The following is a 54968-nucleotide window of genomic DNA, read 5'->3' as shown; positions in this document are numbered from 1 at the left end:
CGTCGTCGGTGAAGACCGGGCGGTCGGCGCCCCGGAGCAGGACGACCGTGCCCATGACGTGATGGCTGCCGCGCAGCGGCGCGATGATCAGGCGGTGGCCGGGCGGCAGCGCGCACGGCGGGCCGGTCCTCGTCGCGAGCAGTTCGGCGACGGCGGGCGCGTTGCCCGGCGCGTCACCGAACGCGGGACGGCCGTCCCGCAGGAGTTCCGCGAGGCGGCCGCCGCCGGACGGTTCCACGCGCGCGGCGGCCTCGGGGAGCGACGGTGACGGTGGAGCCTCACCGTCGCACGGGGCCTCGCCGGTGTGCGGCGGTGCCGGCCACGTCTGTTCGCAGCTGTGCAGGCGCAGGACGACGGGTGCCGTCGACCGCTCCGTGCCCACCGGCAGCGGATCGTCGAGGTGGATGAAGACCGCGTCCGCGAACGCCGGTACGGCGGCCTGCCGCAGTTCCCGGAGCGTCTCGTCGAGATCCATCCCGCGGGCGATCCGCCGCGTCGCCACGTCGAGGTACCGGAGACGGTCGGTCTGCGGCGGGCGGCCGTCCGTCACCGCGGAGGGCGGGAGGAGGCCCTGGGGCGGGGCGGCGCCCTCGTGGGGGGTGTGGTGCTCGGTCACGCGTTCTGTCCCGTCCGGTGGGTGGCGCGGTCCGCGGCTCGGACTTCGCCTCCTCAGTCGCACCGCCGGCAGCACAGGAACACCTGCTCCTCGGGCGGGACGTCGGTCACCGCGGGGGCGTAGGTGTACGAGGTCTGCTTGACGATCTCGAAGCCCGCCTCCTCGATGACCCTGTGCAGGTCCTCCCGGAGGTAGCCGGAGACCCTGATCGTGTTCCCGAGGAACGGGATCGCGAAGTCGTCCACGTCGGCCTCGACCATCGACAGGACGAACAGGCCGCCGGGCACCAGCAGATGACGGACCGTCTTCAGGGCGAGGGGAATCTCCGCGCGCGGCAGCATCAGCAGCGAGAAGAAGGCGGCGACGGCGTCGAAGCGGCCGAGGTCGCGGGGGCCGCCCGGACGCAGGTCGGCGATGTCCAGCTGGTGGAACGCCGCGTCGGGGACGTAGGCGCTCGCGAGCTTCACCATGCCGCCGGAGAGGTCGACGCCGACGACCTCGAACCCCGCGTCCGTCATCTGGCGTGCGGTCGGAACCCCCGTGCCGCAGCCGAGATCCAGGACCCGTGCCCCCTCGCCCAGCGATCCGATCAGCCACTCGCCCGCGGTGACCTGGCCTTCCTTGTGCGGGAAGGCCTCGTCGTAGCGGTCGCCGATGGCGTCGAACGCCTCGGCCTGGCCTGTGCGGTCGAGCAGGATGCTCTCGTAATCGGTCCCGTGACTGCTGTTGATCACGAAAGGAACCTTTCATGGGGGCTGTCGAAATGGTCCGCAATGCGGAGGAAAGCGGCACTGCCGGGATCTTTGAGCCTTGACGGTCGCTCAGGAGACGTCAATTCGAGACGATAGTCGTTCACCGCTCGATGGGATGCCCGACTGACCGAAACCGTTCGGCCGGCGGAACGGCTCCCGCGGAGGTTGCCCTGCCGCTGACGGCACCCGAACTCCTCGTGAACGGAAGCGGGTTGCCCTGCCCGGGGGAACCGACACGGCTGGAATTCGTCCGTGGGCGACGGAGGGCCGGAGGGCGGCCGTGGCGACAACTCCCGCCCGCCACGGGCTACATGGGGAAGTAGCCCTGCTGTGCGTGGAGTTGAGTCCGGAACTCCGCGTCGGTGTCCGGGACGGACCTGCTCGTGCGGCGGCCGGCCCCCGTCGGCCGTCCGGGCGCGGTCAGCCCTGTGCCGTCCGCCCGATCGACTCCACCAGCGGCAGCAGCCGGTGCGGGACCCGTTCGCGCAGGGCCACCTCGGTCCGGGTGCGGACCACTCCGGGCAGGCTGATCAGGGCCTGGATCACATCCTCCAGGTGGGCGTTGTCGCGTGCCGCGACCCGGGTGAGCAGATCGCCGCCGCCGGTGATCGAGAACGCCTCGATGATCTCCGGCACGGCGGCGAGCGCGTCGCCCACGTCGTCCAGATGGCCCTGCGTGACCTCGATGTGCACGAACGCGAGCACGGGATGGCCGAGGGCCGCGGGGGACAGGGACGGGCCCGTTCCCGTGATCACCCCGTCCCGCTCCAGCCGGTCGAGGCGGGCCTGGAGCGTGCCGCGGGCGACACCGAGGACCCGGGCGTACTCGCGGACGCTGGTGCGCGGCTGCTCCAGCAGGAGCCGCAGGATGCGGGTGTCGAGCTCGTCCACGGGCATGGTCCGTTGGCCTCCTCGCGGCCGACAATGTTCTCCCTCGACTGTACCAATGGCCCAGTCGAAATGATGCCGGTTGAGCCAGTTCAGGGCTCCCGCGTACCTTGTCCGTATCGATGGCGCTGCGCAGCGCCGGACGGCAAGGACGCCGTACCGGACCCGCGGCGCCTTTCGCATGTGCGCCGCGCATGCCGAATCCGAGTTGAAACTGCGAAGTGGGGGCGGGACGCCCAAGGTGAAGAAGATGTTCATGGCGCCGGATCCGGGACTGTTCCGGCTGAGGGTGTCGATCCGGGCGGTCCTCGGCATCGGCCTCGCGGTCACCCTGTGCCAACTGGCCGGACTCTCGCTGTCCGCCTCGATCGCCGGCGGGCTCGCGGCGCTCCTCGCGATGTTCACGGTCGGCGACCCGACCGTGCGCGGCCAGGCCGGCACCACCGCGCTGCTGCCCGTGGCCGGTTTCCCGGTCCTCGCGGTGGCGACCACCCTGCACGGGGCGCCGCTGGTGCGGGACGCGCTCTGGCTCGCCGTGGTCTTCGCCGGGGTCTGGGCCCGCCGCTTCGGCCCGCGCGGGCACGCGCTCGGCATCTTCGCCTTCATGATGTTCTTCACGACCCAGTTCCTGCACGCCGTGCCCGGCCAGCTCCCGCAGCTGTACGCGGCCGTCGTCCTGTCGCTGGCGGCGACCTCCGCCGTACGGTTCGGCGCCTGGTGCATCGAGCGGCGCACCCCGCCGCCCGCCGCGCCGTCGCCGCTGGAAGGGCGCGGGCTGGCGCGCCCCGCCACCCGCCAGGCGTTCCAGGCGACCGCGGCCTGCGCCTTCGCGCTCACCGCGGGCCAGGTGCTCTCGCACGACCGCTGGTACTGGGCCGTCGGCACCGCGTGGTGGATCTTCGTCAACACGGCCTCGCGCGGTGAGACGCTGGTCCGCGGCTTCCGGCGGGTGATCGGGACGCTCACCGGGATCATGGCCGGACTCCTCGTCGCCGTACCGCTGCACGGCGCGCCCGCGCCCACCGCCGTCCTCGTCGCGGTCAGCGTCTTCGGGATCTTCTACACGGCCGCGCCCTCGTACAGCTGGATGATGTTCTTCGTCACCGTCATGGCGGGTCTGCTCTACGGGCTGCTCGGCGTCCTGCACCCGGGACTGCTGGGCCTCAGGCTCGCCGAGACCGGCGTCGGCGCGCTCGGTGCCGCGCTCGCGGTGGCGTTCGTCCTGCCGATCACCACGCACACGGTCACCGACCGCTGGATCGAGCGTGCCCTGCACGCCGTGCACGGCTGCACGTCGGCGGCCGCCCGTCGGCTCGCCGGCGACGCCGAGGCCGACCCGGCGCCGCTCGCGGGGCAGCTCGAGGCGCTTCTGGGACGCGTGCGGATGGCTCTCGCGCCCTTGGTGCACCCGCTCAACCCGATGCGGCAGCGCAAGGAGCGGGCCCGCGCGATCCTCGCCCTGCTGGACGACTGCGCCCGGGAGGTGCGCGGCCTCGCCGCCGTCGCCGCGGACCCGGACGCCTCGCACGACGCCCGCCTCACGGCCGCCTGCCGACGGGTCGAGACCGCGATGGAGTCCCTGGTCGGCGCCGTGCCGGGAGGCGCTCCCGTGGCCCACCACGGCGTTCCCGGCCACCACCCCGGCGCGGAGCAGGCGCTCGTGCACCTGCACGGCCTGGAGCGGGCGCTCGTCGACATGGAGGTACCGCTGCGCGGTCCCGTTTCCCGCTCGCGGCTCGTCGTCAGCGCCTGACGTCGGCGGCACGGTCCTTTCTCCGGCCCCCGGAGCGCCGTCCGGCGCTCCGGGGGCCGTTCTCCTTCCCGCCGGCCCGGACGGCAGCCCTGGCCCGCCCGGGGGCGGGACGCGGGCGGTCCTCGCCGATTCGGAGGCGAGGGACCGGGCGGGGGGCTCGGCGGCGTGAGTCACGGCCGGTCGCTCCGGTCCTGTTCACTTCTCCTCGAAAACGATCTCTTCGGGCTGGTGGGTCATCCTCACCGTGTTGCCGTCGGTGATCTCGACCACGTTCTGCAGGCCGATGATCCGCTTCGTGTCCGGCGGGATGCGGAACTCGTCCGCGCCTCCGGCCAGGTAGGAGGGGAAACAGGCCAGCGACGGGTCCATGGGGTCGAGGTCCAGGTACTCCTTCAGTCGGCGGAACAGCTTCGGGAGGACGACCGCCCCGTCGTCGGCCGTGAGTGAGGTCATTCCGGTGATCTTCACACCGGACCGCGTCACGTCCTCGGCCCACACGCCCAGCGGGGGTGTGGACTCCCGCGCCTGTCTGGCGGCGGTGGCGAGGACGTCGCGCAGGCGGACGGGAAAACCCTTGTAGAACGTCGGGTAGGCCAGGCCCAGCGAGAGCAGGTGGTGGTTGGCGGTCTTCTTCACCAGGGCCTCGTCGACGTCGATCTCGTAACCCGTGCATCCGGGCGGGGCGCCGCGGCCGACGAGGGCCACGCAGCGGCCGAAGACGTCGGTGCCCCGGGTGAGAATGAAGCCGGGCACGGCGGCCGGGGTGAGGGTGACGGTCTCGTCCGCCCCGCGGACGATGCCGGTGAAGCCGAGCCACTTCAGCAGCTCGTCCGCGGCCCGGTGCGCGAGGCCGATCGGCTGGTGCTGGTCCGGCCCGTAACTGCCCCCGTAGTGGGTCTCCAGCGCGTCGACGCCTTCCAGCCGGATGTTGGCGTGGCCGTCGGCCGCGGGCAGGATCCGCTTGCACCCGGGTACGAGCTTCCAGTCGGCCGGGTCGTCCGGGACGAACGGGACGGTGTCGCCGTCCGGCTTGGCCCTCTCCGATACCTTGAACGAGCCTTTGATGAGCAGCATGGGCATGGCGACTCCCGCCGCGTTCGTCACTTTGAGTACTTGACGATTACGCACGGTACCCACCTCGGCGGTGTGCCGCACCCGGGCCCGTGGGCGCCCGGCATCCGCACGGTTCCCGCCGGCGCGCACTCGGCACCCGCGTGGTTCCCGTCCGGCGCGCACCCGGTCGCACCCGGTCTCCCGTCCGTCGGAGGTCCGGCCGGCCGCCGTTCCGGGCGCCGGCCCGCGGTCCCCCCTTTGGTCTAGACCGCAGCGGAACGACTGCTAGCGTCGCCCCGACGACGCGGGACCGGGAGGGGACTGAAGTGACGCACGGCGGGATGCGGCGACAGCGGGCGTTCATCGGCTCGTTCACGGCGGCGGGAGGCCTCGGGGTGCTCACGGCGGACGTGGACCCGGACACCGGCGCGCTGACCGTGCTGAGCGCGGTCGACGACGTGCCCGACCCCTCGTACCTCGCCCTCGCCCCCGCGCACGACGTCCTGTACGCGGTCAGCGAGACCGTCGAGGGCGCGGTGGCCGCCTACCGGGTGGACGGCGACAAGCCGGAACTGACCGGCCCGCCGACCCGGACCGGTGACAGCCCCACCCACCTCGGCGTCCTCGACGGACACGTCCTGACCGCGGACTACGGTTCGGGCGGCGTCAGCGTGGTGCCCGTCCGGCCCGACGGCGGACTGGCGCCCGCCGTGTCCGGCGTGCTCCGGCACACCGGTTCCGGCCCGTACGCGCAGCGGCAGCGGGCCCCGCACGCCCACCAGGTGCAGTCCGATCCCACCGGCCGCTGGGCCGTCAGCGTGGACCTCGGCACGGACTCGGTCCGGGTGTGCGCCCTCGACGGCGGAACGCTCACCCTGCACCGAGAGACCGTCCTGCGTCCCGGCTCCGGGCCGCGCCATCTCGCCTTCCACCCGCGGGGCGGGCACGCCTACGTCCTCAACGAACTCGCCCCGACCCTCACCGTCTGCCGCTGGGACGCCGCGGAGGGCTCGCTGCGGCCCGTCGGCGAGACGCCGGTCCTGTCCGCCGCCCCGGACGGCGACGCGTACCCCTCGGGCATCGTCGTGTCGCCCGACGGCCGTTTCGTGTGGAGCGCCGTCCGGGGCCGGGACACCGTCTCCGTGTTCGCCGTCGGCGAGGCGGGCGAGCGGCTCACGCTCGTCACCGAGGTCCCCTGCGGCGGCGTCTGGCCCCGCGCGCTGGCCCTCGACCCCTCGGGGCGCTTCCTGTACGCGGCCAACGAGCGCTCCGGCGACGTGACCTGGTTCACCGTCGACCCGGACACCGGTGTCCCGCTCCGTGGCGGCTCGGTCGAGGCGCCCGCCGCGTCCTGCGTGGTCCTCGGCTGATCCGGCGGACCCGGCCGCCCCTCGGGGCCGACGCCGGGCGAGCGGCGCGCCCGGTGCGCGCCGTGCCCGTGGGAACGGGAAAGGGCCCCTCCTGGATCAGGAGCGGGCCCTTTCGATGTGCGGGCGGTACGGGTGGTGCGGGTGTGGCGGCCGGCTAGAAGGCCGGCGCTCCCTGGGTCTGCGGCGGCGCGATACCCAGCGCCGTCGTGTACTGGGAGAGCGCGAGCTTGCCGATCGCCGGGTACGGGCCGAGGGCCTCGGCGGCGCTGCAGCCGGCCTCCTTGGCGGCGGCGTCGAGCAGACCCGCGTCGAGCTCCGGGCCGATCAGGTACGGGGCGAGCGCGAGCTGCTGCGAACCGGAGGCACGCAGCTCCTCGGCGATGGCCGCGATGGAACCCTCCTGGTCGAGGGCCGCCGCCATGACCGGCACGGCGAGCCGCGCGGCGAGCAGCATGCCGGTGATGCCGGCCGCCTGCACCGCGTCCTCACCGCCGACGGTGGCGAGCACGATGCCGTCCGCGGCGGTCGCCACGGTGAACAGCCGGGCGCGGTCGGCGCGGGCCAGACCGGCCTCGGAGAGGCGCACGTGCAGCGCCTCGGCGAGCAGCGGGTGCGGACCGAGGACGTCCGTCAGTTCGGCCGCGACACGGCTTTCCATGACCGCCTGGCGGATGCGGCGCAGCAGGGCGTTGTCCGGACCGGCGAGCAGCGGGACAACGATGCCGACGGGGCCGTCGGGCTCGGAGACGTCGGCGCCGGCGGCGCGGGCCTGCTCGAAGCGCGCGGTGCGCTCCTCGGCGGCGTGGGCCAGCACGGACTGCAGCGTGGGGAACTCGTCGTCCCCGTCCAGGTAACCGATGCGGGCATCGAGGCCGGGGAGCTCGGAGCGGGCGATGCTCACGACCTCCTCGGCGAGGCTGCGCGTGGCGGCGCTGGGGGTGCCCGGCACCGCGAGGACGAGCGCGGGCGCGCCCTCAGGAGCCGCCAGGGGTTCCGGACGGCGGTGCCGCCCGGCTTGGCGGGGTCGCGGCATTCGTACTGGCAGGCCGGACGCGGGCCCAGTGGGGGAGCTCATGGCGCCGCATGTTACTGGTTTATCGGGTTCCCCTGTTCGGGGAGGGTGCAGGTGAGCGGTATCCGTCCGCTTTTGTCTGATGAGTTACGTACGGATCGGAAGCGATCGGTAATTGTCGACTTGTCGGCCCTACGGTGAATTCGTGTCATGGGTTTCCCGGTACGGCTTTTCGGTCACCACGCACAACATCCGCTCGTCCGCGGGCAGCGCGAGCCGGCCGTCCGCCAGGTCGGCCGCGATCCGGAGCGCGCCGTCGAGCGGATCGCCCGCGGCCGGGACGTGCCGGGCGTGCGGCAGCCGCTCGGCCAACTCCCGTGTCAGGGGCCCGAGGAGCGCGGCGCCCATGGTGAACACGCCTCCGGTCAGGGCCAGACGGGGCTCGCCGTCGGCGGGGCACACCGCGGCGGCCGCCTCGGCCATGTGCCGGGCCGCGGTCCGCAGGATGCGCGAGGACACGGGGTCGTCGGCGCAGAGGCCGGCCACCTCGGGGGCGAAGGAGGCCAGCACGGCGGCCCGGTCGGTCCGCGGGTACAGCAGGCCGGGGAGTTCCGGCGGGGGCCCGAACACCGCCTCGGCCCGGGCCAGCAGCGGGGCCGAACCGCCCGCGCGCCCGTCGAACGCGCGCAGGGCCGCCTCCAGTCCCGCGCGGCCGATCCACGCTCCGCCGCCGCAGTCGCCGAGCAGATGGCCCCATCCGTCGGCCCTGCGCCACGACGTGAGGTCGGTACCGGTCGCGATCATGCCGGTGCCCGCCGCGATCACGACGCCCGGCCGGGCACCCAGGGCGCCCGTGTACGCGGTCACGGCGTCGGCCGCCAGGGCGAGCCGCCGTACGCCCAGTTCGCGTTCCAGGGCGGCCGGCAGTTCGTCCCGCAGTTCGTCGCCGAGCGTGGCCAGGCCGGCCGCGCCGACGGCGACGGCCCCGAGCCGTTCGGCGCCCGCCTCGGCCATCAAGCGCCGTGCCATCGGCAGGAGCTGGTCCAGCAGATGCCGGGACGAGATCCCGCGCGGACCGGTACGGACCGGCTCCTCGGAGGTCAGCGGCCCGCCGAGCCGGGCCGGGGGTGCCGCGTCCTCCCGGTGTACGGGAACGACGGCGTCGCCCGCCACCCCGTGCGCGCCGAGGGCCACGCGCAGTCCCGAGCCCCCGGAGTCCACGGCGAGCACCACGGAGGGGCCCGGTCCGTGCGCCGGGGCGCGGACCTGGTCGCCGTGGGTGCCGTCCGGTGTCACGGCAGGCGCCAGTCCACCGGTTCCGCTCCCTGCCGCGCCAGCAGGTCGTTGGCGCGGCTGAAGGGGCGCGAGCCGAAGAAACCGCCGTCGGCCGACCTGGGTGAAGGGTGTACGGACTCGACCGCCGGAAGATTGCCGAGCAGGGGGCGCAGATTGCGCGCGTCGCGGCCCCACAGGATGGACACCAGTGGTCGGCCGCGCGCGGCCAGTGCCCGTATGGCCTGTTCCGTGACCTCCTCCCAGCCCTTGCCCTGGTGCGCGTTGCTCCTGCGGGGGGCCGTGGTGAGCGTCTTGTTGAGCAGCAGCACGCCCTGCTTTGTCCAGGGGGTGAGGTCGCCGGTGGACGGCTGGGGAGCGCCGGTGTCGGTGTTCAGCTCGCGGAAGATGTTGATCAGGCTGGGCGGCAGCGGACGCACCTCCGGGGCCACCGAGAACGACAGGCCCACCGCGTGTCCCGGGGTCGGGTAGGGGTCCTGCCCGACGATGAGGACGCGTACCTCGTCGAAGGGCTGCTGGAAGGCCCGCAGGACATTCGCCCCGGACGGTAGGTAGGTGCGTCCCGCGGCGATCTCCGCGCGCAGGAAGTCGCCCATCTGGGCGATCCGTCCGGCCACGGGTTCGAGGGCTTTCGCCCAGCCCGGTTCGACGATCTCATGCAACGGTCGTGGTGCCACGGGCGTCACCCTACTGCCGTACACATGGCCGAGATCAAACCGGTGGCCGTCCCGCGACCGGGGATGACCGATTCGTTGCCGAATCGGATGTCTCCGGGTTCAAAGTGCTTGCCACGGTGGGGCGTTGGGCCCGCCCTGGGCGGCGATTTCCGCGAGCGGCCGCGCGGGCGGGGCCGCGGTGGTGCCGGGGCGGACCGGGCCGACCCACTCGTTTGAAACGTCGACGGAAATTCAGCCACCCGCCGGACGGAGCGGGCGGGATTGGCGCGCGTGGAATTGCGAGAAGTTTTCTTGCGGGCCGGGCATTCCTGGTATAGGAAATGACCGACGAGGTGCGGGGCCTCGTGGGGGTGAGGGATGCTGCGGATTCATTTCACGAACGAAGATCTCTTGAAAATCCGGGTGATCTCGTCGCCGGATCCCATGTGGGAACTGGTATTGAGCGTCTTCCGATTACGCAGACGGTTGGCCGTGGCCCGGTACGAACCGTGGTATCAGCAGGTCAGGGCGGAGGCGGCCCGCAGTGATCTGTTGCAGCGCATTCGGCTCATGCTGATGCCCATGATTCCGGCCTCGGGATATTTTCCGGACTTTCTGACCCCGCAGAACCGGCAGTACGGAGGGATCGAATCGATCATCGAGTCGGTGGCCGGAAGTCCCGAAAACGTCCTGCGCAGTCAACTCGACCTCCTCGACCGGGGCCGGGGATCCGCCTGGCTGGAGCGATTGTACGAAGCGGACCTTACGGCCCGGGAAGACTTACGCAAACTCCTGCGGGACTATCACCGTGTCGCCCTCGCCCCTTACTGGAACGCGATCCGTAACAGCGTCGAGGCGGATCGGGCCATTCGCACCCGCGCCCTGCTCGACGGCGGAGTCCACGGGTTGCTGCACAGCTACCTGCCGCTGATGCGGTGGACGCCCCCTGTCCTGCACGTCCGGTACTCCGTCGACCAGACACTCCGTCTGAACGGACGAGGACTGCTCCTGGCCCCGTCGCACTTCGGCCAGGGACCCGCGAACTCGCTCGCCGATCCCGCCCTGCCGCCCGTCCTCGTCTATCCCGCCGGGTACGACAGGACGGCGGCACCCGTGACGGTCCGGGCTCTGGGCCGGCTCATGGGCGGCACCCGCGCCTCCATCCTGATCGCCACCGAGACCGCGGCCACGTCCGGGGAACTCGCCCGCCGGGTGGGGGTGTCCGCCGCGACGGTGAGCCATCATCTGTCCGCACTGCGCGCGGCCGGTCTTCTGAGCACCCTGCGGCAGGGCGAGCTCATCCTGCACACCCGGACCTCCACCGGGTCCGCCCTGGTCAACGCGGCTCGCCCCCCGGGCACTTGAGATCGGAGACGTGACGAGGCAGCCGGTCACCTGCGCATTTCGACCGCGATGGAAAGGGGTGTCCCCCGGCCGAACGCGCTCGCGAGTATGGCTGGCAGCTCGCATCCGTACCGGAAGGGACACGAGACACCGTGAAGAACGTACGTCGCTCGGCAGCCGTCGCGGCCGTCCTGGCCGCCGGTGCCACCGCCCTCACCATCAGTCCCGCGTCAGCCGCCGACACGACCTGCTCCAGCGGCTACGCCTGCCTGTACTACCACCCCAACTACCAGGGGGCCTTCTTCAAGCAGTTCCCCAACATCCCCAACTACTCCGGCTACACCTTCACCGCCAGCGCCAACGGCAGTGCCGGCGCGGGCCAGGGAGTCCGGAACAACGCGGCCTCGGTGGACAACTGGGACTTCAACAACGCCTTCACCGTGTACTACCACGTCAACTACACCGGGGCGAGCCAGCGCTTCGCCGCCGGCGGGGGCGGGAACTTCAACACCACGCTGCGCAACGAGAACGCTTCCGGCAAGTTCGGCTGATCCGGCGGGACGTTCCGACCGGCCGAGGTCTGCTCACCGCAGCCTCGCGCAGGGGGCGCCCCGCCCCGAAGACACCGGGCGGGGCGCCCCCCCCGCGCCCCGGCCGCACGCTCGGCCGTCCTTGTGTACCCACCCACCGCATCGAGGACACACCGGCCCATGAACTCGTCCCCCGCCCCCGGCCGTCCGAAAGCCGCCGTCGTCCTGGCGACGGCGGCCGTGCTGATGGCCGGGGGCTGCTCCTCGTCCTCGCCGTCACCGTCGTCCTCCGGGCCTTCCCGGCCGCAGGACGCGGCCGTCGTCATGCCGGAGGTCTCCTCCGTGCCGAGGCTGATCACGGCCGCCGACCGGGAACTGCCGATCGCCCCCTACCTCCTGAGCGACAAGCAGTCGGACGAACTGACCGCGGCGCAGGCGGAGTTGACCGAACAATGCATGGCCCGGTTCGGGTTCCGCTACACCTCTCCCGCCCCGGCCGCGGTGTTCAGGCCGAGGACCCCCACCCAGTTCCGGTACGGCGTGACCGATCCCGAGGCGGCGGCGGTCGACGGATTCGCTCCGCCCGGCAGCAGGACCGCCCCGACGGCCGTCGAACCCGCGGCGCTGTCCGCGGAGACGACCCTCGTCCTGACGGGAACGAACGACCCGCACGTCAAGCCCGGTTCCACCGCGGCCGGCGGGCAGGTCCACAAGGGCCGGAAGATCCCTGTCGGCGGCTGTGTCGGTGAGGCCCGGACGCGACTGCTCTCCGAAGGGCCGGAGGCCGGCGGCGACGCGCAGCTCCCCAACGACATCAACATCGACAGCTTCGAGTCCTCGCGGAAGCACCCCCTGGTCAGAGCCGTGTTCGCCAAGTGGTCGCAGTGCATGGAGGCCCGTGGCCTCTCCTACCCGGACCCGCTCGCGGCCGGCGGCGACAGCGCCTGGCGCACGGGGACCGCGTCGGCGAAGGAGAAGGCGGCGGCCCGCGCCGACGCGGACTGCAAGACGCGGAACAACGTCGTCGGCGTCTGGTACGCCGTCGACTCCGCCCTGCAGCGGCAGGCGATCGCGAGGAACAGCGCGGCCCTGGCCGAGATCAAGAAGTCGATCCGTGCCCGGGTGAAGCTCGCGACCGCCGTGCTCGCGGGATGACGGGCCCCTGCCTCAGACCAGGACCGCCGCGCGGACGCACAGGACGTCCGGGAGGTGCGAGGCGAGCTGCTGCCAGCTGTCGCCGTCGTCCGCCGACGCGTACACCTCGCCGTTGCGGTTGCCGAAGTACACGCCCGCCGGGTCCGCGTCGTCCGTGCACAGCGCGTCGCGCAGCACCGTGCCGTAGTGGTCCTCGGAGGGCAGGCCCGCCGTCAACGGTTCCCAGGTCCTGCCGGCGTCGTCCGTACGGAAGACCCGGCAGCGCCGGTCGGCCGGGACCCGGTCCGCGTCGGCGTTGATCGGGAAAACGTAGGCCGTGTCCCCGCGGTGCGGATGCGCCGCCACCGTGAACCCGAACGTCGACGGCAGGTCCGCGCCGATGTCGGTCCACTGCCCGGCCCCGTCGTCACTGCGGTACACACCCCAGTGGTTCTGGAGGTAGAGCCGGTCCGGGTTCGCCGCGTCGCGCGCGACCTTGTGCACGCACTGCCCGAACTCGGGGTTCGGATCGGGCAGGAACACGGCGGAGACACCGGAGTTGGCGGGTTCCCAGCTCGCGCCGCCGTCGGCGGTGCGGAAGACCCCGGCCGTGGACACGGCCACTGTCACGGCCCGCGCGTCGCGTTCGTCGGTGAGGATGGTGTGCAGCCCCTCGCCGCCGCCTCCGGGGACCCACTTCGAGCGCGTGGGGTGTTCCCACAGGGGGCGGACGAGCTCGAAGGACTCGCCCCGGTCCTCCGAGCGGTACAACGCGGCCGGTTCCGTCCCCGCGTACACGACGTCCGGTTCGGCGGCCGCCGGGTGCAGCTGCCACACCCGCTCCAGCGAGGCACCCGTCTCCTTGGGGAACTTGACCGCGGGCCGCGAGGGTTCGGTCCACGTACGGCCCAGGTCGTCGGAGTGGAACACGGACGGGCCCCAGTGCGCGCTGTCCCCGCCTGCCAGCAGCCGCGGCTTCCCGCCCCGGGAGTCGATCGCGACCGAGTACACGGCCTGCGCGTTGAAATACGGACTCTCGTCGAACTCCCAGGCGCCACCGCGCCGTCGCCCGATGAAGAGACCCTTGCGGGTGCCTACCGTGAGCAGTACGTCGGCCATGACCGGCCACCTCCGCGACGTCGTTGTCTGCGCTACGGGCCAGTCTGCACCCCGGCACTGACAGTCACCTTTCGTCCTGGTGTTTGTGCAGGTCGGACTGGGTGTGGCGGCGGACTCCGAGGGCTCGCGGCGCTGCTCGCCGGGTCTCTCGGGGGGAGGGGTCGGCGGCCCCCGGCGCCCGTGCCGGACGAGCCGGCGGCCACGGGGCGTGAGCATCGTGCGGCGCGCACACGTATGGGAGGGGGATGTTCCGTGTCCGTGCGGTCGTGAGGAGGATGCCCCTGATGGCGGCGTTCCGTGGTCCGAGGGTCTGGCTGTGGAGGTGGCGGCGCAACCCGCTGCGGCGGCGAAGCGATGTCCTGGAGGCCTGGATCATGCTTGCGGCCGGGGTGTTCACGGTGCTGGGCGGTGTGGTCGCGGGCCTGGTGACCGTCGGCGTCGTGGAGAACGGCCTCGCGAGGGAGCGCGCGGAGTCGCGCACCGTCACCGCCCAGCTGTTCGAGGACGCGCCGGAGGCGACCGGGCCCGCCGGCCGTGTCGTGTGGACGAGGGTCCGCTGGACGGGGCCGGACGGCACCGCCCGCTCCGGCCAGGTACGGGTCGCGGCGGGCACTGCGGCGGACACGCCGGTCCTGGTGTGGACCGATCCCGACGGGCACCTCGTCGACCGGCCGACCACCGTCACCGTGGCCCGGCTGCGGGCCTGGCTGATCGGCATCTTCGCGGGCGGGGGAGCGGCGGCCGTCCCCTTCGTCGCCGGCCGTCGTCTCCGTGGCCGCCTGGAACGCCTGCGGGTGGACCGGTGGGACGAGGAGTGGGCCCGGATCGGACCGCTGTGGGGCCGCATGGCGAGCTGACCGTCCGCCGAAGCGGTGATCCCACCCGCCTCGCCTCGACGTCGTCCGCCACGTAGGCGCCCGGCTCTCCGGCACCGTCCGCCACCCCCGAGCACCTTCCGGCACCGCCCGCCGCGCAGGTGCCCCGCCTTCCGGCGCCGCCCGCCATGCACGCGCGGCCGTTCCCCGACGCCCCACGCGGCTCGAACGCGGTCGCCTTTTCCGGCGCCCTACGCCGTTCGAGCCCCATCCGTCCCTCCCGGCACACCCACGCACAGGCCCTCCCGCAGGTCTCCGCACCGCTCGAACACGGTCGTCTTCCCGGCGTCCCGCCCCGTGCCCGCCTTCCGGTGCCCCGGCCCCGCACGTACAAGCCCTCCCGCCGCGGGCCGTGCGAGCGCGCACGTGGTCGTCCCCGGCGCCCCATGCGGTTCCGCCGGCCCTGCCGCTCCGGACAGCCCCGGCCTCCGGTCTCGGTACCCTCGACGTCTTGCGGCGACCCGCCACCGCAGCCCCCGGGAGGCTCGTCACGCGGCCTCCAGTGCCGCCCGACAGTCCCGCAGGAGCAGTTCGTCCTCGAGCACGTCGTGGCTGCCGTGGCCGTCGGAGCGGGCACGGTGGCGCCGCGGCGAGGCCAGCTCCGTACGCACCAGGTCGTGGACGGGCGCGCCCGCGCCGCCCATCCGGACGAGGCACGCGGCGATGGTGCCCCGCGTGTACGGGTTGCGCCGCCAGGCTTCGCGGAACACCGGCAGGACAGGTCCCGGATCTCCGGCGATCTCCCACAGGGCACAGGCCCCGGCCGTCCGCTCCCACACGTCGGCGGAGTCCGTCAGACGACGGAGCCCGGGGAGCGCGGGCACGGCTGCTGCCCCGACACGGCCGAGGGCCTCGGCCGCCGCCCGGCGGTCTCCCGCCCTCCGCTCCGGGGCCAGCGCCCCGAGCAGTGCCGGAAGGACCGTTTCCGCGTTCCCCTCCACGGACCGGAGCGCGTCGGCCGCCGCCACGGCGTTCTCGCCCGTCAGCAGCCCCCGCAGCACCGGTACGGCCCCACGCGCCTCCGGTCCGAACGCTCCGAGCGTCCGGGCCAGCGCCTTCACCAGGGCGTCCCGGAGCCGCAGTTCGGGTGGCGTGCCGTGCAGCAGCCGCAGTACTTCCGGTACGGCAGCGGCGTACCGCAGCGCGCCGAGGCCGGACAGCAGCGGCGCGGCGCGGTCGTAGGTGTCCGGGGAGCCGAGCGGGACCTCGGCCAGGCGCTCGCGCAGCAGCGGCGCCAGCGGCGCCGCGGCCGGACCCAGATGCCCGATCGCGTACCCGGTCTCGTTCGGTACGACCGGGCGGCGCAGCACCTCGGCGAGGGCCGGCACCGCCCGCGCGTCCCCGCACCGGGCGAGGGCTTTCAGGGGACGGTCCAGCGTCGCCGCACCGGGCTCCCCGGAGTCCGTGCCCGACTCCACGAGAGCGGCGAGCCGGTCGGCCGCGGGAGCCGCCAGGGCGAACAGGAACTCCAGGACGGACACCGCGGCGCAGCGCAACCGCTCCTCGTCCGAGCCGAGTTGCTCCCCGATCAGCGCGACCGGCTCCTCGTACGCGGCACGCCATTCGCGGAACAGCCCCGCCGACATCCACACGGCGTTGCACCGGTCGGCCGTGTCCTGGCTGCTCAACTGTCCCTTGAGCAGGGCGATCCGGTCCGTGGTGCGGGCACCCAGCGCCTTGTGGAGCGTCCGGAGCAGCCGCGCGCCCTCCTCGTCCGCGGGGCGCATACGGCGCAGGCTGCCGATGAGGGTGTCGGAGGACGTCCGCACGGGGTCAGCGGACGGCCTCGTCCGCTGCGACCTGGTGTGGAGCAGTGCGACGACCGTGGGCACGAGGTCGGCGGGCAGCCGGCCGGGGGCGCACGAGGCGAGCTGTCCGAGCGCCGCGAGCCGCAGCCCCGGGTCGTACGGCGGGCCGCCCAGCGACACCAGACAGGCCACCGAGGGGGCCGCGGGGCCGCCGTACAGCCGGGCGAAGAGGCCGAGGCTCTCGACCAGTGCCAGCCGGACGCCGTCCTCCTGTTCGTCCCGCAGCCGTTCGCTCAACAGGGCGAGGACGCGCGGCGGTTCGCCGTGGAAGCGCACGAGTGCCGACAGCACGGCACGGCGCACCTCCGGGTCGTGGTCCGTGACGAGGTCCGGGAAGAGGGCGGCACCCGCCCGGACGGCCGCGCGCGCCATCGCGTGGTTGTCGTCCCCGGATTCCTCCGCTTCCCGGCCGCCGTCCTCGCCCGAGCCGTCCGCGCCTTCCCCGAAGGCGTCCCCGTCGTCCGGTCCGCCGATGCTGGCGAGCAGTTCCACGACCCCGCCCCGGTCGGGGAGTTCGGTGCGTCCGGCGAGCTCGAACAGGAAGGGGACGGACGCGAGCGTCGAGTCGTACACATCGCCCTGGTGGTGCACGGCTCCGTACATCCCGTCGAGGGCGGCCTCCCGCTCCTGGGGGAGCGGCGAGGCGAGTCCCCGCAGCAGCTCCGGCACGTCCGCGGCGCTTCCGTAGGCATGCTCCATCGAGGCCCAGTCGACCTCGTCGATCCCCCTGAACACGGTGTCCTCCCCGGGCGTACGGCCATTGATCGTGAGTGTGCACCACGGCACTGACAGTGACGCCCGGGAGCGGTTCCGTCGACGGCGCCGGTCCGGCCAACCACGGGGCGCACGGCCGCTTTCCGACGGTCGACCGGGAGCGGTCCCGCCGACGGGTCGTCCGGTCAGGGGGAGAAGGGGAGCCAGGGGGCGGCGGAGCCGGACGTCTCCGCGGCGGCGCCGCCCGTCGCGTATCTCTCAGCGGTGGGGTGAAGTGCCGCGGTCGCGGCCCGGGGTCCCGAAGGGGCCGCCCGGGCGCGGCTTCCCGCTGTCGCCGAGCGGGCGGTCGCGCGTGCTCGCCCGCCACAGGAGGTCACCGAGCGCCGCGCCCGCCGAAACCAGGGCCGCGATCACCCCGGCCATGGTCAGTCCGTCGCCGAGGTGCGGGCGTCCGTGCACGGCGTGCAGGTCGAACCCGCACAGGTGGTACACGCCCAGCGCGGCGATTCCGAGACTCGGCACGAGCAGCGCCAGCACGGACGCCGGTCCGCGTGCCGCGCGTCCGGTGTCACGTTCCTTCACGGGCTCCCCCTGCCGTACGAAGTTCACCGCCGGGACCCTGCAGTACGTAGGGTCGCCCTGTCCTGGCCGCGTTCCCACGGCACTGGGGCGGCTACCCCGGACGACGGCGGCCATGCGGGGCCGGGGCGTCCGGACTCCGTGATCCGGGTCACGGGCGCGCCGGCGGCCCCCGGACCGTGCCCGCGCCTCACTCCTGCTCGTTCGCGCGGTCACTTCCCGGGGGCGTCCGCCGCGGTCCTAGGCGGAGCGGTGGTACTGGTCGGGCACGTGGACGCCGGCCCCCAGTTCGCGTGCCGCGAGCCGGGCGAAGGCCGGGGCCCCCGGACGAAGTGGAGCCACCGTGACGCCCGCCGCCGCCAGTGGCCGTGGTCTGCCGCACCCCGCGCGTGAGGAGATCCGGCTGGAGTCGGTGCTGCACGCGCCGTCCGACCCGATGCGGCTCCGGATCGTCCGCGAACTCGCCGCCGAGAGCAGTGAGCCGGCCTGCTCTGACTTCGTCCTGCCGGTCACCAGGTCCACGACGACGCACCACTTCCGGGTGCTCCGCGAGAGCGGGGTCGTCCGCCAGGTCTACCGCGGGACGGCGAAGATGAACGGCCTGCGCGCGGACGATCTCGACGCCCTCTTCCCCGGGCTCCTCGACCGCGTCCTGGAGGCCGCCGCCCGGCAGGCCGCGCGTCCGGAGCGGTGACGCCTCGCGGCGGCCGCCGGTGACGCTTCCGGGCCCCTGACGCGAGAAAAGGCAAGGGGAAAGCCGTCCCTTGCCACTCTCAACGTATAGCGCACCGGGGGGCTTGCGGCAAGGCCCCGGTCGTACCGCAGAATCGCTGGCCGAAGCCGGAACCTGCGGAAAAGGGAGACTCGCGAAGTGCGTGTGCTTTTGTCGGTCGATGGTGTGCGCGGTGAAGGCGTACCGGGGACGAGGCCCGCGCCGGGGCCGCGGATGCCCGAGGGCGGGGCGCGGGTGGACGCCCGGCCGGTGCGACGGACCTCCGCGGGTGCGACCCCGAACCGGAGCCGGTGACATGAACCCCTCGACCACCAGCGCGTTCCGCCTTCCCGGCCGGCTCTCCGCCAAAGCGGACCCGGTGCTGATCGCCGGGGACGAGCGGCACTTCGCGGCCGTCGCGGAGAGCCTCGAACGCTCGATCGCCGAACTGTCCGACCGCCTCGACGCCGAACGCAGGGCGCCCGGCGGCCTCGGCCGCGAGGCGATGGAGCGGGACCTGGAGATCCACAGGCTGACCGGCAGGCTGCGCGCGCTGCGCCGCTTCGGACTCGACCTGTGCCTCGGGCACGTCGTCGCCGCGGACGGCTCCGGACCCGTGTACATCGGGCGCCTCGGCCTCACCGACAGCGAGGGCCGCCGGCTGCTGACCGACTGGCGCTCTCCCGCCGCCGAGCCGTTCTTCGCCGCGACCCACGCCCGGCCCATGGGCCTGGCGAGCCGCCGCAGGTACCGCTGGACCGACGGCCGGATCAGTGACTACTGGGACGAGGTGTTCACCGCCGACGGGCTGGAACGGCACGCCGCGCTCGACGACCAGTCCGCCTTCATCGCCGGCCTGGGCGGCAGCCGGTCGAAGCGGATGAGGGACGTGCTCGCCACCATCCAGGCCGACCAGGACGCCGTCATCCGGGCGGGATCCCGCGGCGCCCTCGTCGTCGACGGCGGTCCCGGCACGGGCAAGACGGTCGTCGCGCTGCACCGTTCCGCCTACCTCCTCTACTCCGACCCCCGCCTCGGCCACCGACGCGGCGGTGTGCTGTTCGTCGGCCCGCACCAGCCCTATCTGGCCTACGTCGCCGACGTCCTGCCCAGCCTCGGGGAGGAGGGCGTGCAGACCTGCACCCTGCGCGACCTCGTCGCCGAGGGGGCCGGAGCCACGGCCGAGCGCGATCCGGACGTGGCCCGACTGAAGTCATCCGCGGACATGGTGAAGGCGGTCGAGACGGCCGTCAGGTTCTACGAGGACCCGCCCGCCCGGGGGATGACGGTCACGACGCCCTGGGCCGACGTCGACCTGAGCGCCGACGACTGGGCCGAGGCCTTCGAGGCGGTGGAACCGGGAACCCCGCACAACGAGGCGCGCGACCAGATCCTGGAGGCGCTGATCGCCGTCCTGACGGACAGGCACGACGAGGACGTCCCGCCCGAACGACTGCGCAGGGCGCTGCTGCGCGATCAGGAGCTGGCCGGGACCCTGGACCGCGCGTGGCCGCTGCTCGACGCGGCCGACCTCGTGGGCGACCTGTGGTCCGTACCCGCCTACCTGCGGCTGTGCGCGCCCTGGCTCGGACCCGACGACGTCCGCAGACTGCAGCGCCCGGACGCCCGGGCCTGGACGGTGTCCGACCTGCCCGTCCTGGACGCGGCACGGCAGCGGCTCGGCGACCCGGAGACGTCCCTGCGAAGGCGCCGCCACGAGGCGTCCGTGGCGGCCGAACGCGAGCGCATGGCCAGCGTCATCGACAACGTGCTCGCGGCCGACGACGACGGCGAGGGCGCGGTGACGATGCTGCGCGGCCGGGACCTGCAGGACACCCTGATCGACGGGAGCGGGCCGCCCGCCGCGCGACCGGACCCGCTCGCCGGGCCGTTCGCGCACGTCGTCGTCGACGAGGCCCAGGAACTGACCGACGCGGAATGGCAGATGCTGCTGCGACGCTGCCCGTCCCGGAGCCTCACCGTCGTCGGGGACCGCGCACAGGCCAGGCGCGGGTTCGCCGAGTCCTGGGAGGAACGGCTCGGACGGGTCGGGCTCGACCGGATCGACGTGGCCTCGCTGACCATCAACTACCGGACGCCCGAAGAGGTCATGGCGGAGGCCGAGTCCGTCATCCGGGCCGTGCTGCCGGACGCCAACGTGCCGACCTCCGTGCGCAGTTCCGGTGTCCCCGTCCTCCACGGTTCCGTCGCGGACCTGGAGCCGGTGCTCGACGCCTGGCTCCGCGAACACGACGAGGGGACCGCCTGCGTCATCGGCGATCCCGCGTTCCGGGCGACCTCCCGGATCCGCTCGCTGACACCGGAGCTGTCGAAGGGGCTCGAATTCGACCTGGTCGTCCTCGTCGATCCGCGGAACTTCGGAGAGGGCGTGGAAGGCACGGTCGACCGCTATGTCGCGATGACCCGGGCGACCCAGCGACTCGTCGTCCTCACGAGCCCCTGACGCCGACGGACACCTCGGGCCTGAGGGCACCTCGGGCCGCCGGAGGCGAGCCGCCGCGTGCTCGCCGGCACCCGCGCTCCGCGGTGGCCGGGAACCAGGCGTCCGCGTGGGGTTGCCGGGCCGGGGCCCGATGGTCGTCGGAGCCGAGTCCGACAGTTGTCGGGGCCGGGTCCGGGCCCCGTGATCGTCGGGGCCGGGTTCCGGCGGTTGCCGTGGCCGGGTTCCGGCGGTCGTCAAGGCGGGGTCGGCGGTCGTCGGGACGGGCCCGGAGCGTCAGGCCCCGCCCTCCGGGAGGGGACGTGAGGGAACCCGCGTCCGCGCGGTCGTCAGGAACCCGCCGTCCGGGCCGCCGTCCAGAGCGCGTCCCAGTCGGGCAGCTTGACCACCTCGCGCCCCAGCCTGGCTCCCAGCTCCGCCTCGGCCCGCTCGATCGCCCGCCACCCCGCCCATTCGACCGGCCGTGTCCCCCCGGCCCGCAGCGCCGCGAGCGGATCGTCGGAGACCTCCCGCCGTACGAGTCCGGGGGCGTCCTCCAGCAGCGAGGCCACCGTCTCCTTCGCGCACGGCCGATTGGTCCCGATGACACCGGTCGGGCCCCGCTTGATCCAGCCCGCGACGTACTCGCCCGGCGAGACCGTGCCGTCCCGCAGGACCCGTCCCGCCCGCTGCGGCACCGTGCCGCGACCGGCGTCGAACGGCAGTCCCTCCAGCGGCACCCCGCGATAGCCCACCGAGCGCAGCACCAACTGGGCCTCCACGTCCTCGAACCGGCCCGTCCCCCGCACCCCGCCCGTTCCGTCCGGGACGGTCCGCTCGAAGCGCACCGCGCCCACCCGGCCGCCGTCGGCGAGGAGTTCGACGGGCCGCAGGAAGAAGCGCGGCCGGATGAGACGCGGCCGGCCCAGCGGCCCGGCCGCCGCCCAGCCCCTCAGCACCTCCACGTTGCGGCGCCGCGCGGCGGGCAGCCCCGACGGATCGAGGTAGGCCGGATCGAGCGCCAGCTCCGCCTCGTCCACGCTGATGCCGACCTCCGCCAGGGCGCCCAGTTCGCGCAGCTCCTTCGTGGTGAAGCGGGCCTGCGACGGTCCGCGCCGCCCGACCATGCTGATCTCCGTGACCTCGCTGGCGGCCAGCGCGCCGAGCGCCGCCTGCGGAATGTCGGTGGGGCTCAGCTCGGGCGCGGTGCGGGCCAGGATCCGGGTCACGTCGACGGCGACGTTCCCGACCCCGATGACGACGGCCGAGCGCGCGCCGGTCACGAATGCGTGGGCCACGGAGTCGGGGTGCGCGCTGTACCAGGAGACGAACTCGGTGGCCGACCAACTGCCGGGCAGGTCCTCGCCGGGAACGCCGAGACGCCGGTCGGCCGCGGCGCCGACGCAGTACACGACCGCGTGGTACAGCTCCCGCAGCCGCGCCACCGGCACCCCGCCGGGCCCCACCTCGACGCCGCCGAGGAAACGCACCCGCTCGTCCTCCAGGACGCCGCGCAGATTGTTCTGGAGCGACTTGATCTTCTCGTGGTCGGGCGCCACGCCGTAGCGCACCAGGCCGTACGGGCAGGGCAGCCGGTCCAGGACGTCGACGCGGACGTCGGGGGGTCCGCTCCGCTGGACGAGCCCCTGCGCGCTGTAGACCCCGCTGGGCCCCGAACCTACGACGGCGACACGCAGCACGGCGGAACTCCTTACCCGAGGGATCAGGGAGATCGCTGACAGGACATCGCTGGTGCTCCCAGCATCGCACCACCGGATGCTCCGCTGACAGGGTGTGGCGCGCGCCGATCACGCGCGTGTCCGTTCTGATCGAATGTGATCATGCGGTTACTTTCCGTGTGTGTCAGACGCATCGTTTCTCAATCTGTCCGACCGCTGCCGCACGGACGGCGACGTGTCCGTGTGGCCCGCCTGGGAAGTGCGGGAGTCCGCGTCGGGCGTCACGTCCTGGTTCAACGTCCGGCTGGCCTTCCCGGACGGCGCCCGGGTCGACCTGCTCGCCGTGCTGTCGGAGGCGGCCCTGTCGATCGAGGACGTACGGGCCGAGCCGCCCCTCTCGCTGGACGACCTCGCCGTGGTCGCCGAGTGGATCGAGGAACCGCTGTCCGAGGCGTGCGGCGGCCGTCTCGGCTCCGGACGCGACCAGGACCGGGAGGGCCGGGCACGGCGTGCGCGGCCCGCCTGGCCGCGCGGCGCCGAGGGGTGTCTGCTGGTGGCGGAGGAGTACCGGGCGGCGCAGAGGGAAGGCGTGGACCCGGTGCTCGCCGTCATGAACGCCACCGGCCACAGCCGGCGCAAGTCCCTGAGGCTGATCGCGGGAGCCCGCGACGCGGGGTTCCTGACGCCCCGTCACGCCCGCCGCTGACCGGGGCCGTGCCCACCCGCCGGGGCCGCTCCGTCCGGTCCCGGCCTCCGGACCGGCGGCCCGCTGCGTCCGACGCCCTTGCGGGGCGGGCTACTTGGACCGGGTTTCCTCGGGCTCCGGATCGGTCGCGAAGAAGCGGGACAGATCCGTCTCGCGGGGGCAGGCCGGCGTCCCGGCGTCCGGCGGCACCCCCATCTCCCAGTCCAGCCGGTAGCGTTTGAAGAGTTCGGCGCGCAGCACCGGGACCTTCATCGGCACGCCCGGCACCAGGGCCGAGTAGACCGCGCCCATGAGCAGGGCGCGCAGCATCGGGTAGTCGGCCGAGACCTGCTGCGATCCGTACCGTGCCACGGTGTCCCCGAGCAGCTCGGAGAGCCGCACCTGTTCGGGGCACTGGACGAATCCCTCGGCCTGGAGCAGTCCGGCCATGTGCTGCCGCATCAGCACCGGCTGATCCCGCGTCAGGCCGAGGATCGCGTCGATGGCCCGCGCCATCCGCTCCCGGCCGTCCTCGCTGCGCGGCTCGCGTTCGAGGGCCTCCTCCAGCGTGCGGTGCATCAGCCGGTGCACGGCGGACTGCAGGAGCTGGCGTTTGCCGGGGAAGTAGTACGAGACGAGTCCGCGCGCCGATCCCGCGCGATCCGCGATGTCCCCGAGCGTCGTGGCCTCGTATCCCCGCTCGCTCACCAGCTCGACCGCGGCTTGCAGCAGACGTTCCCGGGAACGCCGCCGCAACTCTTCATTGACCGAGGCGCTTCGCGGGGACATGCTGTAACTCCTGCGTTGACTGGCTGCCAGCCAACTATACTCAACGCGTCCGGATCCAGACCCTTCGCGGGGTGGTTCCGGGCTGCCGCCGACCTGGGGCGACGCGGGGGATCGCCTCAGGTCGGACGCGCGGCGGCGGGCGCCGGGGAAGTGCCGTCCGCCCGGCTGCCGTCCTCGGGACTCATGGGCCGTCGGCCCGCGTCCCGGACGTCTCGCCCCGATGCGGGCCCCGGTGGACGGAGAGGTAGGCGCGGCGCCAGTTGGTGACGGCGTACCAGCCGACCGACAGGCTCAGCAGCGCGTTGCCGACGAGGGTCTCCCTGTCGTCGCTGCGCGCGGTGCCGAGGAGTGCCGCCCCGGTGACGCAGGTGAGGAAGCCGGCGAGGAGGATCCAGAGCGCTGTCTTCATGACGGACCTCGGGACTGTGTGACGGAGGCGCAAAACATAACCGCGCATCCCGAATCGCGAAGCGTTTGGCCCGTGTTGGCCGAAACGCGACCGCGTCGGCCTGCCCGTGGCCGGAAAACGTCGCCTCTGCGTCCGAATCCCGGGAACGGGTGATCCAGGAGAGGCGGACGGCCGCCTCCGGCTCCGGGAGTGCGTGACCGGTCTCCGCGAGCGCGGCGCGCGGCCGCGTGTCCTCGACGCGGCGGAAGGACCCGGCGGTACCGGGCTACCCCAGCGCCCGCAGGCCCGGTACGAATGCGACGAGGACCGGCACCACCGGCACCAGCGCGGCCGCCGCCGTCAGTTGCAGCCGACGGGCCGTCGTGAGCCGGTCCCGGGGCGCGAGGAGGCGGTCCACGCGCTGGGGGACGTGGGCGCCCGGTGCGGCCGGACCGGGTCCGAACACCCCCCGGTCCTCGTTGAGTTCGACCAGGGCGAGGGCGATCGTGAGCCGGCCGAAGCGGCGCGACGCCACGTCGTCGGCGGCGAGTTCGACCAGCCGGTGCATCTCGTCGCGGAACGCGGCGAACACGGGCACCCGTGGGAACCCGTTGGCCAGCGCGGCCGAGCAGTGCAGCAGCCAGTCGTGCCGGGCCCGCGCGTGCCCCTGCTCATGGGCGAGCACGGCATCGAGCTGACGTCCTTTGAGGCGGCTCAACGCTGCTGTGGTGATGACCAGTTGGGGAGCGGCGCCGGGCAGCCACCAGACGTCGGGGCGTTCGCCCTCCAGGACGACGAGGGGGCCGGCGCCGCCCTCCTCGCCGGGCAGCAGCGGGGCCCGCACCAGGAGTTCGGACCGGTTCTGCCGACGGCGCAGCCGTGCCCGTACGATCTCGCGCGCCAGCATCGCCGCGGTCCAGGCGCCGCCGCACGCGAGTGCCACGGCGGTGGCGGCGGCCCAGGGACCTCCCGCACCCGGCGCGTAGGCGTCCACGACCGGGGCCGGCGCGCCGCCGAAGACATGGCCGCGCACGGCCACCCAGGCGGCGGACGCGCTCAGTGTCATCGACAGGGCGCAGCACAGCAGGACGGCCGCCACCACGCATTGCCACACCCACAGGGCGACCACGGGTTCCCGGTCGGGCCAGTCGGCCCGTGCGAGCAGTCGCGGGGCGGCCACGGAGACAAGGGCGCCGAGCAGCAACAGTGCCGCGGGGACCATCATGGCCGAAGCCTATGAGCGGGGCCCGCCGCTGGAAACGGCCGACGGCCCCAAGTGACGTACGCCACGGGCCCCTGCCGTGCCGCGACCCCCTTCGGTGGCCCTGGATCCCGGAACGTGACCGCGCGTCAGGGCGCGGTCTCCGGGAGCCGGGGCGCGGCCGACGTCAGAGCGTGATCAGCATCGCGAGCATCGCGATCCCCATCGACAGGCGGCAGGCCTGGGAGAGTTCGGGGCGGTCGCCCCAGCCGACGGCGCCCGCCGCCGGGACCGGAGCGGTGGCGAGGGGCAGGAGGCGGACGCCGGAGCGGAGCACGTAGCCGGTGAAGTACAGCAGGAGCGCTCCCGTGAGGACGGGGACGCCGGTGCCGCCGTGGGCGTGGTGGGACGGTGCGGCGGTCATCGCCGCGGCCATGTAGGCCATCGCCACGGTGCCCATCAGATGGTGCACGTGGTGTCCGCCGCCGCGGGCCGTCCGCAGCGCGCGCAGCGCGGCGACGCCGGAGACGGCCGTGCAGGTGATCCAGGCCCAGCGCGGCGGGGTCGCCACGGCCGCCGGTACGGCCATCGCGGCCATGCCGAACGCCATGAGCGCCTCGGCGCCCGCGGTGCGGCGCTGTTCCTCGACCGGGCTGCGCATCCGCAGCAGGCAGTAGGCCCCGGTCGCCGCGCACAGCGCCACGAGCAGCCAGCCGGATGAAGCCGGTCCGTGCACCGCGTACCTCCCGCGAGACGACGTCGGACACGCGACGCGGCACACGCGATGCCCGGCGGACGGTGCCGGGCGGCGGTGCCGGACAGCGGACGGTCGGTCAGGGCATGCCCCGGGCGGCCGGTGCGCATACGAGCGCAGGGTTGTACACGGGGGAGCGTGCGGGAGCGAACCGCAGGCGGGGGCCACTCCAGGAAACTATTTTACAGATAAAACACTTGCTGAGGTTGTCGCCCTGAGCGTCGTCGTCGCGGCCGCCCCGCCGAATCTGACGCTGCTGGCACTCGGCCGGCTCGACCTGGCGACGTACACCATGGCCGGGTCGCTCTGCGCGCTCTACGCCCACGACCGTCCCTACGCCGCACGGGCCCGGGCCCTCGCGTGGGTGGTGGCCGGGATGCTCGGCGGACTCGGCGTCGCGCTCGTCACCGCCTCGCTCACCACGAACACCGTCGTCCTGGTCACCGTCGGCGCGCTGCTGGCCGCCGCGCAGAAGACCCTGTGCGACGCCACGCGCATCGGCCCGCCGGGACATGTCGTCCTCGCCTTCGTCACCTCGGCGTCCCTGTTTGCCCCGCAGCCCCTCGGCCAGGTGCCCGGCCACCTCGCGCTGGGCGCGGCGGCGGGAACCTGGGCCTGGGCCGTCGGCATGGCCCCCGGGCTCGTACGCCCGCACGGCCCGGAGCGGCGCGCCACCGCGCACGCGCTGAACGCCGCCGCCGTGTCCGCGGGCGACCCGGACGACACCCGCGCCCGCGCCGCCGCGGCCGCCGCCGTGCACGCCGCCCGGCAGTCGCTGCTGTCCGCGGGAGCCCGTTCCGCGCCCCGGCGTGCTCTCGAACGGCTCGTCGTACGGGCCGAGGTCGCGCTCGCCGCCCCCGTCGGCACCGACCCCGGACGGCTGCGCGGCTGGGCCCGCGAACTGTCCGGCACCGGACCCGTCCCGCGCCCCGACGGCCTCGGTGACGCCGCGGACGGACTCCTCGGCGTCGAGTCCGCCCCCGCCTTCGGGGAACCGCCCCTGCCCGCCCGTCTCGGCCCGCTCGCCCCCGTCGCCCTGCGCACCGCGCTCGGCTGCGCCCTCGCCGGCTACGCCTCGCTCGCGCTCGGCGTCGGCCGCCCTGCCTGGGCCCTGGTCACCGCGGCCTCCCTCTACCAGGCCGACGTCACCCTCACCTGGAGCCGCGGTGTCCAGCGCGTGACCGGCAACCTCCTCGGCGTGGCGGCCTTCGCCCTCCTCGTCCCGCTCGCCCACGCCGGCCGGGCGGCCCTCGTCCTGTGCTGCCTCGCCCTGAACTTCGGCGCCGAGGCGCTGATCGGCCGCAACTACTGGCTCGGCAGCGTCTGCGTGACCCCGATGGCCCTGCTGATCACCGAGTTCGCGCACGCCCAGCGGCCCGGGGAGCTGATGGCCGACCGGCTCCTCGACACCTTCGTGGGAGCGTCCGTCGGCTTCCTCGTGGCCGTCGTCGTGACCGACCGGCGGGCCGGCGACCGTGTCGAGGCGGCGCTCTTTGCGGTGGGACGGGCCCAGGAACACGCCACCGGACTGCTCGCCGGGGAACGGCCGGAGCCGGGTGCCCTGGAGTCGGCCCGGCGCGGTCTGTCCGCCGCCGTGGTGCACCTGCGCCGCGCCGCGGACACCGAGGCGGGCGAACGGCGGCGGCGCGCCCTGCCCGAGGAGCGGGTGATGCGGGCCGAACAGGCCGGACACCGTACGCTCGCGGCGACGGTACGACGCCAGGGACTGCACTGCCGGGAGGGCGCACAGGCATGACGACAGCGGACGGGCGGAGAGCGGCGGAGGGCGACCCGGTGCCGGGCCGGGGGACACCGGCGGACGGGGCGCCCTCCGCCACCGGGCCCGCGGACACGCCGTCTTACGGTGCCGGGCCCGCGGACACGGCATCCGCGAGCCCGGGGGCCGTCGGTACGGGGTCCGCCGAAGGGGCGGCGCGCGCCGGGTCCTCCGGGTCCGCCGGGGGAGAGTCTTTTGGCGCCGGGTCCGGCGACGCGGTGTTTTCCGGGAGTCCACCCGCCGAAGAGGCGTCCGCGCGTGCCGGGTCCTTCGGCGAAGAGCCTGCCGGTGCCGGTGCCGGTGCCGGTGCCGCCGGGCGGGCCTCCGGCCGCACGGTGCCCGCCGACACCGTGGCGGCCGTCGTGCGGCAGTGGGAGAACGCGCGGCCCGATCTCGACACCCGGCCCATGGAGGTCATCGGCCGGGTCAACCGCTGTGCCGCGCTCCTCCAGCAGGCCGAGGACGCGCCGCTGCGCCGGGCCGGACTCACCCGCCCCGAGTTCGACGTGCTCGGGACGCTGCGCCGTACCGGGCACGAGCTGACCCCCAGCGACATCGCCCGCGAGACCTTCTCCTCCGGCGCCGCCGTCACCAAGCGGCTCAAGCAGCTCACCGAACGCGGCCTCGTCGAGCGGCGCGGCGACACCCGTGACCGCCGTGTCGCACACGTCCGGCTGACCGACGCGGGACAGGACCTGGTCGACTCCGTCCTGCCCGACCAGCTCGCCTACGAGACCGGGGTCCTGTCCGGCATCGACCGCGCGCGCCAGCGTGAACTGGCCGGGCTCCTGGGCGAGCTGCTAGGCCAGCTCGAAGGCAGGCTGCGACCGCCCCGCGCCTGACACCGGCCGGGACGCCGGAAGCCTGACACCGGCCGGGACGCCGCGAGACCGCCCGGAACCGACCGCTCGCGCGCTCCGCCCGGCCCGGTCAGTCCTTCCCGCTCTCCGCGTAGATGCCGAAGGCCGCGCCCTGCCGGTCCCGGGCGACGGCCAGGCGCCGGCCTCCCGGCTGCGAGACGGGTTCCATGAGCAGGTGGCCGTCCGCCATGAGGACCGCGTTCGCGGTGGCGTCCACGTCCTCGACGGAGAAGTAGGGCAGCCAGTGGGAGGGGACCTCGTGCGGGAAGTTCTCGTCCATCGTCACCATGCCGCCGAAGTCGGCGCCGTCGACGCCCCACTGCGGGTAGTCCGCCGAGGGCCGCACGGTCCAGCCGAACACCGTCGTGTAGAACTCGGTCACCCGGGCCGGGGCCCGGGTCAGGAGCTCCACCCAGCCGAGCGTGCCGGGCGCGTTGAACAGTCCCGCGCCGGGGAAGGACCGCGCCTGCCACATCTGGAACGCGGCGCCGCCAGGGTCGAGGGCGACCGCGAAACGGCCCACGTCCAGCACGTCCGTCGGAGCGAGGGCGACGACGCCGCCGGCGGCCTGCACGGCCGCCACGGTCGCGTCCACGTCGGTGACGGCGAAGGACACGTTCCACGCGATGGGCTGGGACTCCTGGTAGACGGGGGAGATCGCGGCGACCGCCGCGTCCCCGAGGTGCGCGACGGTGTACCCGCCCGCCTCCTGGCGCGGGTCCGTCTCCGGGCGCCAGCCGAACAGATCGGCGTAGAAGCCCTTGGCGCCCTCCAGGTCGTCGGTGCCGAGCTCCGTCCAGCAGGGTCCGCCGGTCACCGGACTGTCGAGCTTCATGGCGTTCCTTCCGCAGCGGGCCCCCTCAGCACGCTAAGCCCGCCGTGGAGCACCGGCCATCCGGCCGCCTCCAGGGAGTCAGGGCCGGTGGCGCAGCGGATGGTCGGCCGGGACCTCGACGATCACGATCTCGGTCCCGTCCGGGTCCGCGATCCACATCTCGATCAGCCCCCACGGCTCCCGCACCGGCCCGCGCACCACCTCGACACCGGCGGCCGCCAGCTCCGCGTGCGCCGCCGTCATGTCCGCCACCTGGAGCCAGAGCTTCAGGGCGGGGGAGGCCGCTGTCCCGGAGCGTCCGGAGACCTCCAGGAAACCACCGCCGAGGAAGTACACGGTCCCGCGCTCGGGTCCCGTACCGAACTCGCGGTAGACGGCGAGGCCGAGCTGCTCCCCGTAGAAGACGCGTGAACGCTCCGGGTCGGTCGGACGCAGGAGGGTCCGGCTGCTCAGTACATGCACCATGCGCCCGGAGCCTAGTGCGCAGCACTGGTCCGGCGGCGCCTCTCCGGCGGCGGGTCCCGGGCAGGACCCTGCTCACGGTGAGCCGGCGTCCCCACCGCGGACGGCCGGACGGCCGGTTCCGGGGGAACGCTACGCTCGGGCGTGTCCAGCCGGGCCACCGATCGGAGAACCGCTGCCATGGAAACCGCCGCCGCCACCGGACTGACCTTCCGCGACGCCGTCGACAGCGATGTGGAGGCGCTGGTCGCGCTGGTCGAGTCGGCGTACCGAGGGGACTCCAGCCGATCCGGCTGGACCACCGAGGCGGACATCCTCGAAGGACAGCGGACCGACGCCGAGGGGGTCCGCGCGGTCGTCGAGGCGCCCGGCAGCCGGCTCCTGACCGTGGAGCGGGACGGCGTGCTCGTCGCCTGCTGCCAGCTCGAGCGCCGCGGTGACCACGCCTACTTCGGCATGTTCGCGGTCAGCCCCGTGCTCCAGGGCGGCGGGCTCGGCAAGGTGATCATCGCCGAGGCGGAGCGGACCGTCCGCGAGGTGTGGGGTGCCACGGAGATGCACATGACCGTGATCTCCGTGCGTGAGGAGCTCATCGCCTGGTACGAGCGGCGCGGTTACCGCCGTACGGGACGGATGACGCCCTTCCCGTACGGCGACGAGCGCTTCGGTGTGCCCCAGCGCGACGACCTGCGCTTCGAACTGCTGGTCAAGCCGCTCGTCGAGCCGCTCGTCTGAACCGTCCGGCCCGGCACCGGGCCGCGGCTCCGGCCGCGGCGGTTGCCGGGCCGCCCGGCGCGTCCTCGCCGGGCGGCCCGTGCGCGCCGCCCCGGACGGCGCGGCCCGCTCCGTCCGGCTACGCCGTGAAGCGGCCCGTGCGCTTGATCTCGGGGTAGTCGGTCGTGGCGCCGTCCAGCTCCAGGGCGCGTACCAGACGCAGGTGCTCCTGCGTGTTCACCACCCAGCCGACGATCTTCAGGTCGGCCTTGCGGGCGTGTTCGACGACCTCCAGGCTCAGCCTGCGGATGTTGAGGCAGACGGTCGCGGCACCGGCCTCGACGGCGCGGTCCACCACGTCGGTCCCGTAGCGGCTGGCGATCAGCGCGGTGCGGACCCCCGGCACCAGCCGGGCGATCTCGGCGATCGCCTCGTCGTGGAACGACGACACCTCGACCCGCCCGACCAGGTCCTTGCGGTGCATCACCTCGGCCAGCGCCCTGGCCGCCGCGACATCCTTGATCTCGGCCTGCAGCGGCGTCCTGACCGTTTCCAGGACCTCCTCGAACACGGGCACGCGCTCGCCCTGTCCCGCGTCCAGCGTGCGCAGTTCCGCGAGTGTCTTGTCGGCGATCGGGCCCGTGCCGTCGGTCGTACGGTCCACGTCGGCGTCGTGCATGACGACGAGGGCGCCGTCCTTGCTCAGGTGCAGATCGAGTTCGATGAGGTCGAGGCCCGCGTTCTGGGCGGCGACGAAGGAACGGAGGGTGTTCTCCGGCTCGACACCCATCACTCCGCGGTGACCGATGGTGAGGAAGTTCAAGATTCGACTCGCTTCCGTCGACGGCGGCTCGGCTCGCGCGTGGTTCCGGCGCTGCGGTCACGCGGCAGGCCGCAGCCTAATGGCCTGGCTGTGCTGTGTACCCGTTCCGACGCCGGGCAATGGGAGTGTCGGATTCACACGGCGCGGCGGGAGTGCCGGGGCGGGCGGCGCACCGCGTGCGCGGACGGGAGGAGAGGCCCCGTCGGCCCGATCGTGATCTCCACCCTGACGGACCACACGGTCTCCACCTCGGCGAGGGCCACGCGTACGCCGTCGGGCCGAGGTGCGCCGCCGAGGCGGGCGGCCGAGGCGGGCCGGAGCCGGCGCGCGGGCCGACGCAGCCTCAACTCGGCGTGTCCCACGGGCACTTCAGCTTCCCGGAGCTTCCGGCGGACGTCCGCGCCGTTTCGGGAAGCTGTGGCGTATGTCATCGCATGGACGGCGTCAGACAGGAAAAAGAGCGGTGAATGCGGGGGGTGCGCAGGATAATTTCCCGGACCTCCTCTTGCGTAACGGAACCTCGCGTACATACGGTGTCCATACGTAAGTTTTTCCTGTGGAGGATGGGACATGGCGGAAGTTCTTGTGCAGGTGGGTTCGGAGGAGCGGGTTCCTCCCGTGGCCAGGGTGGTGGATCACCCGGCATGGCCCGTCCTCAAGGCTGCCGTGGAGCAGATCCGCCCCTGGCAGTCGAAGGACGGCTCCATCGACTTCGAGGCGGACGGCGCCCCCGCCGCCGCCGACGCCGAAGCCGTCGTGCGCCGCGCGGCCGAGGCGATAGACGAGCTCTCCCCGCTGCTGCCCCACGACGTCGCGTACCACGAGGCGCTCGTGAAGGACCTGCGCCGCTGGGCCGAGGGCGGGTTCGAGGTCCCCGACTTCCTCGACTCGCTGCTGGCCTTCCACCCCGCCGCGAAGCGCGAGGACGGCCTCCAGCACCTGGTCGTCTTCCCGATGTACACGCAGAACGGCAACCCGGACCGCAACCTCGAGGCGGTCGTGCTGCGCATGGTGTGGCCCGAGTGGCTGGCCGAGCTGGAGGCGACCCGCTACGACAACCCGCTGTTCTGCGGCATCACCTTCGAGGACTTCACCGCCGGGTACGACACCAACTCGGCCGTCCTCTTCCCCGAGACGATCGCCGTGCGCGAGGCCCCCGAGCGCTTCACCTGGGGCGGCATCTTCTGCGACCGCGAGGCCGCCCGCTTCCGCGCCGTCACCGACGCCGCCGTCGACATCCTCGGCGTCGAACTGCCCGAGGACATCGCCGCCATGGTCCACGACCAGGAGCGCTGCGAGAAGGCCTTCGTGCTCTGGGACATGATCCACGACCGTGCCCACAGCCACGGCGACCTGCCGTTCGACCCCTTCATGATCAAGCAGCGCCAGCCGTTCTGGATGTACGGCCTGGAGGAGCTGCGCTGCGACCTCACCGCCTTCAAGGAGGCCGTGAAGCTGGAGTCCGAGGGCAACGAGCACGGCCGCGACGTGCAGTACGCCGTCCTCTTCGACCGGATGTTCCGCTTCCCCGTCTCCGGCGACCGCAACCGCAACTACGACGGTCTCGGCGGCCAGCTGCTCTTCGCCTACCTGCACAAGCACGACGTCGTCCGCTGGACCGACAACAAGCTGCACATCGACTGGCAGCGCGCCCCGCAGGTCACCAACCAGCTGTGCTCCGAGATCGAGGAGCTCTACCGCGCGGGCATCGACCGCCCCAAGCTCGTCCACTGGTTCAAGGCCTACGAGCTGGTCTCCACCTACCTCGCGCCGCACCCGGGCTCCCGCTGGGCCAAGGGCCCGGACGCGCTCGACCTGTCGCAGCCGCCCCGCAAGCTCGTGGACGACGTGCTTCCGGACGAGTTTCCCCTGAGCATGTTCTATGAGGCGCTCTCCAAGAAACTGAAGAACGTGATCGCCTCCACCAAGGGCATCACCGCGGCCGGCTCCGAGCGGGTCGCCGCGTGACCGACCGCGGTAGCGAGAACATTGCTCAGGAGGCGAAGACCATGGGGAACGGGGCTCTCAGCGGTGCGGTGATCGCGGTGGCGGGCGCGGGCGGACCCGCCGGCCGCGCGGCGCTGCTCAGGCTCGCCGAGGCGGGCGCGACCGTCATCGGAGCGGACAACGACGCGGAACGGCTGGCGGAGGCCGTCGACGCGGCGCGCTACGCGCACGGCGGCGCCACCGTCGTCGGCGACACCGTCGACCTGCTGGACCTCCAGTCGACCCGCGACTGGGCCGCGCGCATCCAGAAGGACTTCGGCCGGGTGGACGGGCTCGTCCACCTCGTCGGCGGCTGGCGCGGCAGCGAGACCTTCACCAAGACGGTCCTCGACGACTGGGACCTGCTCGAACTCCTGCTGATCCGCACGGTGCAGCACACCACGCTCGCCTTCCACGAGGCGCTGCAGGCCAGCGACCGCGGCCGGTACGTGCTGATCAGCGCCGCGGGCGCGAGCAACCCCACCGCGGGCAACGCCGCCTACTCCGCGGCCAAGGCCGCCGCCGAGGCCTGGACCCTGGCCATGGCGGACTACTTCCGCAAGGCCGGCATCGCCGAGGGGGCGGACGGGGCGACCTCCGCCGCTGCCATCCTGGTGGTGAAGGCGTTGGTGCACGACGCGATGCGCGCCGAGCGGCCGAACGCGAAGTTCGCGGGCTTCACGGACGTCACGGAACTGGCCGACTCCATCGTCGGCGTCTGGGACCGGCCCGCCGGAGAAGTGAACGGAAACCGTCTGTGGCTGACCGAGAAGCCGTGAACCTTCCGAAGACCGACGCCCGGCGTCATCACGACCCGGCCGTCCGCGGTTTCGCCAGTGACAACTACGCGGGGACCCACCCCGAGGTGCTCGCCGCCCTGGCCCTGGCCAACGGCGGGCACCAGGTCGCGTACGGCGAGGACGAGTACACCGAGAACCTCCAGACGATCATCCGCAGTCACTTCGGTGGCGGCGCGGAGGCCTTCCCGGTCTTCAACGGCACCGGCGCGAACGTGGTCGCGCTCCAGGCGGTCACCGACCGCTGGGGCGCGGTCATCTGCGCGGAGAGCGCGCACATCAACGTCGACGAGGGCGGCGCGCCCGAGCGCATGGGCGGCCTGAAGCTGCTCACGGTGCCCACGCCGGACGGCAAGCTCACGCCCGAACTGATCGACCGGCAGGCGTACGGCTGGGACGACGAGCACCGCGCGATGCCGCAGGTCGTCTCGATCACCCAGAGCACCGAGCTGGGGACGCTGTACACGCCCGGTGAGATCCGCGCGATCTGCGACCACGCCCACGCGCACGGCATGAAGGTGCACCTGGACGGGTCCCGGATATCCAACGCGGCCGCCTCCCTGAACGTTCCGATGCGGACGTTCACCAACGCGGTCGGCGTCGACATCCTGTCCCTGGGAGGCACGAAGAACGGTGCGCTGTTCGGCGAGGCGGTCGTCGTCCTCAACCGGGACGCCGTCAGCCACATGAAGCACCTGCGCAAGCTGTCCATGCAGCTCGCCTCCAAGATGCGCTTCGTCTCGGTGCAGCTGGAGGCGCTGCTCGCCAAGGACCTGTGGCTGCGCAACGCCCGGCACGCCAACGGGATGGCCCAGCGGCTGGCCGAGGGCGTCCGCGCCGTGCACGGAGTGGAGATCCTCCACCCGGTCCAGGCCAACGCGGTCTTCGCCCGGCTCCCGCACGAGGTCACCCTGCGGCTGCAGAAGCGCTACCGCTTCTACTTCTGGGACGAGGCCGCGGGCGACGTCCGCTGGATGTGCGCCTTCGACACCACCGAGGACGACGTCGACGGTTTCGTGGCCGCGCTCAAGGAGGAGATGGCCCAGCAGTAACAGGGCCGGCACCGACACCGCATGTGATGCATAAATATGCGACCGCTCGAAAAGTTATTGACTCTCGGGCGGTCGCATTCCTATGCTCTACGGGCATGGAGCTGATCCAGAGAACAAGTGACCTGTCCGCTTATCTGGCCGCCGACGAGGTTGTCGACCACCACCACCCGCTCGTCCGCGAGACGGCCGCACGGATCGCCAGGGAATCCGCCGACTCGTATGCCTATGCGCGGTCGGCGTTCGAGTTCGTGCGAGACACCATCCCGCACTCGGCCGATTCCCGCGATCCGAGGGTCACCTGGCGCGCCTCCGACGTACTGGAACAGCGCACGGGCATCTGCCACGCCAAGGCCCACGCGCTCGCCGCGCTCCTGCGGGCCGAGGACATCCCCACCGCGTTCTGCTACCAGAAGTTCGAGGTGCTGCACGGTCTGGTCGCCGTACGCCTCGACGGCGCCTGGCACCGGCAGGACCCCCGGGGCAACAAGCCCGGTGTGGACGCCCGGTTCTCCCTCGAGGGCGAACGGCTCGCCTTCACGCCCGATCCGGACCTCGACGAGCTGGACTATCCGGGACTGTACGCCGAACCGCACCCGGCCGTGATCGGTGCCATGAGGGCCGCCCCGGGCAGGGTGTCGCTGCTGCGGACGCTTCCCCTCGCGCTGTGAGGCCGCGCCGAAGGCGCCTGCCGCGCCCACGGGTGCGGAGCCCGGGTCCGGCGGCAGGGTCCCGGGGCGCGGATCACCGTCCACCCCCCGGCGGGCGGGGTGTCGTACGGGAGGGGTCAGCGGGCCTCGGCCGCGCGGACCTCCTCGGGCGTCGGCGCGGTACCGCCGAGGTGGGCGGGCATCCACCAGGTGTCGTCCGGACCCTTGGGGCGTACGGGATAGGCGCGCTGGGCCGATTCGAGCAGTTCCTGGACCCGCCCGCGCAGCCGCCGCGTGATGGCGCCCGCGTACTGGTCCTTCGGGGCCTCCACCGGCTCGCCGACGCGGATGGTGATCGGGGTGTGGCTGCGCTTGAAGTTGCGCGGGTGGCCCTTGGTCCACAGCCGCTGCGTGCCCCACACGGCCATGGGGATCAGCGGCACGCCGGCCTCCTGGGCCATGCGCGCGGCGCCGGACTTGAAGCTCTTCAGCGTGAAGGACTGCGAGATGGTCGCCTCGGGGAAGACGCCGACGATCTCACCGGAACGCAGCGAATCCAGCGCGTGCTGGTAGGCCGTCTCGCCCTGCGCGCGGTCCACCGGGATGTGCCGCATGCCCCGCATCAGCGGTCCGGAGATCTTGTGCCGGAAGACCGAATCCTTCGCCATGAAACGCACCAGGCGCTTCTGCGGCAGGGCGGCCAGGCCGTCGAAGATGAAGTCCAGGTAGCTGATGTGGTTGCTGACCAGCACGGCGCCGCCCGAGCGCGGAATGTTCTCCGACCCCTTGCAGTCGATCTTGAGGTCCCACACCTTGAAGAGCGTTTGGGCGAGGCCGACGGCGGGGCGGTAGACAAGCTCTGCCATGGACGGGGTGGACCCTTCTCTCTGCCTGGGAAGGGGTCTCCCGGCGGGAAAGTTACGCTGCCGTAGGTTTACGGCAATGCGCAGATCGTGCCCGAAGAACGGACGGGTGGCCAGTCCTGGTGCCGGGTAACGGCGAGATCCTCGTCACGTCGCCCCTTGATCCACCTCGGGGTTTTAAGCCGCCTTTACTGTGCACGTACTGTCACGCGCCGTACAACCAGGTACATCTCGCATCCGAGGCAGTACCCGAACGCGGCATTGAGAAACGCCGCCGCGAGGGCGCACGCGGTCGCCGCCGGTCCCAGCCAGGCGGGTCCCGCGGTCCAGCCGATCAGACCGGTCGCCGCGAAGACGAGTCCCACCGCCTGCGCGAACCGCGGGGGCTCCGGCGCCTCGAACTCCGCCGGCGGGCCCAGCCGCGGCCGTACGGCCCTCCTGAAGACCCAGCCGTACGGCGAGCGCGCCGCGCCGCCCGCGGCCCCCAGGGCGAACGCCAGCGTCTGCCACGCCAGCAGCCAGACGCTCCCGGTGATCAGCGTGGCCGCCAGCACGACGGCCGTCACCGCCGCGCCGAACCGCGGCCCTCTCGCATCGATGTCCATGAATCAAGCATTCCGCACGAAGGGCGCCACCCGGCCCCGGGAATCTTTGCGGTCTCGTGAATGCTTGTGCGGGTGATGAGCGGACTTCTGGTGTGCGTGGCGGTGCTCGCGGCGGCGAGCGTCCACGGAGTGCTGCACCGGCGGCGGAGCGGGAGGGTGCGGGTGAGCGGGCGCGACGGCGGAAGGCGGCTCGGCGCGGCGGAGCTGGGCGGGGCCCTCGGGGAGCGGGCCACGCTCGTGCAGTTCTCCAGCGCCTTCTGCGCCCCCTGCCGGGCGACCCGGCGGATCCTGGGCGAGGTGGCCGGCATGGTCCCCGGCGTGTCCCACGTGGAGATCGACGCCGAGGACCGCCTGGACCTCGTACGCGATCTCGGCATCCTCAAGACGCCCACCGTGCTCGTGCTCGACGCCGGCGGGCGGATCGTGCGGCGGGCGACGGGACAGCCGCGCAAGGCGGACGTCATCGCGGCGCTCGGAGAGGCCGTCTGACCGGCGGCGATCATGGTGAGCCATCTCCCACATGCCGGTACGCCCTTGACTGCGCCCGCCGCCTCTCGTCAGCCTGACCGTATGTCACCGCACCACCTTCTCCCCGAGTTCGCCGACACGGACCAGCCCCGTCCCGCGGGTGCGCCGGGTCCCGGCTGTTGACCGGCCGAGGACCCTCTCCCGCCCCCGGTTCCGCCCGAGCGGCGGGAACCCCGCCCCGGCTCTCGCAGAAGGACAGCTCCATGACGGCCACGTCCGGCCTCGGCACCCCACGGCCCGCCTCGCCCGACCTGCTGCGCTCGGTGTTCCGGCGGCACGCGGCCGGTGTGGCGGTGATCACCGCCCCGGGTGTCCGCGGTCCCGTCGGTTTCACCGCCACCTCGCTCACCTCGGTCTCGGCCGAGCCCCCGGTCGTCTCGTTCGGCATCGGCACCGGCGCCTCCAGCTGGCCCGCGATATCCGAGGCCGGCCACGTCGGCGTCCACGTGCTCGGCGAACACCAGCGGGAGCTGGCCGCCACCTTCGCCCGCAGCGGCGCCGACCGGTTCGGCGCGCCCACCCGATGGCGTAAGGGGCCCGAGGGAGTTCCCGTGCTCGACGACGTCCTGGCCTGGCTGGTGTGCCGTGTCGTGGCGCGGGTCCCCGCGGGCGACCACCGCATCGTCCTGGCCGAGGTCGTGCTGGGCGACCACTCGGGCGCGGGCGGTCCCCTCCTGTACCACCAGGGCCGGTTCAACGGCCTGCGCGACTGAACCCGCAGGTCGGGGGCGGCGGCTTCGCTACTCACCGGTTCTACTCGCCGGTTACACAGCGTTGCGAAGGTCACAGTCCAAAGCGCTTGCTTAGTGGGCGTCCACTGGGTGTACTGGTGAGTAATATTTCGTTCGGAGCGCGGGCCGCCCCGACGGGGACCGGCCGCTTCAGGCGCCTATGCTGCCTGAGAGAAGGCAGCCCGGAAATGACGATGCAGTAGGAGAGCCGGCGTGAGCTTGAGGATCGTTGTCACTGTGAAGTACGTGCCCGACGCCACTGGCGACCGGCACTTCGCCGATGACCTGACCGTCGACCGTGACGACGTGGACGGCCTGCTGTCCGAACTCGACGAGTACGCCGTCGAGCAGGCGCTGCAGATCGCCGATGACGCGGACGACGCCGAGATCACCGTGCTGACCGTCGGCCCCGAGGACGCCAAGGACGCGCTGCGCAAGGCGCTGTCCATGGGTGCCGACAAGGCCATCCACGTCGAGGACGACGACCTGCACGGCACCGACGCCGTCGGTACCTCGCTGGTGCTGGCCAAGGCGATCGAGAAGGCCGGCTTCGACCTGGTGATCTCCGGCATGGCCTCCACCGACGGCACGGCGGGCATCGTCCCGGCGCTGCTGGCCGAGCGCCTCGGTGTCCCGCAGGTCACCCTGCTCTCCGAGGTCTCCGTCGAGGACGGCGTGGTCAAGGGCCGTCGCGACGGCGACACCGCCTCCGAGCAGCTCGAGGCGTCCCTCCCCGCGGTCGTGTCGGTGACCGACCAGTCGGGCGAGGCGCGTTACCCGTCCTTCAAGGGCATCATGGCGGCCAAGAAGAAGCCGGTGCAGTCCTGGGACCTGTCCGACCTCGACATCGAGGCGGAGGAGGTCGGTCTCGAGGGTGCCTGGACCAAGGTCGACTCCGCCGCCGAGCGTCCGGCGCGCACCGCCGGAACGATCGTCAAGGACGAGGGCGAGGGCGGCAAGCAGCTCGCCGAGTTCCTCGCGGGCCAGAAGTTCATCTAGCCGCCGAGGGTCCGGGGGAAAGCCCCGGACCGTCGCAGCGGCCAAGGTCCACCCCGCTCACCGCCCCTCAGACTTCGCAATCCGCAGGAGATCGTTCTCATGGCTGAAGTTCTCGTCTACGTCGACCACGTGGACGGCGCCGTCCGCAAGCCCACCCTCGAACTGCTGACGCTGGCCCGCCGCATCGGCGAGCCCGTCGCCGTCGCCCTCGGCGCCGGTGCCGAGAACACCGCCGCCGCGCTCGCCGAGCACGGCGCGGTGAAGGTCCTCACGCACGACGCCGCCGAGTACGCCGACTACCTCGTCGTGCCGAAGGTGGACGCCCTCCAGGCCGCGTACGACGCCGTCTCCCCGGCCGCCGTGCTCGTCCCGTCCTCCGCCGAGGGCAAGGAGATCGCGGCCCGCCTCGCGGTCCGCATCGGCTCGGGCATCATCACCGACGCCGTCGACCTGGAGGCCGGTGACGAGGGTCCGGTGGCCACGCAGTCCGCGTTCGCCGCCTCCTTCACCACCAAGTCCCGCGTCTCCAAGGGCACCCCGGTCATCACGGTCAAGCCGAACTCGGCCGCCGTGGAGGCCGCCCCGGCCGCCGGCGCCGTCGAGGCCCTCGCGGTCACCTTCTCCGAGAAGGCCACCGGCACCAAGGTCACCGCCCGCACGCCGCGCGAGTCGACCGGCCGCCCCGAGCTGACCGAGGCCGCGATCGTCGTCTCCGGCGGCCGTGGCGTCAACGGCGCCGAGAACTTCTCGATCATCGAGGGTCTCGCCGACTCGCTCGGTGCCGCCGTGGGCGCCTCGCGTGCCGCGGTCGACGCCGGCTGGTACCCGCACACCAACCAGGTGGGCCAGACCGGCAAGTCCGTCTCGCCGCAGCTCTACATCGCCTCCGGCATCTCCGGCGCCATCCAGCACCGCGCCGGCATGCAGACCTCGAAGACGATCGTGGCGATCAACAAGGACGCCGAGGCGCCGATCTTCGACCTGGTCGACTACGGAGTGGTCGGCGACCTCTTCGACGTCGTCCCGCAGCTCACCGAGGAGATCAACACCCGCAAGGGCTGATCCCGCGGCACCGACGAGGGCCCCCGCGACCGCACCGGTCGCGGGGGCCCTCGTTCATCCCAGGCTCAGCGAGACCCGTACGGGCAGGTGGTCGCTCGGGAACTGGCCGTGCAGCGAGAAGGTGTCGACCGAGGCCCGGTGCACCTCGACGCCGGGGCCGGCGAGGATCCAGTCGATGCGGTCGCCGTCCGGTACCAGCGGGGCGTAGTCGTGGAAGGTCGCGTAGAGCCTGCTCCGCGAGGCGGCCGTGTCCCAGGTGTCGGTGAGTCCGGCGCCCAGCAGGATGTCGTAGACCTCGTTCCGGTGCGCCGGCGCGTTGAAGTCGCCGGTCACCAGGCAGGGCAGGGAGGGATCGAACTCCGCGATCCGCTCGGCGAGGAGCGAGGCCGCCCGCACCCGCGCGTACTGGCTCGCGTGGTCCAGATGGGTGTTCAGGACGTGGAACTGCCGCCCGCCGTCCGCCAGGTCGCGGAAACGCACCCAGGTGGCTATGCGGGGGAGCCAGGCGCCCCAGGTGTTCGAGCCGATCACCCGGGGGGTGTCCGAGAGCCAGAACGTGTCGTGCTCCAGCGGGGCCAGCCGCCGGGTGTCGTAGAACAGCGCCACGGCCTCGTCGCGGTTGCCGCCCTCCCTGCCGGGGCCTATCCAGTCGTAGTGCGGCCCGAGGTCGGCCTCGATGTCCAGGAGCTGCTGGTAGAGGCCTTCCTGCGTGCCGATGACGTGGGGCGTCCCACGGTGCAGGAGCTCGCGCATCACCGGCCGGCGCAACGCCCAGCTGTTGGGTTCCACGCCGCTCGCGAAGCGCAGGTTGTAGGTCATGACGTCCAGACGGGAGCGGAGACGGGGACGGCGGGTGGCGGAGGCCCGTGCCGTGGTGAGCAGGGGCAGGGCGGCCGCGGCGGCGACCGCGTGCCTGAATCCCGTGCGGCGGGTCACTCCCCTGGAGTCGGGCACGTGTGCTCCTTCGTTCGCGAGTCGGGACAGGGTACGCGCCACCGGAGGGGGAAAGGACCGGGAGAGTCCGCCCCGGGCGGCCGGGACGGGGGTGAACGCGACGGAACCGTGGTGTGTCCCGTGGTCCAGGAGGGTGTTGACCCGCGGGGAGCGCCCCGGATAACTTCGTTCAACAGATTGTTGATTCCGTACTTCGGAAACCAGGAGGTCGCCGGATGGGGCAGGGTCAGCAGGAGACGGTGGCGACGAGCCTCCCGAGCGCCGTGACCGAAGCGGTCGGCGCCTCCCTCGCCCCCGTCGACGCCGAACTGGAGCGCCGCTATCCAGGAGACCCCGGCACCCGCCAGCCCGTCCACACCGTGTACGTCCCCGCCGACGCGTTCGCCGCCGACACCGTCCGCACCTGGGGTGAGCGCGCCCTCGCCGCCCTCGACGAACACGCCCCCGACGCCGCTTCCCTCGCCGCCGTCCTCGGCCTCGCCGACGAACTCGCCGGACCCGTGCACGACCGCGTCCGGGCCAAGCTGGAGCGCGAACCCGTCGAAGACCTGCGCGTCGACTTCGAGGACGGCTACGGCCCGCGCCCGGACGCCGAGGAGGACGCGGCGGCCGCCCGCGCGGCCCGGATCGTCGCCGAGGCGTACGGGAACGGCACCGCGGCCCCGTACATGGGCATCCGCATGAAATGCATGGAGGCGGCGGTCCGCGACCGGGGCATCCGCACCCTCGACGTCTTCCTGACGGGCCTGATGGAAGCGGGCGGCCTGCCCGACGGGCTCGTGCTCACCCTGCCCAAGGTGACGTACCCGGAACAGGTCACCGCGATGGTCAGGCTCCTGGCGGAGTTCGAGAAGGCCCGCGGCCTGGAACCGGGCCGGATCGGCTTCGAGATCCAGATCGAGACCAGTCAGGCCGTCCTGGCCACGGACGGCACGGCCACCGTCGCCCGCATGATCCAGGCCGCCGAGGGCCGCGCCACCGGACTGCACTACGGCACCTTCGACTACAGCGCCTGCCTAGGCGTCTCCGCCGCCCACCAGTCGAGCGACCACCCGGCCGCCGACCACGCCAAGGCGGTCATGCAGGTCGCGGCCGCCGGCACCGGAGTGCGCCTCTCGGACGGCTCCACCAACGTCCTGCCCGTCGGCTCCTCCGAGAAGGTCCACGACGCCTGGCGCCTGCACTACGGCCTCACCCGCCGCGCCCTGGCCCGCGCCTACTACCAGGGCTGGGACATGCACCCCGCCCACCTCCCCACCCGCTACGCCGCCGTCTTCGCCTTCTACCGCGAGGGCTTCGAACGGGCCGCCGCCCGACTCTCCCGCTACGCCGGCCACGCCCCCGGCGACACGCTGGACGAACCCGCCACGGCCAAGGCCCTCAGCGGCTACCTCCTGCGCGGTCTGGACTGCGGCGCCCTGGACCTGGCGGAGGTGGCCCGCGCCTCGGGTCTGACCCGCCACGAACTGGAGACCTTCGCACGGCCGCCACGGGGGGATCTCACCGGCTTCGGGCGGTAGAGGCACGGCCCTCGTTCAGCCCGCGGGCGGCAGTTCGCCCGAGCCGCGGGTGATCAGACGGGTCGGGAGTTCGACGCGCTCCGGGGCGACGAGGTTGCCGTCGAGCTGGCGGAAGAGGCGTTCGGCGGCGGTGCGGCCGAGGGCGGCGGCGTCCTGGGCGACGACGGTGACCCCGGGCTCCAGGAGGTCGGCGAGCTCGATGTCGTCGAAACCGACGAGGGCGACCGGGCGGCCGCGCTCGGCGATGACACGGACGACGGTCACGGTGACGCGGTTGTTGCCCGCGAAGACCGCGGTGACCGGAGAGGGGCCGGAGAGCATGTCCTCGGCCGCCTTGCGCACCCGCTGCGGATCGGTGACGCCGAGGGACATCCACTCGTCCTCGACCGGTATGCCCGCGTCCTCCATGGCGGCCCGGTAACCGCGCAGCCGCTCGGCGGCGGTGTGGATGCGGGGCATGTCGCCGATGAAGCCGATCCGGCGGTGGCCGTGGGCGATCAGGTGGGCGACGCCGTCCCGGGCGCCGCCGAAGCTGTCCGACAGGACGACGTCGGCGTCGATCCTCCCGGCCGGGCGGTCCACGAAGACCGTCGCGACGCCCGCCTTCATCTCCGGCTCCAGATAGCGGTGGTCGTCGCCGGCCGGGATCACGACCAGCCCGTCCACCCGGCGCGCGCAGAGCGCGAGGACCAGTTCCTGCTCGCGGTCCGGGTCCTCCGCGCTGGAACCGTTGATCAGCAGGGCCCCGTGCGCCCGGGCCACCTCCTCGACCGCGCGGCTCAGCGGCCCGTAGAACGGGTCCGCGAGGTCCTCCAGGACCAGCCCGATGCTCGCGGTGCGGCCCTTGCGCAGCACCCGGGCACTGTCGTTGCGGCGGAAGCCCAGCGCCTCGATGGCCTCCTGGACGCGCCGCTCCGTGTCCGGGGTGACCCCGGGCTCGCTGTTGACGACACGGGAGACCGTCTTGAGACCGACTCCCGCACGCGCCGCCACGTCCTTCATGGTCGGACGATTTCCGTAGCGGTTCTCGGAGCGGCGGGCGGTCTCGGCCACGATGTGCTGTCCTGTCCTGTCGTCCACGGGGATGCGTAGGTCCATGGGGTTGTATGAGGATGTGGCGTCGAGCATAGAGCCTGGACAACGTTGTCAGATGCGGGAGACACTGACCACCGCAATTCTCCGGCCTGCGTCTTCCCCAGGGCGCACGGTCCCCGTGGCCCGTCGGCGCACCTCGCGCGGCGTACGACGGGGCCCGATTCCGAACCGTTCCCGGCCGGGGACCCCGGGTCCGCGGCGCGGCGGACCCGTCACGACACCCCATGGGAGACCTGAAACTGATGCACACCGACCTCGTGGCCGCGCTCGACATCGGCGGCACCAAGATCGCCGGAGCGCTGGTGGACGGCCACGGCCGGATTCTCCTGCGTGCGCAGCGCCCGACGCCCGCACAGGAGGACGGCGAGACCGTGATGCGGGCCGTCGAGGACGTCCTCGGTGAGCTGACGGTCTCTCCGCTGTGGAGCGGGGCCGGGGCCCTGGGCATCGGCAGCGCGGGCCCGGTGGACGCCTCCGCCGGCACGGTGAGCCCGGTGAACGTCCCCGGCTGGCGGGGCTACCCGCTGGTCGAGCGGGCCTCCGAGGCCGTGGGCGGACTGCCCGTCGAACTGATCGGCGACGGCGTCGCGATCACCGCGGCCGAACACTGGCAGGGCGCGGCCCGGGGCCACGACAACGCGCTGTGCATGGTGGTGTCCACCGGCGTGGGCGGCGGGCTCGTCCTGGGTGGACAGCTCCACGCGGGTCCCACGGGCAACGCGGGCCACATCGGGCACATCAGTGTCGACCTGGACGGCGATCTCTGCCCCTGCGGCTCCCGGGGCTGCGTGGAGCGGATCGCCAGCGGCCCGAACATCGCCCGCCGCGCGCTGGAGGCGGGCTGGCGGCCCGGTCCCGACGGCGACACCTCGGCCGCGGCGGTCGCCGAGGCGGCCCGCGCCGGTGACCCCGTCGCCGTGGCCTCCTTCGAGCGTGCAGCGCAGGCCCTCGCGGCGGGCATCGCGGCCACCGCGACCCTGGTCGAGATCGACATCGCCGTGATCGGCGGGGGAGTGGGCAAGGCGGGCGACGTGCTCTTCGCGCCGCTGCGCCGGGCGCTGGCCGACTACGCGACGCTGTCCTTCGTCCGGCGGCTGACCGTGGTGCCCGCGCTGATGGGCACCGACGCCGGGCTGGTCGGCGCGGCCGCGGCGGCGCTCACCCGCAAGTCGCGAACGGCTGCGGCGCGCATCTGACCCGGGGGCCGGGGTTGTCGCGCGGGGGTCGGGCTCCGGGCTCGGCCCTGGGCTCCGGGTCTCGGTTTCGGGCTCTGGTTCCGGGCCTCGGCTTCGGTCCCGGGCCTGCTCCGGCTCCGGTTCCGGGCCCGCTCTGGTTCCGGGCCGTGGCTTCGGCTCCGGCCCCGCTCCGGCTTCGGCCCCGCTCCGGGCTCCGGGACCCGGTTCCGGGCTCAGGACGCCAGGTACCGGCGGCGCCGGGCTCATGGCCGTCGGGTACCGGGTGTCGGACCCGAGGCGCCGGGCGTCGGGCCCGAGAGACCGGGTGCCGGGCCCGAGGCGCTGAGCCTTGAGCCCGAGACGCCGGGCCCCGGCCCAGGGTGTCGGGCCCCGTACCCGGGGAAAGCCCTGGTCCCGGTGTGCCTCGGCACCCCGCCGGACAGGGGTGTGCCGGAGGAAGGCGGCCGGTCCACCCGTGACTCCCTCCGGACTTCGTAGTTGAACCGAGCATGAAGAAGCGCAGCATGCTCGCCATCGCCTCCCTCGCCACCGGGTTCGTCGTCGCGGCGGTCACCCCGTCCCACGCCCTGGGCGTGGACACCCTGAGCGACCTGAACGTCAACGACACGATCGGCGCGGTCGACCACACCGTCGGCACCGACGACCTGGCGGTCGCCGAAGCGGTCGCTGAAGGCGCCTTCGGCGGCCAGAACGGCTGAGGAACGCCCGGACCGCGCCGGTGTCCCCGTCACGGGGGCACCGGCGCCGCCGCGTCGGCGCCTTCATCAGCGGCTGGTTTCCGTGGCAGGGTGGAGCGGGCAAGCCTCAGGGGGCCACAGAAGAGGGGGAATCGTGATCGTCTGGATCAACGGTGCGTTCGGTGCGGGAAAGACCGCCACCGCACGGGAACTGATCGAGCTGATCCCGAACAGCACGCTCTTCGACCCCGAGGTCGTCGGGGCCGCACTCACACAACTGCTCCCCGCCAAACACCTCGCCGAGGTCGGTGACTTCCAGGACCTGCCGATCTGGCGGCGGCTCGTGGTCGACACCGCGGCCGCCATGCTCGCCGAGCTCGGCGGTGTCCTCGTCGTCCCCATGACCCTGCTGCGGCAGGAGTACCGCGACGAGATCTTCGGCGGGCTCGCCGCCCGCCGGATTCCCGTACGCCATGTGCTGCTCACCCCGGCGGAAACGATCCTGCGGGAGCGAATAGCCGGGCGTGAGGTGCCCCCGGACCTGCCCGACGGCGAGATGCGCGTGCGCCAGTGGTCCTACGACCACATCGAGCCCTACCGGGCCGCGCTCGCCTGGCTCACCGCCGACGCCCACCCCGTGGACACCAGCACGCTCACCCCGTACGACGCCGCCCTGCGCGTCGCCGAAGCCGTGCGCACCGGGGAAGCGCCCGTGTGCGACATCGTGCAGACCCCCGAACCCACCGCGGAGACGGTCGCCGCCGGAGTGCTCCTCTTCGACGAGGACGACCGGTTCCTGCTCGTCGACCCGACGTACAAGGCCGGATGGGAGTTCCCCGGCGGGGTCGTCGAGGCCGGCGAGGCCCCCGCCCGCGCCGGCATGCGCGAGGTCACCGAGGAGACCGGCATCACCCTCGACGAGGTGCCCACGCTGCTCGTCGTGGACTGGGAGTCGCCCACCGCACCGCCGGGCTACGGCGGTCTGCGGTTCCTCTTCGACGGCGGCCGTCTCGACGAGCAGGCCGTCCGGGGACTCCTGCTGCCGGGGCCGGAACTGCGCGGCTGGCGCTTCGTCACCGAGCAGGAGGCGGCCGATCTGCTGCCGCCCGTGCGCTACGAACGGCTCCGCTGGGCCCTGCGCGCCCGCGAGCGTGGCGCGGCGCTGTACCTGGAGGCCGGAGTGCCGCTCGGCTGACCCCGGTCCTGCCGCTCGGCCGGCCCGACCGGCTCTGAAGAAAGGTTCCCTCTCGCGGAACGATCCGGACACGACGAGGGCCCCCGCCGGGTGGCGAGGGCCCTTGCGCGTCCGGACGGCCGGCCTGCCGTCCCCGGCGGTCAGCTCGCCGCGTAGTTCCGCAGGAACAGCGCCTCCGCGACCGACAGCCGCTCCAGCTCGTCCGGCGACACGCTCTCGTTCACCGCGTGGATCTGCGCCTCGGGCTCACTCAGGCCGATGAGCAGGATCTCCGTGTCGGGGTACAGCGAGGCCAGCGTGTTGCACAGCGGGATCGAGCCGCCCATGCCCGCCGACTGCATCTCCTGGCCCGGGTAGGCGACCGCCATGGCCTCGGCCATCGACGCGTACGCGGGGCTGGAGGTGTCGGCGCGGAAGGCCTGGCCCTGTCCGATGCGCTCGGTGCTCACCCGCGCGCCCCACGGCGTGTGCGCCTCGACGTGCGCCTGGAGCAGCTTCGTCGCCTCGACCGCGTCGACGCCCGGCGGCACCCGCAGGCTGATCAGCGCACGGGCGCCCGCCTGCACCGACGGCGTCGCGCCGACGACCGGCGGGCAGTCGATGCCGAGCACCGTGACGGCCGGACGCGCCCAGACCCGGTCGGCGACCGTGCCGGAGCCGATGAGCTCCACCCCGTCGAGCACCTTGGCGTCCTCGCGGAACGCCTGCTCCTCGTACTGCAGGCCGTCCCACGCGGCCTCGCCCGCCAGGCCGTCCACGGTCGTCGAACCGTCCTTCGCCCGCAGCGAGTCCAGGACGCGGATCAGCGCCGCCAGCGCGTCGGGCGCCGCACCGCCGAACTGCCCGGAGTGCAGGTTCCCTTCGAGGGTGTCCACCTGCACCCGTACGAGGGTCATGCCGCGCAGGGTCGCGGTGACCGTCGGCAGGCCCGCCCGGAAGTTGCCGGCGTCGCCGATGACGATGGTGTCGGCGGTCAGCAGTTCCGGGTGCTGCTCGGCGTAGCGCTCCAGACCGCCGGTGCCCTGTTCCTCCGAGCCCTCGACGATGACCTTGACGTGCACCGGCACGCCGCCGTTCGCCTTCAGGGCGCGCAGCGCCAGCAGGTGCATGACGACACCGCCCTTGCAGTCGGCGCTGCCCCGCCCGTACCAGCGGCCGTCGCGCTCCACCAGCTCGAACGGAGGCGTCGTCCAGGCCGCTTCGTCCAGCGGCGGCTGCACGTCGTAGTGCGCGTACAGGAGGACCGTCTTCGCGCCCTCGGGGCCCGGGAGGTAGCCGTACACCGACTGCGTGCCGTCCGGGGTGTCGAGCAGTGCCACGTCCTGGAAGCCCTCGGAGCGCAGCGCGTCCGCGATCCAGTTCGCGGCGCCCTCGCTCTCGCTCCTCGGATACTGGTCGAAGTCCGCCACCGACTTGAAGGCCACCAGCTCGGCGAGCTCCGCCTTCGCCCGGGGCATGAGCGAGGCGACGGTCTCGACGACCGGATTCGACGACATGGGCACGCTCCTCGTAGGTGCGACGTTGTACTTCTGTGTACAGATGATCGAGTGATGCGGACTGGTGTGCAGGACGCATCCGTTGCAGATCCTCCCACAGCGGCCTGCGGTGACGCCCGCCGTAGGATGCGGGGGGACAGGTGCGGCAGACGGCTGGACTGGGAGCAGTAGACCAACGTGAGCAGCGAGAACTCTTCGGCGGACGACGAGCGGCGTGCGGCGGACGAACAGCGGGTGTGGGACGTCGTGGTCGTCGGCGCGGGGCCGGCGGGTGCCTCGGCCGCCTACGCGGCAGCGGTCGCGGGACGCAGCGTCCTGCTGCTGGAGAAAGCCGAACTGCCCCGCTACAAAACCTGCGGCGGCGGCATCATCGGTCCCTCGCGCGACGCCCTGCCCCCCGGATTCGAGCTGCCGTTCAGGGACCGGGTGCACGCGGTCACCTTCTCGATGGACGGCAGGTTCGCCCGTACCCGGCGGTCCCGGAACATGCTGTTCGGGCTGATCAACCGTCCGGAGTTCGACCAGCAGCTCGTCGAGTTCGCGCAGAAGGCGGGTGCTGAACTGCGCACGGGCGCCACGGTCTCGCGCGTCGAGCAGCACGGTTCGGCGGTCCCGGACCGGCGCACCGTCGCCGTGGTCCTCCAGGGCGGCGAGACCGTCCTGGCACGGGCCGTGGTCGGCGCCGACGGCAGTGCCAGCCGGATAGGAGCACACGTCGGCGTGAAGCTCGACCAGGTCGATCTCGGCCTGGAGGCCGAGATCCCGGTGCCGGAGACGGTCGCCGAGGACTGGCGGGGACGCGTTCTGATCGACTGGGGCCCCATGCCCGGCAGTTACGGCTGGGTCTTCCCCAAGGGGGACACGCTCACCGTCGGCGTGATCTCCGCGCGCGGCGAAGGAGCCGCCACCAAGCGGTACTTGGAGGACTTCATCGCCCGGCTCGGCCTCGCCGGCTTCGAACCGTCCATCTCCTCGGGCCACTTGACGCGCTGCCGGGCCGACGACTCGCCGCTGTCGCGCGGCCGGGTGCTCGTCTGCGGCGACGCGGCGGGCCTGCTCGAACCCTGGACCCGTGAGGGCATCTCGTTCGCCCTGCGCTCCGGGCGGCTCGCGGGAGAGTGGGCGGTCAGGATCGCCGAGGCGCACGACGCGGTGGACGCCCGCCGGCAGGCGCTGAACTACGCCTTCGCGATCAAGGCGGGGCTCGGTGTCGAGATGAGCGTCGGCAAGCGCCTGCTGGCGGCCTTCGAGCGTCGCCCCGGCATGTTCCACGCCGGGCTCACCGGTCTGCGCCCGGTGTGGAAGGCGTTCACGGGGATCACTCGAGGCTCCACCACGCTCGGGGAGATCATCCGGACACACCCGACGGTGGGACGTGCCCTGACGACCCTCGACCGCAGGTCCCCGGTGGCCGAGGTGGAGAAGGCGGCGGACTAGTGCCGCGGCAGGGTGCTGGAGGGTGGTGCCGGGGCGGTTCCCGTCCGCCCGGCCCACGTCGCCGCCGGCGCCCGGGAAGCGCGGGACCGGGGCCGGGAACCGGCCAGGGGGTGGTCTCCCCGACGCCGTCGAGACCGTTCACGAACGGATCCGAGTGAAGGGCGAGCCGCCCCGGGAAGGGTGACCTCCGGCGGGTGCGGGTGCGGGTGCGGGTGCGGGTGCGAGAGCGCCTGGGGCGAGTTCCGGCGGGGTGCGGCCCGACCCCGCCGTCCTTCCGGTGTCCGAGGGTTTCTCGGCATCATTCAGGGATGGCCCCAGTCCTTCCCCGCACCGTCCGAGCCGTCGACACCGCTCAACTCCTGGACCTGGCCCGAGAGGCGGCCACGTACGGCTTCAGCCAGCGCCTCCCGGTCGACTGGCTCCAGGAGCACCTCGCCGCAGAGGCGACGCACTACCTGTTCCCCGCGCTGGCGCACCGCCTCACGCACCGTCCCGAGGTGCCGCTGCAGTGGAGGTGCCAACAGCTGCTCACCGTCAGCACCGGCGAACGGATATGCGGTCTCCTCGACGTCCTTCCCGACACCTTCGACAAGATCCCGGAGACCTTGGACACGGCGTCCAAGAAGGGCATCGCCGGCCGCATCGAGCAGGCGGTGAGCGTGCGCGCATGGGCGGAACGGACGGCTGCCGACGCAGGCCGGTGACGCCACGGCAGCCGCGGCCCGCGGCAAGCTCTCGGCCGTGATCCGTCAGTTCTCGACCGTGATCAGGAAGACCGGGTGGTCGGGGGCGATGCGCCGCAGCTCCTCGTCGGAGGAGTCGGGACCGACGCCGCCGAAGAACACGCCGACCTCGGCCTTCCAGCGCTTGAGGTACGCGCGCAGGACCGCGACCTTGTCGTCGTCGGCCACCTCCACGGCGGTGAACGTGTCGACCTTCTTGCCGAGACGCAGCTCGCCCCCGCCGGCCGCCCGCATGTTGTGCGTCCACTGGACGTGACCGCGGGGTGCGACGAGGTACTGCCCGCCGTCCAAGGTGAGCGGATTGACCGGGGTCGTCCGCCACTCGCCGCTCTTGCGGCCCCGCACGGCCAGGACCCGTGAGCCCCGCAGGCTGAGGCCGCGCCTGGTGATCCAGGCGACGGCACGGTTGAGGACGTTGACGGTGAACCAGCCGGGCTTCTGGACGTGTGTGGACACGGTTACCTCTCGGGGGCGGGCGGGTGATGAGAGCGCTGATCTGTTTTGTGAGCACCGCTCTCGCTTGAGAAGAGTCTGCATCGGATCGGTGATCCATTGCAAGAGCAGTGCTCTCGTTTTTGTGCGCTGATCTCTTTTGTGGCTGCCGATCACGTGATGGATCGGCGCTTCATTTTCGGATCACCGCTCTCGTTTGTGTGCACTGCTCCGAAAACGTGGGACACTGCACCGCATGAGTACCGCGCGAGGGGCACGTGCCCGAGCCAGGACCGAGGTCACGGCGGCCATCAAGGACGAGGCGCGCAGACAGCTCGCCGCGGACGGCGCCGCCAAACTGTCGCTGCGGGCCGTGGCCCGCGAGCTCGGGATGGTCTCGTCCGCCCTCTACCGGTATTTCCCCAGCCGGGACGACCTGCTGACCGCACTCATCATCGACGCCTACGACTCCCTCGGCGAGGCGGCGGAGTCGGCGCACGCCGAGGTGGCCGCCGCCGGCCCCCGGGAGCGCTGGATCGCCGTGTGCGCGGCGGTGCGACGCTGGGCGCTCGAGCATCCGCACGAGTACGCGCTCATCTACGGTTCGCCCGTCCCCGGGTACGTCGCGCCGCAGGAGACCGTCCCGTCCGCCTCCCGGGTCGGCCTGCTGCTGATCGGGGTCGTCCGGGACGCCCACCGGGGCAAGGGCGTGGCCCGTACGCCGCTGTCACCCGGACTGGGGACGGAGGCGCGGCGGATGGCCGCCGACCTCGCGCCCGATCTGCCGCCCGAGGTGGTGGTGGCGCTGGTGGCCTCGTGGGCGCAGCTCTACGGGCTGATCGGGTTCGAGCTGTTCGGCCAGTTCAACCGGGTCGTGGAGGACCGGGAGCCGTTCTTCCGGCACGCGGTGGGGCGGCTCGCGCACGATGTGGGGCTGGTGTACCCGGAGCCGGACGAGACCACCGCGGGGCCTTCCCCGGCGTAGACCGGAGCTCCCCGGCGCGGGCCGGGGCCCGGTGACGTACTCCGTGGGGAGTACGGGTGATCACCTCGCCCGGCGGACGCCGTCGTCGTGGTCGGGCGTCTAGCGTGACGGCCATGGAAGAGCAGCACGCACCCGCGGCGCCCGCGGGCGGTCCGCCGCGCTGGTGGAACGGTCCGCCCGGGCGGGACCGCAGGGACGACGAGGGGCGCGGCACGCGGTGGCCGTGGCGTTCCACGCTGCTGCTGACCGCTTTCGTGTTCATCGGATCCAACTTCGCCGCCCACGCCCAGCACGACGAACGGCTCGCCCTGGACGCCTTCTCCCGGGCGCTTCTCCTGGTGGGCTCGGGCCTGCTGCTCTGGCGGCAGCGCCACCCCGTGCTCGTCGTGTCCGGCACGGCCGCGGTGGCCCTGGTCTACATCGCCGCCGGGTATCCCTACGGCCCGGTCTTCCTGCCCGTGGCGGTGGGCTGCTTCAGCGCGGTGGTCGCCGGGCACCGCCGAGCGGCCTGGACGGCGGTCGGCCTGTTGTGGGCGGGGCACCTCCTGATCGCCCACTGGCTCTACCGCCGGCTGCCCCCGGCGGGCGACCACTCTCCGTCCTGGATGCAGGAGATCGGCATCGCCACCTGGGTCGTGGCGGTGGTGGCCCTGGCGGAGCTGGTGCGGGTGCGCCGCGAGCAGTGGAGCCGCGAACGGGCCGAACGCGCGCAGGCGGCCCGGCGCCGTGCCGACGAGGAACGGCTGCGGATCGCCCGTGAACTGCACGACGTGCTGGCGCACAGCATCTCGGTGATCAACGTCCAGGCGGGTGTCGGCCTCGCGCTCCTCGACTCCGACCCCGAGCAGGCGCGTACGGCGCTCACCACCATCAAGGCGGCCAGCAAGGAGGCCCTCGGCGAGGTCCGGCAGGTGCTCGACACCCTGCGGGCGCCGGGGGAGGCGCCGCGCACGCCCGCCCCCGGCCTCGACCGGCTCCCCGAACTGGTCGAGCAGGCGGCGGGCGCCGGACTCACGGTCGAGATCGAGGGCGAGGTCCCGGCGCCGGCACCCGGCACCGACCTCGCCGCGTTCCGCATCGTCCAGGAGGCGCTCACCAATGTCGTACGGCATTCGGGGTCGCGCCGGGCCCGGGTGCGGTTCGATCACGAGGGGGGCGTACTGCGGCTGCGGATCGACGACGACGGTCCGGCCACCGGCGCGGACGCGGGCGGAAGCGGCAACGGGCTCGCGGGCATGCGGGAGCGGGCGGCGGCGCTGGGTGGCACGATCGAGGCCGGTCCGCGTGACGACGGAGGGTTCCGGGTGCTGGCCGTACTGCCGTGGAAGGCCAAGGAGGAGAACCGGTGATCCGCGTACTGCTCGCCGACGACCAGTCGTTGGTCAGAGCCGGATTCAGGGCGCTGCTCGACGCGCAGCCGGACATCGAGGTGGCCGGGGAGGCCGCCGACGGCGAGGAGGCGGTGCGCGCGGTCGGTGAACTGCGCCCGGACGTCGTCCTGATGGACATCCGGATGCCCGTGCTGGACGGCCTCGCCGCCACCCGCCGCATCACCGGCGACGAGGCACTCGGCGATGTGAAGGTGGTCATGCTCACCACCTTCGAGCTGGACGAGTACGTCTTCGAGGCCATTCGCTCCGGTGCCTCCGGCTTCCTGGTCAAGGACACCGAGCCCGATGAACTGCTGCGCGCGGTGCGGGCGGTGGTCGAGGGCGACGCGCTGCTCTCGCCCGGGGTGACGCGCCGGCTGATCTCCGAGTTCGCGGCGCGTTCCAAGGAGCCCGGGTCGGCCGTGGTCCTGGCCGAACTGACCGATCGGGAACGGGAGGTGATGGCTCTGGTGGGCATCGGCCTGTCGAACGACGAGATCGCCCGCCGCCTGGTCGTCAGCCCGCTCACGGCCAAGACCCACGTCAGCCGGACGATGGTGAAGCTCGGCGCCCGCGACCGTGCCCAACTGGTCGTGCTCGCCTACGAATCGGGCCTGGTCCGCCCGGGCTGGCTGGGCTGAGGAAGGCCGCCTTCCCGGTGGAAGCGGAACAGTACGGTGGCCACGCGCAGCGCGAACAGGACGCCGGCCAGGGTGCCGCCGACGGTGACGAGCGCGTGCACCGTGCCGGCCGACAGGTCCAGGAACAGCGCCGGCCCGGTGACGACCCCGAAGGCGACCGCCGCGACGAACGCCGCGCTGGCCAGGGCGTATCCGATCTCGACGGTCACGGCGTCGCGCTGTGCCTGGGTGCGCCGCGCCCGCGTCGCTCCCGTACCACCGCGGTGACCGCCGGTGTATTCCGCGTGGTTGCTCATGGTGCCGAGTCAACAGCCGTGCGCCCGGCGGGGCAAGGACCCCGCC

55 protein-coding genes (1 of these 55 only partly in view) are annotated in these 54968 nt (G+C 73.0%); 29 read left to right on the top strand and 26 right to left on the bottom strand.

Annotated elements, in window-relative coordinates; all coding sequences use genetic code 11:
- The 3 genes from ACFW6B_RS22025 to ACFW6B_RS22015 form a co-directional block, all read right to left on the bottom strand.
- Nucleotides 1-616, bottom strand: partial view of a SpoIIE family protein phosphatase gene (locus ACFW6B_RS22025; protein WP_386598185.1) — the 5' end (the start) only. Its footprint begins 1166 nt before the window's first position; the window shows 616 of its 1782 coding nt (coding positions 1-616); its start codon is at nucleotides 614-616; its stop codon lies beyond the left edge, outside the window.
- 53 nt (nucleotides 617-669) lie between these two features.
- On the bottom strand, nucleotides 670-1350 hold the full coding sequence (locus tag ACFW6B_RS22020) for a class I SAM-dependent DNA methyltransferase (protein WP_386598184.1): 681 nt from the start codon (nucleotides 1348-1350) through the stop codon (nucleotides 670-672).
- A gap of 438 nt (nucleotides 1351-1788) precedes the next feature.
- Nucleotides 1789-2265, bottom strand: a complete 477-nt coding sequence (locus tag ACFW6B_RS22015) for an Lrp/AsnC family transcriptional regulator (RefSeq protein WP_386598183.1) — start codon at nucleotides 2263-2265, stop codon at nucleotides 1789-1791.
- A 241-nt stretch (nucleotides 2266-2506) separates the two neighbouring features.
- On the opposite strand from ACFW6B_RS22015, the gene ACFW6B_RS22010 reads away from it, so the two are divergent.
- The gene (locus tag ACFW6B_RS22010; protein WP_386598182.1) at nucleotides 2507-4009 is read left to right on the top strand and encodes an FUSC family protein; all 1503 of its coding nucleotides are present in this window, start codon (nucleotides 2507-2509) and stop codon (nucleotides 4007-4009) included.
- Nucleotides 4010-4204: 195 nt separating this feature from the next.
- On the opposite strand, the gene ACFW6B_RS22005 is transcribed toward ACFW6B_RS22010, so the two are convergent.
- On the bottom strand, nucleotides 4205-5089 hold the full coding sequence (locus ACFW6B_RS22005) for a thermonuclease family protein (RefSeq protein WP_386598181.1): 885 nt from the start codon (nucleotides 5087-5089) through the stop codon (nucleotides 4205-4207).
- 314 nt (nucleotides 5090-5403) lie between these two features.
- Between ACFW6B_RS22005 and ACFW6B_RS22000 the strand changes: the two genes are divergently transcribed.
- Nucleotides 5404-6432 (top strand): lactonase family protein, encoded by a 1029-nt coding sequence (locus ACFW6B_RS22000; RefSeq protein WP_386598180.1) that lies wholly within the window; start codon nucleotides 5404-5406, stop codon nucleotides 6430-6432.
- A 154-nt stretch (nucleotides 6433-6586) separates the two neighbouring features.
- On the opposite strand, the gene ACFW6B_RS21995 is transcribed toward ACFW6B_RS22000, so the two are convergent.
- The 3 genes from ACFW6B_RS21995 to ACFW6B_RS21985 all read right to left on the bottom strand — a co-directional run bounded on the left by ACFW6B_RS21995 (nucleotide 6587) and on the right by ACFW6B_RS21985 (nucleotide 9414).
- Nucleotides 6587-7507 carry a sirohydrochlorin chelatase gene (locus ACFW6B_RS21995; RefSeq protein WP_386598179.1) on the bottom strand — a complete coding sequence of 307 codons (921 nt, stop codon included), beginning with the start codon at nucleotides 7505-7507 and terminating at the stop codon, nucleotides 6587-6589.
- A 129-nt stretch (nucleotides 7508-7636) separates the two neighbouring features.
- Nucleotides 7637-8740 (bottom strand): N-acetylglucosamine kinase, encoded by a 1104-nt coding sequence (locus ACFW6B_RS21990; RefSeq protein WP_386598178.1) that lies wholly within the window; start codon nucleotides 8738-8740, stop codon nucleotides 7637-7639.
- Entirely contained in the window at nucleotides 8737-9414 is a 678-nt protein-coding gene (locus tag ACFW6B_RS21985) for a uracil-DNA glycosylase (RefSeq protein ID WP_386598177.1), read from the bottom strand. Before ACFW6B_RS21985 ends, ACFW6B_RS21990 begins: the two co-directional genes overlap by 4 nt.
- Before the next feature lie 555 nt (nucleotides 9415-9969).
- On the opposite strand from ACFW6B_RS21985, the gene ACFW6B_RS21980 reads away from it, so the two are divergent.
- The 3 genes from ACFW6B_RS21980 to ACFW6B_RS21970 all read left to right on the top strand — a co-directional run bounded on the left by ACFW6B_RS21980 (nucleotide 9970) and on the right by ACFW6B_RS21970 (nucleotide 12422).
- Entirely contained in the window at nucleotides 9970-10758 is a 789-nt protein-coding gene (locus tag ACFW6B_RS21980; protein WP_386598176.1) for an ArsR/SmtB family transcription factor, read from the top strand.
- Nucleotides 10759-10889: 131 nt separating this feature from the next.
- Nucleotides 10890-11288, top strand: a complete 399-nt coding sequence (locus tag ACFW6B_RS21975) for a peptidase inhibitor family I36 protein (RefSeq protein WP_386598175.1) — start codon at nucleotides 10890-10892, stop codon at nucleotides 11286-11288.
- A 159-nt stretch (nucleotides 11289-11447) separates the two neighbouring features.
- Nucleotides 11448-12422, top strand: coding sequence for a hypothetical protein (locus ACFW6B_RS21970; protein ID WP_386598174.1), 975 nt, complete (start codon nucleotides 11448-11450; stop codon nucleotides 12420-12422).
- A gap of 12 nt (nucleotides 12423-12434) precedes the next feature.
- Here ACFW6B_RS21970 and ACFW6B_RS21965 read toward each other — a convergent pair whose 3' ends face one another.
- Nucleotides 12435-13520, bottom strand: a complete 1086-nt coding sequence (locus tag ACFW6B_RS21965; RefSeq protein WP_386598173.1) for a WD40/YVTN/BNR-like repeat-containing protein — start codon at nucleotides 13518-13520, stop codon at nucleotides 12435-12437.
- Between the two features lie 284 nt (nucleotides 13521-13804).
- Here ACFW6B_RS21965 and ACFW6B_RS21960 point away from each other — a divergent pair, with 284 nt between their 5' ends.
- On the top strand, nucleotides 13805-14377 hold the full coding sequence (locus tag ACFW6B_RS21960) for a hypothetical protein (protein WP_386598172.1): 573 nt from the start codon (nucleotides 13805-13807) through the stop codon (nucleotides 14375-14377).
- Nucleotides 14378-14883: 506 nt separating this feature from the next.
- Here ACFW6B_RS21960 and ACFW6B_RS21955 read toward each other — a convergent pair.
- Both ACFW6B_RS21955 and ACFW6B_RS21950 read right to left on the bottom strand, forming a co-directional pair.
- Entirely contained in the window at nucleotides 14884-16938 is a 2055-nt protein-coding gene (locus ACFW6B_RS21955; protein ID WP_386598171.1) for a HEAT repeat domain-containing protein, read from the bottom strand.
- A 237-nt stretch (nucleotides 16939-17175) separates the two neighbouring features.
- Complete coding sequence (locus tag ACFW6B_RS21950; protein ID WP_386598170.1) at nucleotides 17176-17499, bottom strand: hypothetical protein; 324 nt, start codon at nucleotides 17497-17499, stop codon at nucleotides 17176-17178.
- Between the two features lie 340 nt (nucleotides 17500-17839).
- Here ACFW6B_RS21950 and ACFW6B_RS21945 point away from each other — a divergent pair, with 340 nt between their 5' ends.
- Both ACFW6B_RS21945 and helR read left to right on the top strand, forming a co-directional pair.
- The gene (locus tag ACFW6B_RS21945) at nucleotides 17840-18190 is read left to right on the top strand and encodes an ArsR/SmtB family transcription factor (RefSeq protein ID WP_386598169.1); all 351 of its coding nucleotides are present in this window, start codon (nucleotides 17840-17842) and stop codon (nucleotides 18188-18190) included.
- 334 nt (nucleotides 18191-18524) lie between these two features.
- Entirely contained in the window at nucleotides 18525-20672 is a 2148-nt protein-coding gene (gene helR, locus ACFW6B_RS21940) for an RNA polymerase recycling motor ATPase HelR (RefSeq protein WP_386598168.1), read from the top strand.
- Nucleotides 20673-20998: 326 nt separating this feature from the next.
- Here the strand turns inward: helR and ACFW6B_RS21935 are convergent, their stop codons facing one another.
- Nucleotides 20999-22348 (bottom strand): FAD-dependent oxidoreductase, encoded by a 1350-nt coding sequence (locus ACFW6B_RS21935; RefSeq protein ID WP_386598167.1) that lies wholly within the window; start codon nucleotides 22346-22348, stop codon nucleotides 20999-21001.
- Between the two features lie 214 nt (nucleotides 22349-22562).
- On the opposite strand from ACFW6B_RS21935, the gene ACFW6B_RS21930 reads away from it, so the two are divergent.
- Nucleotides 22563-23033 carry a DUF6214 family protein gene (locus ACFW6B_RS21930; protein WP_386598221.1) on the top strand — a complete coding sequence of 157 codons (471 nt, stop codon included), beginning with the start codon at nucleotides 22563-22565 and terminating at the stop codon, nucleotides 23031-23033.
- 90 nt (nucleotides 23034-23123) lie between these two features.
- Here ACFW6B_RS21930 and ACFW6B_RS21925 read toward each other — a convergent pair whose 3' ends face one another.
- The 4 genes from ACFW6B_RS21925 to ACFW6B_RS21910 form a co-directional block, all read right to left on the bottom strand.
- Nucleotides 23124-23801, bottom strand: coding sequence for a TetR/AcrR family transcriptional regulator (locus ACFW6B_RS21925; RefSeq protein WP_386598166.1), 678 nt, complete (start codon nucleotides 23799-23801; stop codon nucleotides 23124-23126).
- A gap of 181 nt (nucleotides 23802-23982) precedes the next feature.
- Nucleotides 23983-24210, bottom strand: coding sequence for a hypothetical protein (locus ACFW6B_RS21920; protein ID WP_386598165.1), 228 nt, complete (start codon nucleotides 24208-24210; stop codon nucleotides 23983-23985).
- Nucleotides 24211-24475: 265 nt separating this feature from the next.
- Complete coding sequence (locus ACFW6B_RS21915; protein ID WP_386598164.1) at nucleotides 24476-25414, bottom strand: M56 family metallopeptidase; 939 nt, start codon at nucleotides 25412-25414, stop codon at nucleotides 24476-24478.
- Between the two features lie 163 nt (nucleotides 25415-25577).
- Complete coding sequence (locus ACFW6B_RS21910) at nucleotides 25578-26126, bottom strand: DUF5134 domain-containing protein (protein ID WP_386598163.1); 549 nt, start codon at nucleotides 26124-26126, stop codon at nucleotides 25578-25580.
- Between the two features lie 310 nt (nucleotides 26127-26436).
- On the opposite strand from ACFW6B_RS21910, the gene ACFW6B_RS21905 reads away from it, so the two are divergent.
- Both ACFW6B_RS21905 and ACFW6B_RS21900 read left to right on the top strand, forming a co-directional pair.
- Nucleotides 26437-27900 (top strand): FUSC family protein, encoded by a 1464-nt coding sequence (locus ACFW6B_RS21905; RefSeq protein ID WP_386598162.1) that lies wholly within the window; start codon nucleotides 26437-26439, stop codon nucleotides 27898-27900.
- A 356-nt stretch (nucleotides 27901-28256) separates the two neighbouring features.
- Entirely contained in the window at nucleotides 28257-28763 is a 507-nt protein-coding gene (locus ACFW6B_RS21900) for a MarR family winged helix-turn-helix transcriptional regulator (protein WP_386598161.1), read from the top strand.
- An 88-nt stretch (nucleotides 28764-28851) separates the two neighbouring features.
- Here ACFW6B_RS21900 and ACFW6B_RS21895 read toward each other — a convergent pair whose 3' ends face one another.
- Both ACFW6B_RS21895 and ACFW6B_RS21890 read right to left on the bottom strand, forming a co-directional pair.
- Entirely contained in the window at nucleotides 28852-29616 is a 765-nt protein-coding gene (locus ACFW6B_RS21895; RefSeq protein ID WP_386598160.1) for a VOC family protein, read from the bottom strand.
- 78 nt (nucleotides 29617-29694) lie between these two features.
- On the bottom strand, nucleotides 29695-30081 hold the full coding sequence (locus ACFW6B_RS21890) for a VOC family protein (protein ID WP_386598159.1): 387 nt from the start codon (nucleotides 30079-30081) through the stop codon (nucleotides 29695-29697).
- A gap of 177 nt (nucleotides 30082-30258) precedes the next feature.
- Here ACFW6B_RS21890 and ACFW6B_RS21885 point away from each other — a divergent pair, with 177 nt between their 5' ends.
- The gene (locus tag ACFW6B_RS21885; protein ID WP_386598158.1) at nucleotides 30259-30813 is read left to right on the top strand and encodes a GNAT family N-acetyltransferase; all 555 of its coding nucleotides are present in this window, start codon (nucleotides 30259-30261) and stop codon (nucleotides 30811-30813) included.
- Nucleotides 30814-30931: 118 nt separating this feature from the next.
- On the opposite strand, the gene ACFW6B_RS21880 is transcribed toward ACFW6B_RS21885, so the two are convergent.
- Nucleotides 30932-31615 (bottom strand): glycerophosphodiester phosphodiesterase, encoded by a 684-nt coding sequence (locus ACFW6B_RS21880; RefSeq protein WP_386598157.1) that lies wholly within the window; start codon nucleotides 31613-31615, stop codon nucleotides 30932-30934.
- Between the two features lie 134 nt (nucleotides 31616-31749).
- Nucleotides 31750-31983 carry a hypothetical protein gene (locus ACFW6B_RS21875; protein WP_386598156.1) on the bottom strand — a complete coding sequence of 78 codons (234 nt, stop codon included), beginning with the start codon at nucleotides 31981-31983 and terminating at the stop codon, nucleotides 31750-31752.
- A 202-nt stretch (nucleotides 31984-32185) separates the two neighbouring features.
- Here ACFW6B_RS21875 and ACFW6B_RS21870 point away from each other — a divergent pair, with 202 nt between their 5' ends.
- The 4 genes from ACFW6B_RS21870 to ACFW6B_RS21855 all read left to right on the top strand — a co-directional run bounded on the left by ACFW6B_RS21870 (nucleotide 32186) and on the right by ACFW6B_RS21855 (nucleotide 36118).
- A complete protein-coding gene (locus ACFW6B_RS21870) occupies nucleotides 32186-33583 on the top strand; it encodes a DUF6421 family protein (protein WP_386598155.1) in 1398 nt (465 codons plus the stop codon).
- A 41-nt stretch (nucleotides 33584-33624) separates the two neighbouring features.
- The gene (locus tag ACFW6B_RS21865) at nucleotides 33625-34380 is read left to right on the top strand and encodes an SDR family NAD(P)-dependent oxidoreductase (RefSeq protein ID WP_386598154.1); all 756 of its coding nucleotides are present in this window, start codon (nucleotides 33625-33627) and stop codon (nucleotides 34378-34380) included.
- The gene (locus ACFW6B_RS21860; RefSeq protein ID WP_386598153.1) at nucleotides 34377-35450 is read left to right on the top strand and encodes a threonine aldolase family protein; all 1074 of its coding nucleotides are present in this window, start codon (nucleotides 34377-34379) and stop codon (nucleotides 35448-35450) included. Before ACFW6B_RS21865 ends, ACFW6B_RS21860 begins: the two co-directional genes overlap by 4 nt.
- Before the next feature lie 95 nt (nucleotides 35451-35545).
- Nucleotides 35546-36118, top strand: coding sequence for a transglutaminase domain-containing protein (locus tag ACFW6B_RS21855; RefSeq protein ID WP_386598152.1), 573 nt, complete (start codon nucleotides 35546-35548; stop codon nucleotides 36116-36118).
- Nucleotides 36119-36234: 116 nt separating this feature from the next.
- Here the strand turns inward: ACFW6B_RS21855 and ACFW6B_RS21850 are convergent, their stop codons facing one another.
- Together ACFW6B_RS21850 and ACFW6B_RS21845 are read right to left on the bottom strand one after the other, a co-directional pair.
- Nucleotides 36235-36963, bottom strand: coding sequence for a lysophospholipid acyltransferase family protein (locus tag ACFW6B_RS21850; RefSeq protein ID WP_386598151.1), 729 nt, complete (start codon nucleotides 36961-36963; stop codon nucleotides 36235-36237).
- Between the two features lie 185 nt (nucleotides 36964-37148).
- Nucleotides 37149-37565, bottom strand: a complete 417-nt coding sequence (locus tag ACFW6B_RS21845) for a DUF4395 domain-containing protein (RefSeq protein WP_386598150.1) — start codon at nucleotides 37563-37565, stop codon at nucleotides 37149-37151.
- Nucleotides 37566-37640: 75 nt separating this feature from the next.
- Here ACFW6B_RS21845 and ACFW6B_RS21840 point away from each other — a divergent pair, with 75 nt between their 5' ends.
- From ACFW6B_RS21840 to ACFW6B_RS21825, 4 genes are all read left to right on the top strand, one after another.
- Entirely contained in the window at nucleotides 37641-38054 is a 414-nt protein-coding gene (locus ACFW6B_RS21840) for a TlpA family protein disulfide reductase (RefSeq protein WP_386598149.1), read from the top strand.
- Nucleotides 38055-38296: 242 nt separating this feature from the next.
- Complete coding sequence (locus ACFW6B_RS21835) at nucleotides 38297-38806, top strand: flavin reductase family protein (protein WP_386598148.1); 510 nt, start codon at nucleotides 38297-38299, stop codon at nucleotides 38804-38806.
- Nucleotides 38807-39037: 231 nt separating this feature from the next.
- On the top strand, nucleotides 39038-39823 hold the full coding sequence (locus tag ACFW6B_RS21830; RefSeq protein ID WP_386598147.1) for an electron transfer flavoprotein subunit beta/FixA family protein: 786 nt from the start codon (nucleotides 39038-39040) through the stop codon (nucleotides 39821-39823).
- A 99-nt stretch (nucleotides 39824-39922) separates the two neighbouring features.
- A complete protein-coding gene (locus ACFW6B_RS21825) occupies nucleotides 39923-40885 on the top strand; it encodes an electron transfer flavoprotein subunit alpha/FixB family protein (RefSeq protein ID WP_386598146.1) in 963 nt (320 codons plus the stop codon).
- Nucleotides 40886-40939: 54 nt separating this feature from the next.
- On the opposite strand, the gene ACFW6B_RS21820 is transcribed toward ACFW6B_RS21825, so the two are convergent.
- Complete coding sequence (locus tag ACFW6B_RS21820) at nucleotides 40940-41839, bottom strand: endonuclease/exonuclease/phosphatase family protein (protein WP_386598145.1); 900 nt, start codon at nucleotides 41837-41839, stop codon at nucleotides 40940-40942.
- Between the two features lie 215 nt (nucleotides 41840-42054).
- Here ACFW6B_RS21820 and ACFW6B_RS21815 point away from each other — a divergent pair, with 215 nt between their 5' ends.
- Nucleotides 42055-43359: a DUF6986 family protein gene (locus ACFW6B_RS21815; protein WP_386598144.1), complete on the top strand. Its 1305-nt coding sequence runs from the start codon at nucleotides 42055-42057 to the stop codon at nucleotides 43357-43359.
- A 15-nt stretch (nucleotides 43360-43374) separates the two neighbouring features.
- On the opposite strand, the gene ACFW6B_RS21810 is transcribed toward ACFW6B_RS21815, so the two are convergent.
- Nucleotides 43375-44457 (bottom strand): LacI family DNA-binding transcriptional regulator, encoded by a 1083-nt coding sequence (locus tag ACFW6B_RS21810; protein WP_386598143.1) that lies wholly within the window; start codon nucleotides 44455-44457, stop codon nucleotides 43375-43377.
- A gap of 239 nt (nucleotides 44458-44696) precedes the next feature.
- On the opposite strand from ACFW6B_RS21810, the gene ACFW6B_RS21805 reads away from it, so the two are divergent.
- From ACFW6B_RS21805 to ACFW6B_RS21795, 3 genes are all read left to right on the top strand, one after another.
- Complete coding sequence (locus ACFW6B_RS21805) at nucleotides 44697-45650, top strand: ROK family protein (RefSeq protein ID WP_386598220.1); 954 nt, start codon at nucleotides 44697-44699, stop codon at nucleotides 45648-45650.
- Between the two features lie 488 nt (nucleotides 45651-46138).
- The gene (locus ACFW6B_RS21800) at nucleotides 46139-46348 is read left to right on the top strand and encodes a hypothetical protein (RefSeq protein WP_386598142.1); all 210 of its coding nucleotides are present in this window, start codon (nucleotides 46139-46141) and stop codon (nucleotides 46346-46348) included.
- 130 nt (nucleotides 46349-46478) lie between these two features.
- The gene (locus ACFW6B_RS21795) at nucleotides 46479-47522 is read left to right on the top strand and encodes an NUDIX domain-containing protein (protein ID WP_386598219.1); all 1044 of its coding nucleotides are present in this window, start codon (nucleotides 46479-46481) and stop codon (nucleotides 47520-47522) included.
- 140 nt (nucleotides 47523-47662) lie between these two features.
- On the opposite strand, the gene ACFW6B_RS21790 is transcribed toward ACFW6B_RS21795, so the two are convergent.
- Entirely contained in the window at nucleotides 47663-49018 is a 1356-nt protein-coding gene (locus ACFW6B_RS21790) for a dipeptidase (protein ID WP_386598141.1), read from the bottom strand.
- Between the two features lie 177 nt (nucleotides 49019-49195).
- On the opposite strand from ACFW6B_RS21790, the gene ACFW6B_RS21785 reads away from it, so the two are divergent.
- Together ACFW6B_RS21785 and ACFW6B_RS21780 are read left to right on the top strand one after the other, a co-directional pair.
- Nucleotides 49196-50455, top strand: coding sequence for a geranylgeranyl reductase family protein (locus tag ACFW6B_RS21785; RefSeq protein WP_386598140.1), 1260 nt, complete (start codon nucleotides 49196-49198; stop codon nucleotides 50453-50455).
- Between the two features lie 308 nt (nucleotides 50456-50763).
- Complete coding sequence (locus ACFW6B_RS21780) at nucleotides 50764-51159, top strand: hypothetical protein (protein WP_386598139.1); 396 nt, start codon at nucleotides 50764-50766, stop codon at nucleotides 51157-51159.
- A 45-nt stretch (nucleotides 51160-51204) separates the two neighbouring features.
- Here the strand turns inward: ACFW6B_RS21780 and ACFW6B_RS21775 are convergent, their stop codons facing one another.
- Complete coding sequence (locus ACFW6B_RS21775; RefSeq protein WP_386598138.1) at nucleotides 51205-51654, bottom strand: nitroreductase family deazaflavin-dependent oxidoreductase; 450 nt, start codon at nucleotides 51652-51654, stop codon at nucleotides 51205-51207.
- Between the two features lie 232 nt (nucleotides 51655-51886).
- Here ACFW6B_RS21775 and ACFW6B_RS21770 point away from each other — a divergent pair, with 232 nt between their 5' ends.
- The 3 genes from ACFW6B_RS21770 to ACFW6B_RS21760 all read left to right on the top strand — a co-directional run bounded on the left by ACFW6B_RS21770 (nucleotide 51887) and on the right by ACFW6B_RS21760 (nucleotide 54626).
- Entirely contained in the window at nucleotides 51887-52615 is a 729-nt protein-coding gene (locus tag ACFW6B_RS21770; RefSeq protein ID WP_386598137.1) for a TetR/AcrR family transcriptional regulator, read from the top strand.
- Nucleotides 52616-52728: 113 nt separating this feature from the next.
- Nucleotides 52729-53964, top strand: a complete 1236-nt coding sequence (locus ACFW6B_RS21765; RefSeq protein WP_386598136.1) for a sensor histidine kinase — start codon at nucleotides 52729-52731, stop codon at nucleotides 53962-53964.
- Nucleotides 53961-54626, top strand: a complete 666-nt coding sequence (locus tag ACFW6B_RS21760) for a response regulator (RefSeq protein ID WP_386598135.1) — start codon at nucleotides 53961-53963, stop codon at nucleotides 54624-54626. Before ACFW6B_RS21765 ends, ACFW6B_RS21760 begins: the two co-directional genes overlap by 4 nt.
- On the opposite strand, the gene ACFW6B_RS21755 is transcribed toward ACFW6B_RS21760, so the two are convergent.
- Nucleotides 54587-54922 (bottom strand): DUF6332 family protein, encoded by a 336-nt coding sequence (locus tag ACFW6B_RS21755; protein ID WP_386598134.1) that lies wholly within the window; start codon nucleotides 54920-54922, stop codon nucleotides 54587-54589. The two genes, ACFW6B_RS21760 and ACFW6B_RS21755, sit on opposite strands and share 40 nt — an antisense overlap.
- Between the last annotated feature and the right edge of the window lie 46 nt (nucleotides 54923-54968).

Source organism: Streptomyces sp. NPDC058751, from assembly GCF_042746485.1.
Lineage (GTDB): Bacteria > Actinomycetota > Actinomycetes > Streptomycetales > Streptomycetaceae > Streptomyces.
The sequence above is the reverse complement of the archived record's forward strand: the minus strand, read 5'-3'. Positions and strand labels throughout refer to the sequence as shown.

Bases quoted from the DNA above. Each gene is read 5' to 3' on its own strand.
- ACFW6B_RS22015 (WP_386598183.1), bottom strand. From the start codon at position 2,265: ATGCCCGTGGACGAGCTCGACACCCGCATCCTGCGGCTCCTGCTGGAG.
- ACFW6B_RS22010 (WP_386598182.1), top strand. From the start codon at position 2,507: ATGTTCATGGCGCCGGATCCGGGACTGTTCCGGCTGAGGGTGTCGATC.
- ACFW6B_RS22005 (WP_386598181.1), bottom strand. From the start codon at position 5,089: ATGCCCATGCTGCTCATCAAAGGCTCGTTCAAGGTATCGGAGAGGGCC.
- ACFW6B_RS22000 (WP_386598180.1), top strand. From the start codon at position 5,404: ATGCGGCGACAGCGGGCGTTCATCGGCTCGTTCACGGCGGCGGGAGGC.
- ACFW6B_RS21995 (WP_386598179.1), bottom strand. From the start codon at position 7,507: ATGAGCTCCCCCACTGGGCCCGCGTCCGGCCTGCCAGTACGAATGCCG.
- ACFW6B_RS21980 (WP_386598176.1), top strand. From the start codon at position 9,970: ATGCCCATGATTCCGGCCTCGGGATATTTTCCGGACTTTCTGACCCCG.
- ACFW6B_RS21970 (WP_386598174.1), top strand. From the start codon at position 11,448: ATGAACTCGTCCCCCGCCCCCGGCCGTCCGAAAGCCGCCGTCGTCCTG.
- ACFW6B_RS21965 (WP_386598173.1), bottom strand. From the start codon at position 13,520: ATGGCCGACGTACTGCTCACGGTAGGCACCCGCAAGGGTCTCTTCATC.
- ACFW6B_RS21960 (WP_386598172.1), top strand. From the start codon at position 13,805: ATGGCGGCGTTCCGTGGTCCGAGGGTCTGGCTGTGGAGGTGGCGGCGC.
- helR (WP_386598168.1), top strand. From the start codon at position 18,525: ATGAACCCCTCGACCACCAGCGCGTTCCGCCTTCCCGGCCGGCTCTCC.
- ACFW6B_RS21925 (WP_386598166.1), bottom strand. From the start codon at position 23,801: ATGTCCCCGCGAAGCGCCTCGGTCAATGAAGAGTTGCGGCGGCGTTCC.
- ACFW6B_RS21920 (WP_386598165.1), bottom strand. From the start codon at position 24,210: ATGAAGACAGCGCTCTGGATCCTCCTCGCCGGCTTCCTCACCTGCGTC.
- ACFW6B_RS21915 (WP_386598164.1), bottom strand. From the start codon at position 25,414: ATGATGGTCCCCGCGGCACTGTTGCTGCTCGGCGCCCTTGTCTCCGTG.
- ACFW6B_RS21905 (WP_386598162.1), top strand. From the start codon at position 26,437: ATGGCCGGGTCGCTCTGCGCGCTCTACGCCCACGACCGTCCCTACGCC.
- ACFW6B_RS21895 (WP_386598160.1), bottom strand. From the start codon at position 29,616: ATGAAGCTCGACAGTCCGGTGACCGGCGGACCCTGCTGGACGGAGCTC.
- ACFW6B_RS21890 (WP_386598159.1), bottom strand. From the start codon at position 30,081: ATGGTGCATGTACTGAGCAGCCGGACCCTCCTGCGTCCGACCGACCCG.
- ACFW6B_RS21885 (WP_386598158.1), top strand. From the start codon at position 30,259: ATGGAAACCGCCGCCGCCACCGGACTGACCTTCCGCGACGCCGTCGAC.
- ACFW6B_RS21870 (WP_386598155.1), top strand. From the start codon at position 32,186: ATGGCGGAAGTTCTTGTGCAGGTGGGTTCGGAGGAGCGGGTTCCTCCC.
- ACFW6B_RS21865 (WP_386598154.1), top strand. From the start codon at position 33,625: ATGGGGAACGGGGCTCTCAGCGGTGCGGTGATCGCGGTGGCGGGCGCG.
- ACFW6B_RS21855 (WP_386598152.1), top strand. From the start codon at position 35,546: ATGGAGCTGATCCAGAGAACAAGTGACCTGTCCGCTTATCTGGCCGCC.
- ACFW6B_RS21850 (WP_386598151.1), bottom strand. From the start codon at position 36,963: ATGGCAGAGCTTGTCTACCGCCCCGCCGTCGGCCTCGCCCAAACGCTC.
- ACFW6B_RS21845 (WP_386598150.1), bottom strand. From the start codon at position 37,565: ATGGACATCGATGCGAGAGGGCCGCGGTTCGGCGCGGCGGTGACGGCC.
- ACFW6B_RS21840 (WP_386598149.1), top strand. From the start codon at position 37,641: ATGAGCGGACTTCTGGTGTGCGTGGCGGTGCTCGCGGCGGCGAGCGTC.
- ACFW6B_RS21835 (WP_386598148.1), top strand. From the start codon at position 38,297: ATGACGGCCACGTCCGGCCTCGGCACCCCACGGCCCGCCTCGCCCGAC.
- ACFW6B_RS21825 (WP_386598146.1), top strand. From the start codon at position 39,923: ATGGCTGAAGTTCTCGTCTACGTCGACCACGTGGACGGCGCCGTCCGC.
- ACFW6B_RS21815 (WP_386598144.1), top strand. From the start codon at position 42,055: ATGGGGCAGGGTCAGCAGGAGACGGTGGCGACGAGCCTCCCGAGCGCC.
- ACFW6B_RS21810 (WP_386598143.1), bottom strand. From the start codon at position 44,457: ATGGACCTACGCATCCCCGTGGACGACAGGACAGGACAGCACATCGTG.
- ACFW6B_RS21805 (WP_386598220.1), top strand. From the start codon at position 44,697: ATGCACACCGACCTCGTGGCCGCGCTCGACATCGGCGGCACCAAGATC.
- ACFW6B_RS21800 (WP_386598142.1), top strand. From the start codon at position 46,139: ATGAAGAAGCGCAGCATGCTCGCCATCGCCTCCCTCGCCACCGGGTTC.
- ACFW6B_RS21790 (WP_386598141.1), bottom strand. From the start codon at position 49,018: ATGTCGTCGAATCCGGTCGTCGAGACCGTCGCCTCGCTCATGCCCCGG.
- ACFW6B_RS21780 (WP_386598139.1), top strand. From the start codon at position 50,764: ATGGCCCCAGTCCTTCCCCGCACCGTCCGAGCCGTCGACACCGCTCAA.
- ACFW6B_RS21770 (WP_386598137.1), top strand. From the start codon at position 51,887: ATGAGTACCGCGCGAGGGGCACGTGCCCGAGCCAGGACCGAGGTCACG.
- ACFW6B_RS21765 (WP_386598136.1), top strand. From the start codon at position 52,729: ATGGAAGAGCAGCACGCACCCGCGGCGCCCGCGGGCGGTCCGCCGCGC.
- ACFW6B_RS21755 (WP_386598134.1), bottom strand. From the start codon at position 54,922: ATGAGCAACCACGCGGAATACACCGGCGGTCACCGCGGTGGTACGGGA.